Origin of the sequence: Salmonella sp. SSDFZ54, from assembly GCF_004010735.1 — a bacterium.
Taxonomy (GTDB): Bacteria; Pseudomonadota; Gammaproteobacteria; order Enterobacterales; family Enterobacteriaceae; genus Salmonella; species Salmonella enterica.
In genome coordinates, this window is record NZ_CP034820.1 from 1 (window position 1) to 56,545 (window position 56,545).

At 45.6% G+C, this 56,545-nt stretch carries 61 protein-coding genes and 1 pseudogene; 20 read left to right on the forward strand and 42 right to left on the reverse strand.

Translation table 11 applies throughout. The features are described from left to right. Positions 1–252 precede the first annotated feature (252 nt). From EOS97_RS24490 to EOS97_RS24535, 9 genes and pseudogenes are all read right to left on the reverse strand, one after another. Positions 253–552, reverse strand: coding sequence for a hypothetical protein (locus tag EOS97_RS24490; RefSeq protein ID WP_001572440.1), 300 nt, complete (start codon positions 550–552; stop codon positions 253–255). Between the two features lie 54 nt (positions 553–606). Further along, positions 607–842 (reverse strand): annotated as a pseudogene (locus tag EOS97_RS24495) (type I restriction-modification system subunit M N-terminal domain-containing protein); the annotation flags it as partial. Between the two features lie 453 nt (positions 843–1,295). Beyond that, positions 1,296–1,721 carry a hypothetical protein gene (locus EOS97_RS24500; RefSeq protein ID WP_127836216.1) on the reverse strand — a complete coding sequence of 142 codons (426 nt, stop codon included), beginning with the start codon at positions 1,719–1,721 and terminating at the stop codon, positions 1,296–1,298. Positions 1,722–1,974: 253 nt separating this feature from the next. Beyond that, positions 1,975–2,790, reverse strand: coding sequence for an HNH endonuclease signature motif containing protein (locus tag EOS97_RS24505; RefSeq protein WP_001572439.1), 816 nt, complete (start codon positions 2,788–2,790; stop codon positions 1,975–1,977). Positions 2,791–2,802: 12 nt separating this feature from the next. Further along, positions 2,803–3,213, reverse strand: coding sequence for a hypothetical protein (locus EOS97_RS24510; protein ID WP_000985911.1), 411 nt, complete (start codon positions 3,211–3,213; stop codon positions 2,803–2,805). Between the two features lie 101 nt (positions 3,214–3,314). Then, positions 3,315–3,521: a hypothetical protein gene (locus tag EOS97_RS24515; RefSeq protein WP_000134171.1), complete on the reverse strand. Its 207-nt coding sequence runs from the start codon at positions 3,519–3,521 to the stop codon at positions 3,315–3,317. Positions 3,522–3,581: 60 nt separating this feature from the next. Beyond that, positions 3,582–4,907 carry a type II toxin-antitoxin system HipA family toxin gene (locus EOS97_RS24520; protein ID WP_000088046.1) on the reverse strand — a complete coding sequence of 442 codons (1,326 nt, stop codon included), beginning with the start codon at positions 4,905–4,907 and terminating at the stop codon, positions 3,582–3,584. 4 nt (positions 4,908–4,911) lie between these two features. Beyond that, positions 4,912–5,205, reverse strand: a complete 294-nt coding sequence (locus tag EOS97_RS24525; protein ID WP_024136327.1) for a helix-turn-helix transcriptional regulator — start codon at positions 5,203–5,205, stop codon at positions 4,912–4,914. Positions 5,206–5,808: 603 nt separating this feature from the next. After that, the gene (locus tag EOS97_RS24535; protein ID WP_000341066.1) at positions 5,809–6,201 is read right to left on the reverse strand and encodes a hypothetical protein; all 393 of its coding nucleotides are present in this window, start codon (positions 6,199–6,201) and stop codon (positions 5,809–5,811) included. Positions 6,202–6,573: 372 nt separating this feature from the next. Between EOS97_RS24535 and EOS97_RS24540 the strand changes: the two genes are divergently transcribed. From EOS97_RS24540 to EOS97_RS24565, 6 genes are all read left to right on the forward strand, one after another. Then, positions 6,574–6,915 carry a hypothetical protein gene (locus EOS97_RS24540; RefSeq protein ID WP_001151575.1) on the forward strand — a complete coding sequence of 114 codons (342 nt, stop codon included), beginning with the start codon at positions 6,574–6,576 and terminating at the stop codon, positions 6,913–6,915. Between the two features lie 91 nt (positions 6,916–7,006). Then, positions 7,007–7,198 (forward strand): hypothetical protein, encoded by a 192-nt coding sequence (locus EOS97_RS24545; RefSeq protein WP_000398480.1) that lies wholly within the window; start codon positions 7,007–7,009, stop codon positions 7,196–7,198. Between the two features lie 49 nt (positions 7,199–7,247). Then, on the forward strand, positions 7,248–7,529 hold the full coding sequence (locus EOS97_RS24550; protein WP_000077926.1) for a hypothetical protein: 282 nt from the start codon (positions 7,248–7,250) through the stop codon (positions 7,527–7,529). A 433-nt stretch (positions 7,530–7,962) separates the two neighbouring features. Then, a complete protein-coding gene (locus EOS97_RS24555; RefSeq protein ID WP_012478345.1) occupies positions 7,963–8,937 on the forward strand; it encodes an IS30-like element ISApl1 family transposase in 975 nt (324 codons plus the stop codon). Positions 8,938–9,132: 195 nt separating this feature from the next. Beyond that, the gene (locus EOS97_RS24560; RefSeq protein ID WP_049589868.1) at positions 9,133–10,758 is read left to right on the forward strand and encodes a phosphoethanolamine--lipid A transferase MCR-1.1; all 1,626 of its coding nucleotides are present in this window, start codon (positions 9,133–9,135) and stop codon (positions 10,756–10,758) included. A 71-nt stretch (positions 10,759–10,829) separates the two neighbouring features. Then, positions 10,830–11,552: a PAP2 family protein gene (locus EOS97_RS24565; protein WP_039003037.1), complete on the forward strand. Its 723-nt coding sequence runs from the start codon at positions 10,830–10,832 to the stop codon at positions 11,550–11,552. 219 nt (positions 11,553–11,771) lie between these two features. On the opposite strand, the gene EOS97_RS24570 is transcribed toward EOS97_RS24565, so the two are convergent. The 7 genes from EOS97_RS24570 to EOS97_RS24605 all read right to left on the reverse strand — a co-directional run bounded on the left by EOS97_RS24570 (position 11,772) and on the right by EOS97_RS24605 (position 17,991). Beyond that, positions 11,772–13,013, reverse strand: a complete 1,242-nt coding sequence (locus tag EOS97_RS24570; protein ID WP_001053338.1) for a VWA domain-containing protein — start codon at positions 13,011–13,013, stop codon at positions 11,772–11,774. Positions 13,014–13,441: 428 nt separating this feature from the next. Then, entirely contained in the window at positions 13,442–14,017 is a 576-nt protein-coding gene (locus tag EOS97_RS24580) for a TerD family protein (protein ID WP_000301242.1), read from the reverse strand. Positions 14,018–14,084: 67 nt separating this feature from the next. Then, complete coding sequence (gene terD / locus EOS97_RS24585) at positions 14,085–14,663, reverse strand: tellurium resistance membrane protein TerD (RefSeq protein ID WP_000116677.1); 579 nt, start codon at positions 14,661–14,663, stop codon at positions 14,085–14,087. A 48-nt stretch (positions 14,664–14,711) separates the two neighbouring features. Next, entirely contained in the window at positions 14,712–15,752 is a 1,041-nt protein-coding gene (gene terC / locus EOS97_RS24590) for a tellurium resistance membrane protein TerC (protein WP_000255079.1), read from the reverse strand. A 22-nt stretch (positions 15,753–15,774) separates the two neighbouring features. After that, positions 15,775–16,230 (reverse strand): tellurite resistance TerB family protein, encoded by a 456-nt coding sequence (locus tag EOS97_RS24595; RefSeq protein WP_000007448.1) that lies wholly within the window; start codon positions 16,228–16,230, stop codon positions 15,775–15,777. A 22-nt stretch (positions 16,231–16,252) separates the two neighbouring features. After that, complete coding sequence (locus tag EOS97_RS24600) at positions 16,253–17,410, reverse strand: TerD family protein (protein WP_001054787.1); 1,158 nt, start codon at positions 17,408–17,410, stop codon at positions 16,253–16,255. Further along, positions 17,410–17,991 (reverse strand): TerD family protein, encoded by a 582-nt coding sequence (locus EOS97_RS24605; protein WP_042634303.1) that lies wholly within the window; start codon positions 17,989–17,991, stop codon positions 17,410–17,412. Before EOS97_RS24605 ends, EOS97_RS24600 begins: the two co-directional genes overlap by 1 nt. A 323-nt stretch (positions 17,992–18,314) precedes the next feature. Between EOS97_RS24605 and EOS97_RS24610 the strand changes: the two genes are divergently transcribed. The 13 genes from EOS97_RS24610 to EOS97_RS24670 all read left to right on the forward strand — a co-directional run bounded on the left by EOS97_RS24610 (position 18,315) and on the right by EOS97_RS24670 (position 31,723). Continuing rightward, the gene (locus tag EOS97_RS24610; RefSeq protein ID WP_001035162.1) at positions 18,315–19,373 is read left to right on the forward strand and encodes an ATP-grasp domain-containing protein; all 1,059 of its coding nucleotides are present in this window, start codon (positions 18,315–18,317) and stop codon (positions 19,371–19,373) included. 9 nt (positions 19,374–19,382) lie between these two features. Continuing rightward, positions 19,383–20,525, forward strand: a complete 1,143-nt coding sequence (locus EOS97_RS24615; RefSeq protein WP_001285478.1) for a phosphoribosyltransferase domain-containing protein — start codon at positions 19,383–19,385, stop codon at positions 20,523–20,525. Beyond that, positions 20,518–21,291, forward strand: coding sequence for a hypothetical protein (locus EOS97_RS24620; protein ID WP_001040059.1), 774 nt, complete (start codon positions 20,518–20,520; stop codon positions 21,289–21,291). The genes EOS97_RS24615 and EOS97_RS24620 overlap by 8 nt, the downstream gene beginning before the upstream one ends. Position 21,292: 1 nt before the next feature. Further along, a complete protein-coding gene (locus EOS97_RS24625) occupies positions 21,293–22,372 on the forward strand; it encodes a cysteine protease StiP family protein (protein WP_042634304.1) in 1,080 nt (359 codons plus the stop codon). Further along, the gene (locus EOS97_RS24630) at positions 22,372–23,328 is read left to right on the forward strand and encodes an HpcH/HpaI aldolase/citrate lyase family protein (RefSeq protein WP_000797366.1); all 957 of its coding nucleotides are present in this window, start codon (positions 22,372–22,374) and stop codon (positions 23,326–23,328) included. Before EOS97_RS24625 ends, EOS97_RS24630 begins: the two co-directional genes overlap by 1 nt. A 10-nt stretch (positions 23,329–23,338) precedes the next feature. Next, entirely contained in the window at positions 23,339–24,547 is a 1,209-nt protein-coding gene (locus EOS97_RS24635) for a DUF4236 domain-containing protein (protein WP_000506887.1), read from the forward strand. 17 nt (positions 24,548–24,564) lie between these two features. Beyond that, positions 24,565–25,032, forward strand: coding sequence for a tellurium resistance protein TerW (terW, locus tag EOS97_RS24640; RefSeq protein WP_001176767.1), 468 nt, complete (start codon positions 24,565–24,567; stop codon positions 25,030–25,032). Positions 25,033–25,494: 462 nt separating this feature from the next. Then, a complete protein-coding gene (locus EOS97_RS24645; RefSeq protein WP_001388628.1) occupies positions 25,495–26,133 on the forward strand; it encodes a VWA domain-containing protein in 639 nt (212 codons plus the stop codon). Positions 26,134–26,155: 22 nt separating this feature from the next. After that, entirely contained in the window at positions 26,156–26,797 is a 642-nt protein-coding gene (locus EOS97_RS24650; RefSeq protein WP_000116681.1) for a TerD family protein, read from the forward strand. Beyond that, positions 26,797–27,435 carry a VWA domain-containing protein gene (locus EOS97_RS24655; protein ID WP_001253658.1) on the forward strand — a complete coding sequence of 213 codons (639 nt, stop codon included), beginning with the start codon at positions 26,797–26,799 and terminating at the stop codon, positions 27,433–27,435. The genes EOS97_RS24650 and EOS97_RS24655 overlap by 1 nt, the downstream gene beginning before the upstream one ends. Positions 27,436–27,520: 85 nt before the next feature. Further along, a complete protein-coding gene (locus tag EOS97_RS24660) occupies positions 27,521–28,561 on the forward strand; it encodes a TerY-C metal binding domain-containing protein (RefSeq protein ID WP_001253653.1) in 1,041 nt (346 codons plus the stop codon). Beyond that, a complete protein-coding gene (locus EOS97_RS24665) occupies positions 28,561–30,198 on the forward strand; it encodes a PP2C family serine/threonine-protein phosphatase (protein ID WP_000081622.1) in 1,638 nt (545 codons plus the stop codon). Before EOS97_RS24660 ends, EOS97_RS24665 begins: the two co-directional genes overlap by 1 nt. Before the next feature lie 25 nt (positions 30,199–30,223). Then, positions 30,224–31,723: a helix-hairpin-helix domain-containing protein gene (locus EOS97_RS24670; protein WP_001284313.1), complete on the forward strand. Its 1,500-nt coding sequence runs from the start codon at positions 30,224–30,226 to the stop codon at positions 31,721–31,723. Between the two features lie 166 nt (positions 31,724–31,889). Here the strand turns inward: EOS97_RS24670 and EOS97_RS24675 are convergent, their stop codons facing one another. Next, on the reverse strand, positions 31,890–32,972 hold the full coding sequence (locus tag EOS97_RS24675; RefSeq protein ID WP_001232449.1) for a hypothetical protein: 1,083 nt from the start codon (positions 32,970–32,972) through the stop codon (positions 31,890–31,892). A gap of 360 nt (positions 32,973–33,332) precedes the next feature. Then, positions 33,333–33,545, reverse strand: a complete 213-nt coding sequence (locus tag EOS97_RS24680; RefSeq protein ID WP_001285422.1) for an Hha/YmoA family nucleoid-associated regulatory protein — start codon at positions 33,543–33,545, stop codon at positions 33,333–33,335. A gap of 170 nt (positions 33,546–33,715) precedes the next feature. Between EOS97_RS24680 and EOS97_RS24685 the strand changes: the two genes are divergently transcribed. Then, positions 33,716–34,891 carry a tyrosine-type recombinase/integrase gene (locus EOS97_RS24685; RefSeq protein WP_000795947.1) on the forward strand — a complete coding sequence of 392 codons (1,176 nt, stop codon included), beginning with the start codon at positions 33,716–33,718 and terminating at the stop codon, positions 34,889–34,891. Between the two features lie 21 nt (positions 34,892–34,912). On the opposite strand, the gene EOS97_RS24690 is transcribed toward EOS97_RS24685, so the two are convergent. The 24 genes from EOS97_RS24690 to trhI form a co-directional block, all read right to left on the reverse strand. Beyond that, on the reverse strand, positions 34,913–35,257 hold the full coding sequence (locus tag EOS97_RS24690; protein ID WP_001805195.1) for a hypothetical protein: 345 nt from the start codon (positions 35,255–35,257) through the stop codon (positions 34,913–34,915). Next, positions 35,193–36,098, reverse strand: a complete 906-nt coding sequence (locus EOS97_RS24695) for a hypothetical protein (RefSeq protein WP_001198594.1) — start codon at positions 36,096–36,098, stop codon at positions 35,193–35,195. Before EOS97_RS24695 ends, EOS97_RS24690 begins: the two co-directional genes overlap by 65 nt. Positions 36,099–36,107: 9 nt before the next feature. After that, complete coding sequence (locus EOS97_RS24700; protein WP_000119427.1) at positions 36,108–37,070, reverse strand: DNA replication terminus site-binding protein; 963 nt, start codon at positions 37,068–37,070, stop codon at positions 36,108–36,110. A 90-nt stretch (positions 37,071–37,160) separates the two neighbouring features. Further along, positions 37,161–37,607 carry a hypothetical protein gene (locus EOS97_RS24705; RefSeq protein WP_000549069.1) on the reverse strand — a complete coding sequence of 149 codons (447 nt, stop codon included), beginning with the start codon at positions 37,605–37,607 and terminating at the stop codon, positions 37,161–37,163. A 16-nt stretch (positions 37,608–37,623) separates the two neighbouring features. Continuing rightward, positions 37,624–38,160: a hypothetical protein gene (locus tag EOS97_RS24710; protein WP_000107168.1), complete on the reverse strand. Its 537-nt coding sequence runs from the start codon at positions 38,158–38,160 to the stop codon at positions 37,624–37,626. Between the two features lie 73 nt (positions 38,161–38,233). Continuing rightward, positions 38,234–38,491 (reverse strand): hypothetical protein, encoded by a 258-nt coding sequence (locus EOS97_RS24715; RefSeq protein ID WP_001371933.1) that lies wholly within the window; start codon positions 38,489–38,491, stop codon positions 38,234–38,236. A gap of 7 nt (positions 38,492–38,498) precedes the next feature. Further along, positions 38,499–39,089, reverse strand: a complete 591-nt coding sequence (locus EOS97_RS24720) for a hypothetical protein (protein WP_000578892.1) — start codon at positions 39,087–39,089, stop codon at positions 38,499–38,501. Positions 39,090–39,133: 44 nt separating this feature from the next. Then, positions 39,134–39,409: a hypothetical protein gene (locus EOS97_RS24725; protein ID WP_001004201.1), complete on the reverse strand. Its 276-nt coding sequence runs from the start codon at positions 39,407–39,409 to the stop codon at positions 39,134–39,136. Between the two features lie 263 nt (positions 39,410–39,672). Beyond that, complete coding sequence (locus EOS97_RS24730) at positions 39,673–40,629, reverse strand: hypothetical protein (RefSeq protein WP_046788424.1); 957 nt, start codon at positions 40,627–40,629, stop codon at positions 39,673–39,675. 171 nt (positions 40,630–40,800) lie between these two features. Then, positions 40,801–41,739 carry a hypothetical protein gene (locus EOS97_RS24735; RefSeq protein ID WP_000472043.1) on the reverse strand — a complete coding sequence of 313 codons (939 nt, stop codon included), beginning with the start codon at positions 41,737–41,739 and terminating at the stop codon, positions 40,801–40,803. 66 nt (positions 41,740–41,805) lie between these two features. Continuing rightward, a complete protein-coding gene (locus EOS97_RS24740) occupies positions 41,806–42,726 on the reverse strand; it encodes a hypothetical protein (protein ID WP_000991699.1) in 921 nt (306 codons plus the stop codon). A 68-nt stretch (positions 42,727–42,794) separates the two neighbouring features. Next, complete coding sequence (locus EOS97_RS24745; RefSeq protein WP_000691118.1) at positions 42,795–43,730, reverse strand: hypothetical protein; 936 nt, start codon at positions 43,728–43,730, stop codon at positions 42,795–42,797. 70 nt (positions 43,731–43,800) lie between these two features. Then, positions 43,801–44,679: a hypothetical protein gene (locus EOS97_RS24750; protein ID WP_000762004.1), complete on the reverse strand. Its 879-nt coding sequence runs from the start codon at positions 44,677–44,679 to the stop codon at positions 43,801–43,803. A gap of 78 nt (positions 44,680–44,757) precedes the next feature. Next, positions 44,758–45,279 carry a hypothetical protein gene (locus EOS97_RS24755; protein ID WP_001010933.1) on the reverse strand — a complete coding sequence of 174 codons (522 nt, stop codon included), beginning with the start codon at positions 45,277–45,279 and terminating at the stop codon, positions 44,758–44,760. Between the two features lie 270 nt (positions 45,280–45,549). Then, positions 45,550–46,782, reverse strand: a complete 1,233-nt coding sequence (locus EOS97_RS24760; protein ID WP_000220381.1) for a toprim domain-containing protein — start codon at positions 46,780–46,782, stop codon at positions 45,550–45,552. A 113-nt stretch (positions 46,783–46,895) separates the two neighbouring features. After that, a complete protein-coding gene (locus EOS97_RS24765; protein ID WP_042634307.1) occupies positions 46,896–47,117 on the reverse strand; it encodes a hypothetical protein in 222 nt (73 codons plus the stop codon). A gap of 71 nt (positions 47,118–47,188) precedes the next feature. Then, on the reverse strand, positions 47,189–49,201 hold the full coding sequence (locus tag EOS97_RS24770) for a VWA domain-containing protein (RefSeq protein WP_046788423.1): 2,013 nt from the start codon (positions 49,199–49,201) through the stop codon (positions 47,189–47,191). A 77-nt stretch (positions 49,202–49,278) separates the two neighbouring features. Beyond that, positions 49,279–50,406 carry a DUF3150 domain-containing protein gene (locus tag EOS97_RS24775; protein WP_000174395.1) on the reverse strand — a complete coding sequence of 376 codons (1,128 nt, stop codon included), beginning with the start codon at positions 50,404–50,406 and terminating at the stop codon, positions 49,279–49,281. 63 nt (positions 50,407–50,469) lie between these two features. Beyond that, positions 50,470–50,643, reverse strand: coding sequence for a hypothetical protein (locus EOS97_RS26825; protein WP_001176647.1), 174 nt, complete (start codon positions 50,641–50,643; stop codon positions 50,470–50,472). A 131-nt stretch (positions 50,644–50,774) separates the two neighbouring features. Continuing rightward, entirely contained in the window at positions 50,775–51,833 is a 1,059-nt protein-coding gene (locus tag EOS97_RS24780) for an AAA family ATPase (RefSeq protein ID WP_000063335.1), read from the reverse strand. Between the two features lie 57 nt (positions 51,834–51,890). Beyond that, a complete protein-coding gene (locus tag EOS97_RS24785; RefSeq protein ID WP_042634278.1) occupies positions 51,891–52,868 on the reverse strand; it encodes a hypothetical protein in 978 nt (325 codons plus the stop codon). A gap of 60 nt (positions 52,869–52,928) precedes the next feature. Continuing rightward, a complete protein-coding gene (locus EOS97_RS24790; protein WP_000120822.1) occupies positions 52,929–53,306 on the reverse strand; it encodes a hypothetical protein in 378 nt (125 codons plus the stop codon). Positions 53,307–53,363: 57 nt separating this feature from the next. Further along, positions 53,364–54,236 (reverse strand): hypothetical protein, encoded by an 873-nt coding sequence (locus EOS97_RS24795; protein WP_000041927.1) that lies wholly within the window; start codon positions 54,234–54,236, stop codon positions 53,364–53,366. Positions 54,237–54,630: 394 nt separating this feature from the next. Next, positions 54,631–56,415: an IncHI-type conjugal transfer helicase TrhI gene (trhI, locus tag EOS97_RS24800; RefSeq protein ID WP_042634277.1), complete on the reverse strand. Its 1,785-nt coding sequence runs from the start codon at positions 56,413–56,415 to the stop codon at positions 54,631–54,633. Between the last annotated feature and the right edge of the window lie 130 nt (positions 56,416–56,545).

The following is a 56,545-nucleotide window of genomic DNA, read 5'->3' on the forward strand; positions in this document are numbered from 1 at the left end:
CTTTCAGAAGCGAGCTTCTTCGCTCGCTTTGCATACTGAAGCCCCTTGGCTGGCTGCTCTCCGCGTAGGATCTGTTCAGCCTGCTTGTGCGTATTCCGGTGAAGTTGAACAGTGATTCCGGAAAGTATGCGGACAGGGATTCTTCGAGCAGAAGCTGAGCTTTGAGGGGAGGCATCTTTTCGACTCACTGAACAAGCCAGCAGCCAAGCGCAGCGCGGCAGTTGTGGATCCAAGACGTTGGAACAGGACGGTTCATCTGACATCAGAGTACGTGCACTGAGGTGTCCGGAATCGGTGTACACGCAAGCCGGAATCAGCGTTCATTTTAAACCGGAATAGGTGTTCATTTTCGACCGGAATATGCAGCTTGCTCGTGCTGTGCCCCAGAAAGCGTTCGTACTGCTCGTCAGATACCTCAGTGCCGATCAGTCGTTCGATCCAGCCGCTTTTCGGCGGGTTACTTACGCCCAGCGCAAGCAACTGCTTTTTTCTGTACCCACTATTTCCGGTGCGGCCGGCTTCAATCAAGGCTTTGGTTAGAACTACAGCCATTTGGGGACTCTCATACACAAACCTGAACCATGCGGGTCTGATTGGCGGTCAAGATAGCAGCGCATCGAAATCAACACTGAACTCTGCTTCTAAGAACTCAATCGTGGCTGGTTGGCTATCGAGCGATGCTTCCCGTGTAGACTCCAGTGCGCACTCCAATCGACGCAGCAGGGTAAACGGCAAAATGATCTTGCCGAAGTCGGTATGCTTGAAATCCCCCCCCACAGGTCTTCCGCGTTCTTCCAAATGAAATCAGCTTGCGAAGCAGCCGAACCTACGAACTCTGCCATCTTGGCCTCCAACCAACTTTTGCACGAAACGGCACATCATCCAAAAGAGGGTTGTCAACCAAGTTTTGCACAAAACGGACTTTGATCCATTTCTAACTAAAATCTACAATCCAACCTCAGATTGCAAATAGCCGAAAAATTTAACACCGACGAAAGGCCATACCTTCGTTAGTGTGCGAAAGCCGCTTGCGAGCGACGGAATAGGTGAAAGCTTTAGTCAGGGTTAATTACCCTGTCTGCGGTGATGGGATGGCTCAGGCGTATATCATCACTCCTTCCAAAGTCCGTACACACTCTTTCAGCCTTTGCAGAAATGCAGGGCTGTTTCATATCAGACAAGCGCAATGAAATTTTCAAATGCTTTCCAAAAATTCAAAGGCCTTAAGCTTTATCTGTATCTTACGGTCCCCGCACGGAAAGTAACTTTCCTGAACAGGAACCGCCTTGCCAGCCTTAACTTTCTAAACGGTTAAAGTTACACCAGGCTGTAAATGGTGAAACAGTTTTTGAAGCCCATGAAACACCGCTGTCGGAAAGATAACTAGCCCCAAGACGTCTAACTTCTTTTTGATGTAGAGCTAATTCTTTCGGATCGGCAATATCTTCCACCACGCTCATCATGGCCATCTGAACTCCGGGAGATGCCATTTTATAAGCTGTCGAGCTTGCAACTGAATTTTTCAGGATTGCCACTCTTTCTTTTTCTGGTCGTCCATTGTCAGACGTATTCGCATAAGTTGTACCGGCAATCAACAACGGAAGGCTGGCATTGGCACAGAAATGCATAACGCGTTTTTGCTGGAGCTGTAATTCAGTGGCTGCAAATGCTTTACCACATCCGAGGATTCTCAGAATCATAATTAAAGCTGTTTTATTCATAAAATTAAAACCGTCCTTTTTAGCTCTTTAACTGTTGCGGTTATCTCGGTGTGGATATTTCTGAAGTGTATGATACCCACTTACCTGAGACTGCCAGTATACTGGCTCAGGTATTAAACCTAAGAGGTCTGGTGCACCGGTTTTAACCTTTTCATTTCGCTTTTATCTTGTGCCAGGCTCTTGAGTCAGAATTTAAAGGTTTGTGGCATGCAGGTTTTACTGCCAGGTTTAGGCACAACCTGGCTGTCACCCTTCATTGGTCCTGAGCAAGGCCCTGGTATTCTGCCCAGCGTACGGCCAGCCGCTCTAAGTCCAGATCGTACACCAGCGGTGTGATTTTACGGCCTTCAAACAGCTCGCCCACCTCAATGCCTGGCTTAAAATGAACGGTCAGGGTGGCCGGATCTATGCCCATAAGATCGGCATCAAACAGCGCATGCATTGTTGGAGTCATCAGGATGCCATTAGACGGATTGTACCGGGTTCCATGTTCAATGTGTGCCGCATCCAGGACACCTCCATTAACCCAACCGGTTACCGCACAACGGCCTGCGAAATTCTCGATGAGCAGAGCTTTGAATTTACCCTGTGCCACGCCACTACGTTGCGTCACTACGCGCTCGCAGTGCTCACCCTGGATATCTACGTCAGGTTTCCGAATTGGCTCGCTGGTGGCCGTCTCAGCTTGTTTTAGGGTGGAACGTGGATAGGCCAGGTTATATGCTGCGCCTGTGGTCATTTGCTCGATGACCGCAGGCGCATAACCTTCTGCTTCCAGCTTACGATATGCAGCCCGGTAGTCTCTTTGGGTTTTCAGCGGGTAAATCTTCCCGCCTTTACCATCGAAAGCGATAAACCAGAAATCGTCCGTGCCAGTTTCAAGATTTCTGCAACGTTTCAGATGCCATCCGCCTTCTCTCGCCCAGATGGTACGGTTATTTCTGGCATTCGTTTTGTCATACCCGTGCTCGTCAAGCCAGCTATCAAAGCTGGTCAGCCCCAGGTCCTGAACCTCCAGAGAAGGTACACGAATGACCTGCAAGGTATGGCGTGGTCTTGGCTCTCTCATCTTGATCTCTTCCTAGCGCTGGTCTGGGAAATACGGATATTGCGGGCCATATTCATAATCATGCGGGCCTGGCTCAACTTCCCAGAATGGACGGCCGCTAATTGTCTTTGGACCGCGCTCGTTTACGATGTCTTCTACATCCTGAATATTAAATGGCATCGTTGCCAGTAACAGCTGATCTTCGGGTGTCAGCGTCACAGTTGCACCGTCGATACGGCTGTAAAGGTCGGCAAACTGTTTACCTGCACCGTGCAACCGGTGCTCCGCTACACTTCTGATTGCGTGTAAGTCCAGCTCCGCCGCTTCCATGCGATCCACGTATAGTTTCATTTCTTTACGCAAAGCGCTCAGCTCACGGGTTTTAATAAATCCGTAGGCGTACCCACCCAGGGCGATAACTGCAATGATTGCTAAAATAGCCATTTATTTTCTCTTACGTTACTGCGGCCGCCGCTTTAGTCTTAATGTGAAGCCTGGGAATTCGCTGAATGAAGAATACGTTTTCACCCCCAGACCGACAGCTGTTAAGGCGCGATCCCAACACTCCATTTGTAAGTATCAGGCCCATCTTCTCCGCTGGTGGCATCAGCTACAATCTGTGCATAACGTTCTCCAGCAAGTTCTCTTACCATCTGATCCACGACCCATTGCAGATGATGCATTTCATCGGTTCCGCCGTAACGACAAGCCAACTCAATAGCCCGCTCTATTCTTTTTTGTTCTTCAGTCATACTGAATCCTCACGCTTACATCAGCTATTCTGAAAACATGCACACTATAAATTGCGGCTGTCATTTCTCAGCCAGGCGCCTGCATTGCTGCCTCATTCCATCAAAAATACTTTCCGCAAGCTGCTGGGGGAACTGGTCCGGAAGAAGCCCGCTAACACGTTCAATGACACCCGGGGTTCTGGCGATGATTTCCTCTATCATCGCCTCTGTCTGCTGTTTACTCAGGCCGGTTATCTCACCATGCCTGATCCAGTGGCGTCGTTGTATTCGATATATCTGGTAATAGTTGCTACTGCCACGTACGGCCATCGCCAGTTTGCACTTCTGCCAGGATATCTGATTGTTCCCATGACCGATCACCGGCCATGCCGACAACACATCATAGTTTGGTGTAAGGTGATAACGTCCCTGTGGCCCAATAGAAATACTGAAATTTTTAGCGTGGCCATCTGTTGCGGCCATCATCCAGAAAATTATCTGCGTCATAAAAAACTGCGCTTTGTCACGCTCAGCACGGTCTGAATTACTCAGAACCTCCATAATTTCCGATATACCTGGCCCGCCGTCCGCCTGATATTTTCGTAATGGCGAAACGCCCAGGGCCTGACACATATCCTCCTGGGGTAAACGAATGATCCATTGTCCGTCTCCTGACCATTTTCGGTCAAAACGTTCTACCACCAGCGCTTTCTGATCTTCAAAGTGAGCAATCTGCGTTCTTGCCACGGGGAGCCCGTACTGGCCGAGAAGTACCGAGCAGAGCCATTCATTTTCAACCGACGAGCTCATGTCGGCTTTCATGTTCCCCACAAGTCCGAGCGGTAGCTTGAATATATGCGTCGTTGGTGTATTACCCTCCGGCATACACCACCGATCTTCATGCCACAGTAGGGCTGTTTTCTCCTGAGCACCGGCAATAGATAAACGTAAGTCGTCGTTATCTTCTGGCCTGCCCGGTAGCAATGTCTCCGTGGTATTACGCAAAGTTGCCGCAATTTCTGATTCAGTAAGCGGGTGATACTTCACGGAATATAAATCAGTGGGTTCATCTCCGTCATGAAGCAGCTGTATCGCGCCCACGCAGTCTTTTCCCAGCTCCGTCAGCAGATCAAAAGGCTCCAGGCTATCGGCCTTGTAACGCATTGCCAGACGTCTGCGTATGCCTTCGCTGTCCGGCAGTAAATTATCAAAATAGTCACGTACCACATTTCCACGCCAGACCTGGTTCCCGGGAGTAAAAGGAAGGGACAATGACAGCGGCCTTCCCTGTTCGTCAGCAACCCATTCAGGAAGGTATTCTAAGCTGTCTACCCCTTTGCTTTTTTCCCAGTACCCGACTTTGATGCCGTTCATCCAAATTACCAGACGTTGCTGTTTCCGGCTCATATCGTTACCAATCCTCCTGTCGTGCAGGTGAGTTTGATTTAAGCATTTCTTCCGTCTGCTTCCTCTCTGAAGAGGTGGTTGCCGAGGAGAAGCTGATTTTTACGCCCAGGATGGAAAACACCTTGAATAGCCGTTCAATGCTCGCACTGGCAGGGTTGGCTTCCAGACGTGAGTATGTCTGTTGAGTGACGCCTAACCTTTCGGACAGGTCTTTTTGCGTCAGGCCATTCGCCTTGCGAAAACCAATGAGCAAGGGACGCAGCTGGTTGAGCGTGTTTAACGGGTAATCATTATTGATCATAAGCTGGCCTCAGTAGTTTCCTCTGATACACCTTGCAGGCTGTTTCCTAAACATACACCCTAAAAGCTGTAATATCAAATTAACAGCCTAAAAGCTGTTAAATAGGGCGTACAACTTTTAGGCTGTTACTATGTGGCAGCATAAATCTTGTTAGCGATACAACTTTATTGTCTCATCGCTCCTCTTTGCAACCAGCTACATACGATCATAAGTGACACAACATTAATATGAAGCGACATTCACCAAATGAACCTTCGTCATTTCAGATAGTTAGCTTACTTGCATGTCCTCATCCCATGAAGGGGAGGGCCTAACCCTGGCATCGAGCAAAACTGACCACCCTGCCCTTATTAAGACCCCACATGCGGCAATGGTGCCCTGTCCACGCCGCCCGCGATTTTTGAGGAAATGGGAAGAAAATAAAAAGAAAACAAAAAGTTATCGGCTGAAGTATCGGCGCAGATCGGGAATCAGGCGAAGCCTGACAGCACGTTGGGGCCTGGCAGGGGGCTTGAGGGATGAGGACATGCAACTCTGATAGCCTTCCCGCCACGGGGTCGGTTAAATTCGTATCCGGCCGGTGCAATTCCAACGGCCGCGTTACCAGTTCGCCGGGTAGCATGGCCAGCAAAGCCAGGCATCGAGCACCCGGGTTTCACTAACGGCCGCTGCATAGACGCCGGTATCCGGAAAGAAATAAACCGGGGTGGCGTTGTTCAGCTGGTCGCCTTCATCGGCCAGAGCGCCGATCACCTCATGAGGCTTCAGCAGCATATCCGTTAAATATTCATCCGGGTGGATGGCATTCAGCGATATGGCCATCTCCAGAAATTCATCCAGTGTGTGGCGGGTACGATACCCCCGGAAAACCTCGTATGAAGGCGTGACGCATTCACCATCCAGGGAACAGGCATCGTACCCGGCCAGCTGCTCTTCGGTGAGTCCGGAGGCATGCTTTGCCACAAGATTCGTAAACTGCTCTTTATCGTCCATCACAATCCTTACGCTGTAGGGGCCTGTTTGTGTTATCACTGCTTCCGGATTTTACATCGCACAACCCGGCAGGTATCCGGTCGCCCGGGCGTCCTTTGCGGTCATGTTAGCCTTTGGCCTGTATTACGACGAATCCCTTTCACTACACGGGCTCGCAGGGTGACACCTCCCCTTTTCACCGGAAGCGAAAGAGGAAGAACAGTTTAACAGCCCGGATCCTCAATAATTTTTGCATAACGGACTAAATGACCGGTTTATGCAGCCCCTGTTACTTACTGTCGCGGTAAGGATAAAACCCTGGTTATGAAACAGAGTTTGTATCGACGTTTAGGTTTTGGTTGAATGAGTAACTCTAAGCAACCGGAATATGACATGGCCAAAGTACAAGGGCTCTTTGTTGGATACCGAAAATTTGCTGTTGATCGCGAGTGGCTTCGGCAGCAGGAAGAACAACGTTATCGGGATCGCCAGCGACAATTTGATGAATGGTCCAGAAAATGGGTCACTGTAACTAGGCTAAAAGAGACTCGTTTATGGACTGACGGAGCCATCAGGCGATGGCTGGGTGAACCTCAGCAACAGGGTAAATATAAAGTTTTCCCCGTTGAAGCGGTTTTGGCTGCTGAGAAGTTGAATGAGTTTCAGCTCTGGCTTAAACCCCGGCTGGAAAAGAAACGTGCCCAGCATCACCACTTTTTAATTCCATTTCTGTAAAGTAGAAACAACGACAGTTCCGGCTGCATTCAAGGCTTCGGCATCTGGTCAGAAGTAAAGCGCCATTTTTCATTATAAGGGAGGTTAGATAGTGGAAGGTATTGAGACACTGAGTTTGCGGCTTGATGAGAACGAAACTATGGCCCTTGCTCAATTTGTTAAACGTCTGAGCTGGAGCGATCTACGTGGTTGTGCTGTGAGTGACGAAGAAGCCTGGGTAATGAAAAGCGCAGTTGATAAATTACAACAGGCGTTAAGGGAAGAAGGTTATGCGCCTCGATGATGCAGGCTTCGTGTTATTTTCCGATGACAAATTTTCTTAAGGACTAAGTATGAGCCAGCACTGGTATGAGGTGAAAAGCAATCAGGGAATTGTTCAGGTGATGTTAGGCTGGGATCCACCTTTGCAGTGGTTTCATATGTGCATTGATTATGACATTAATGCAGCAGAAGACCCACTCTATACTAATCTGGCTGAACCTGATCCCTACTACGTTACTCCGGAATATCTGCAATTTGTACTTGAACGCTTCGAAATAACGGATATTGTAATAAAGCCCGATACCTCTGGGCTTTACGAAGAATTATTAATGGATCAGCTTTTAGACCGATAGCTAAGCTGCCAGCAACAGACGTGCTGACATAATCGTCACTTAACTGTAATGTCAGATACTTCAGGTACAAATGTCCGGACTCGTTTGAAACCTATCCAAAACTGTAAATATATTTTCGTTATAATATAACCTTAATTGAATTGCTTTCTAACAGTTCCCACTCTTCTTTTCTAAGTACATTTTTAATTATTGTTCCATTGGCAAGCGTCAGCTCATACTCCCTGTCACTATAAATAAGGTTTTTATTTTCGACTCGTCGAAAGCTGGTAATGGCAACCTTTCTTTATCCACCTAACGAATAATTATCTTTGATTTCTGCGAACATTTAAACTCCCGTATATTAACGTGCTGAATTTACAATCCAAGTGCAACAAAAAAAGAAGTACTCATCAACTAGAATATAATTTTGTTTCCACACAAAAACCATTTCCAAATGATGAGTACTTCCTACCGACATCTTACAATAAACGAGCGAGAAAAGATAATGATTTTACTCGCACAGGGCAAAAAACAAGCAGAAATTGCCAAAGCACTGGGACGTAGCTCCAGCACCATTTCTCGCGAGCTGAAACGACACGCTCTAGAAAGCTACAGTGCAACGAACGCACAAAACAGCTATTTGAAGCATCGTCAAAATAGCAAAGCACAGCGCAAATTAGAGCAGCCTGAATATTTCAATTTGGTGCAAGAAAAGTTTCTGACAGAAAACTGGTCGCCCGAACAAATCAGCGCACGATTAAAATTGGAAAAATCTGAATTATCCATTAGTTATTCAACCATTTATCGTGGTATTTATTCAGGGTTGTTTGATATAGGCGAACGCAAAGCCAGTCGCAAACTGCGCCACAAAGGCAAAACACGGCATACAAAAAATCATCATGAAAAACGTGGCAAAATTCAGATATCCAACCATTTGAACGACCGTCCCATTTCGGCGCAAAATCGCAGTCGCTTTGGACATTGGGAAGCCGATACCGTACTGGGTAAAGCGGGTGGAGCTTGTTTGCTGACGCTGACGGAACGCAAAAGTCGTTTTGAGTTGGTGAAGAAAATTCCTGCCAAAAAAGCCGAAGCAGTCCAAAAAGCCATGATTGAATTGCTGGATTCACATATATTGCGGTCAATTACGCCAGACCGTGGTAAAGAATTTGCCCAACATCGTTTGGTAACAGAAGCACTGGGTGTAGAATTTTACTTCCCCGAGCCGCATCAACCGTGGACACGGGGAACGAATGAAAATACAAATGGGTTACTTCGTGAATACTTTCCGAAGCACCAAGACATCAATCAGTGGAGCGAAGTTGATATTCAACAGGTGATCAATAAACTGAATTTACGACCACGTAAATGTTTAGGTTGGAAAACACCTTATGAAGTTTACTTCAAAAAATCGTTGCACTTGGTTTGACAATTCAAGATACAAATTATAAATACTCTCAAGTGTATATTCAGTATGGGATTGCGCAATGATTGCCTAATAAAATTTCTGAAATATTTCTGTATCGCATAATTTTTTATATCAGATAAATTGTACTGGATTTCTTAAAAAATTGCAGTATAATTGCCGCAATTATCCCACCGTTTATTTTTTGAGTAGTTTCTCATGATGCAGCATACTTCTGTGTGGTACCGACGCTCGGTCAGTCCGTTTGTTCTTGTGGCGAGTGTTGCCGTTTTCTTGACCGCGACCGCCAATCTTACCTTTTTTGATAAAATCAGCCAAACCTATCCCATCGCGGACAATCTCGGCTTTGTGCTGACGATCGCTGTCGTGCTCTTTGGCGCGATGCTACTGATCACCACGCTGTTATCATCGTATCGCTATGTGCTAAAGCCTGTGTTGATTTTGCTATTAATCATGGGCGCGGTGACCAGTTATTTTACTGACACTTATGGCACGGTCTATGATACGACCATGCTCCAAAATGCCCTACAGACCGACCAAGCCGAGACCAAGGATCTATTAAACGCAGCGTTTATCATGCGTATCATTGGTTTGGGTGTGCTACCAAGTTTGCTTGTGGCTTTTGTTAAGGTGGATTATCCGACTTGGGGCAAGGGTTTGATGCGCCGATTGGGCTTGATCGTGGCAAGTCTTGCGCTGATTTTACTGCCTGTGGTGGCGTTCAGCAGTCATTATGCCAGTTTCTTTCGCGTGCATAAGCCGCTGCGTAGCTATGTCAATCCGATCATGCCAATCTACTCGGTGGGTAAGCTTGCCAGTATTGAGTATAAAAAAGCCAGTGCGCCAAAAGATACCATTTATCACGCCAAAGACGCGGTACAAGCAACCAAGCCTGATATGCGTAAGCCACGCCTAGTGGTGTTCGTCGTCGGTGAGACGGCACGCGCCGATCATGTCAGCTTCAATGGCTATGAGCGCGATACTTTCCCACAGCTTGCCAAGATCGATGGCGTGACCAATTTTAGCAATGTCACATCGTGCGGCACATCGACGGCGTATTCTGTGCCGTGTATGTTCAGCTATCTGGGCGCGGATGAGTATGATGTCGATACCGCCAAATACCAAGAAAATGTGCTGGATACGCTGGATCGCTTGGGCGTAAGTATCTTGTGGCGTGATAATAATTCGGACTCAAAAGGCGTGATGGATAAGCTGCCAAAAGCGCAATTTGCCGATTATAAATCCGCGACCAACAACGCCATCTGCAACACCAATCCTTATAACGAATGCCGCGATGTCGGTATGCTCGTTGGCTTAGATGACTTTGTCGCTGCCAATAACGGCAAAGATATGCTGATCATGCTGCACCAAATGGGCAATCACGGGCCTGCGTATTTTAAGCGATATGATGAAAAGTTTGCCAAATTCACGCCAGTGTGTGAAGGTAATGAGCTTGCCAAGTGCGAACATCAGTCCTTGATCAATGCTTATGACAATGCCTTGCTTGCCACCGATGATTTCATCGCTCAAAGTATCCAGTGGCTGCAGACGCACAGCAATGCCTATGATGTCTCAATGCTGTATGTCAGCGATCATGGCGAAAGTCTGGGTGAGAACGGTGTCTATCTACATGGTATGCCAAATGCCTTTGCACCAAAAGAACAGCGCAGTGTGCCTGCATTTTTCTGGACGGATAAGCAAACTGGCATCACGCCAATGGCAACCGATACCGTCCTGACCCATGACGCGATCACGCCGACATTATTAAAGCTGTTTGATGTCACCGCGGACAAAGTCAAAGACCGCACCGCATTCATCCGCTGATTTCTCCCTGTATTTTTTCCAAACCCACCGCACACTCCATTCGTATTATGGGCGGTGGGGTGGGGTTTGTTATGCCGTATTTATCAAATAAACGCCTACTTGCTGAGATGAGTATCGCTCTTGTCATGGCGATCGTTGCCACGCTGACCCTTGAGCACAGTCAGATTGATCTGATGGTCGCTGATTGGTTTTATCTGGGTATGGGGCATTGGATGGTTGCCAAGCAAGCTTTTTTGCCAGATTTGCTACTGTATTCTGGACTAAAAAAGCTGCTGATGGCGATGCTGATCTACTTGCTGGTTGCGACCATTTGCCGTGCTTATCATGAGAAAAAGGGCAATGCTATCACTGCCAAGTGGCTTGTCCCAGTGACAAAATTTCGCGTGCGTGAGCTTGCGTATCTGGTGCTGACTTTGATCCTAGTGCCGACAGTTGTCGCGTCATTGAAGGCATATACTCATGTGGTCTGCCCTGTGCATTTGACGATTTTTGATGGTACGCTGCCGTATTTGCCGATGCTTGATAGTATGCGTAACACCATTCCTGATAAGTGCTTTCCTGCGGCGCATGCCAGTAGCGGATTTGCGCTGTTTGCCTTTGCGTTTGCGCCAAGTTTGCGCCGCCGTCGTGGTGCGATCATCATCGTGGTGATGGCATTGGGCTGGGCGATGGGCTGCTATAAGATGATTATTGGCGATCATTTTTTGAGCCATACGGTGGTGTCGATGATGCTTGCGTGGGCGATGTCGGCAGGGCTTGCGTGGGTGTTTTTTAAGAAGGGTGAACAAGTTTAATCGGCTTAAAGACAACTGAACCTTCTCGGCCCTTTCTGCGCCCCGACTAATGATACTATCGTAGTTGTCGATTTCATCATCAGTTGGTGATTCTTCAGCTATCCATTTCAGGTACTTGATGCGGTCCATATGCTCCTCCCTGTACGATTTCCAGTGAACAAAGGCTCTACAGTATTAAGCTGCTGTAGAGCTCCTTTAACCATGCGAAAACTGTGCGTATTACAGGATGCCTAACCTTTTTGTTTCATCGATCCACGGTCTGAATTCTTCCAGTAAATTATCATATAACTTTTCATCGCTGATCGAACCGAAATCATCCATGGCAAAGAAGTGGGTGTTATCAACCCGGCGGTCAGTAAAGTCATCCAGATTTTTGAGGATACCGTAGCTTGAACCACCCAGGCCGACAAACTTCCAGAAGATGGGGTAGTTGGCAGAACGCCGGATTGCATCTTTAATCGCCCGGGTCTTGCTGATCCCGCCATCGGTAATAAATACAACATATACCGGGATTTTCGAGTCCTTAAAGTAGTCGACAATTTCTTCCATCACAGGGGGCTCATTGTTTGTCCCACCAAGTCCCGGCAGGTTCTCCCAGGCTGAACGCTTTCCAGACCCGCGAATGGACTGAATATATGTGTCCAGGTTGTCCAGTGTGACGTTTGGATACTTCTTGTGCTTCTCTCCAAATCCCCAGACATCCATTTCACCGTCGTCGTCGAACTGGGCGGCAAGAACGGCGATGCGGTCCAGCACAGACTGAACGTTGCCCTTACTGAACTGGCCACTCATTGAGCCGGATGCGTCAAGTACAAATGCAACCGCTGCCTCAAGGGTGTCCAGTTTATTTTTAGTGAGACTGACCGAGGCTTTTTTAGCGAGGCTTACGAGGCGCGGAGATCTGGTTTCAAGTTTCTTTTCCAGACTGATACGAGCGGGCTTTGCTGGCTGCGGAGCTGGCTGTGCGACATCAACGCCAAAGCTAATGGCCAGAGGCTCAAGACCACCGTTGAAACCCTGCCCGAGCGCACGAAGCTTCCAGGCGCCATTGTGCCGATATACTTCACCCAGGATGATTGCTTTCTCACTGCGGCCCTGAGTCTCAGCCTGAAAATCAGCGATACCAGGAGCCTGAATGCTCAATAAACTGAGCCCACTGATAGTATCTTCACCATCAATGACAACGGTGATCGCAATCTTACTGACGTTCGCCGGAACACGATCCAGTGCTATCTCAATGCTGGACTGCTGAGAACCGGTAACGAGCTTTACTGCCCCTTCAGGAGAAGACAGATTATTATAAAAGATAAAGTCAGAATCGCCGGTTACCTTTCCCTGAGCATTAAGCAGGAAGAGGCAGGTATCGGGTTCGCCTTTAAAGCCGGATTTGGCAGGGTACTGAAGATTCAGCCTGATCGCAGATTGCTGAAGCGGTATGTTTTGTCCGGATTGTAGATTCACATTAACTCTCCTGATTTTTGATTATTTTTAAAGCGCAGCGCTTATATATGTTCCCCAGGCTTAGTTCAGGACGCTGGATTTCTGGTGAGGCGTATATATGGTGTGACACCATATTTCATCACGCTGAAGTTTCTATACCTGTTGAACTGGAATTTTGATTGACCGGGTATCTTATGTTCCAGATCCCGTTCCTTCATAAACCGCAAAAGTAACATATATCAGAGGGGCATTCTGTTGATAAAAGGCACGGAATACCGGCTTTAACCAGCAACCAGAGATAAATCCGTTTCCTGCCTTTAAAAGGCTCAGGTCTGAATTAACATGACCTGCTTTCTGAAATTTCCAGTCCCCTTTCTACTACTCCCTCCTGAAAGCGGATCGCAACCAAAAAAAACCCCGGCATTGCCGGGGTATGATTCAGCGTTGTTTTAGATGTTAACGCCGTGCTGGGAGGCAAGAGCCGCCAGGCCACCGGCAAAGCCCTGACCGACAGCTTTAAACTTCCACTCAGCGCCATGACGATACAGTTCACCGAAGACCATAGCGGTTTCGGTTGAGGCATCTTCAGACAGATCGAAACGGGCAATTTCCGTGCCGTTGTCGTTGTTGTAAACGCGCATGAAGCTGTTGCTCACCATGCCGAAGTTTTGTTTACGCGCTTCTGCATCATAGATGGTAACGGCAAACACCAGTTTTTTGATATCTGCTGAGACTTTGGTCAGATCGATTTTGACCTGCTCATCGTCACCGTCGCCTTCACCGGTACGGTTGTCGCCCTGGTGCTCTACCGCGCCATCAGGGCTGGTTTTGTTATTGAAGAAAATGAAATGCGCATCTGACAGCACTTTACCGTCTTCGCCTACTGCGAACACGGAAGCGTCCAGGTCAAAAGCCTGACCGTCAGTTACACGGGCATCCCAGCCGAGGCCAACCATAGCGATATTCATGGTTGGTGCTTCTTTGGTCAGAGATACGTTGCCGCCTTTTACGAGAGAAACTGCCATTTTTAGCTCCTGCAAACAGTTGAATGAGGGCTGCATTAACAGCCCCGGGTGAAAAGTTACTTTTCGATCAGGACGCGTTAATGCCGTACTGAGCACATACAGATGCCAGACCACCAGCATAACCCTGGCCCACTGCGCGGAATTTCCACTCACCATTGTGGCGATACAGCTCGCCGAACAGCATGGCAGTCTCAGTGGACGCATCTTCGGTCAGATCGTAGCGAGCGACTTCAGTCTGGTTATCGTCATTGACCAGGCGAATAAACGCACCGGATACCTGACCAAAGCTCTGGCGACGAGCCTGAGCATCATGGATAGTGACAACGAAGATGATCTTGTCAACATCAGACGGGACGGCGTCCAGTTTAATTTTCAGCGATTCATCATCACCATCACCTTCACCGGTACGGTTATCACCGGTATGGGTTACGGAACCGTCAGATGACGTCAGGTTGTTATAGAAGATGAAATCTGAATCGCCGCGCACTTTGCCATTTGCGGCCAGCAGGAATGCTGAAGCATCCAGGTCAAAGTCCTGACCGTCTGTTGAACGCGCATCCCAGCCAAGGCCCACCAGGACGTTTTTCATTGACGGAGCTGCTTTACTCAGGGAGACGTTCCCGCCTTTGGAAAGAGAAACACTCATAAAATAACCTCTTCGATTAGTAATTGTTCAGGTTAACACTTCAGGGGATCAGCTCCCCTTTTCCTCAGATTCAGGTTTGCCCGGGAACATGACGCTTGCGAGAATGCCCAGCGCCAAAACACCCAGTACAACATACAGGCTGGTTGTCGCCGCGATGCTGTAACCATGATGCCAAATGTGATCGGTCGCATTCAGGCCCAGTTTTGCCGCGATGAAGAACAGCAGCACGATAACGGCCTTCTCCAGATGAACCAGGTACTGTTTCAGTGCTTCAAGGACAAAGTACAGAGTACGCAGGCCCAGGATAGCAAACATCATGGCACTATAGACGATAAGCGGTTCACGACTGACGGCAATGATTGCCGGTACCGAGTCAAACGCAAACATAACATCCGAGAGTTCAACCACGGCCACACACAGGAACAGAGGGGTCGCATACAGCGCCGCCTTTTTACCACGGCCAATGGTGACATCGCTGTTTTCTGGTTTCGCCAGTTCGGCATCCACTTCCTTCTGGTTAAGCAGGAAAGCATGACCTCTGAGCTTCGGCCAGATAGGGAAGAAGCGTTTAACCATGCGGTAAGCCAGATGCTGGGAATAATCCTCAATTTCATCATCGTCATCACCGCTTTTAAGCATCATGACCGCCGTCCAGGCGACGATGATAGCGAAGACAACTTCAACATACGGCCCCAGACTCAGCAGGCTCGTACCGATGGCGACAAAGATGCCCCTGAAGACGATGGCACCAATGATCCCCCAGTAGAGAACACGGTGGCGGTAACGATCAGGAACGGCGAACCAGGAGAAGATGGCCATCATGACAAACAGGTTGTCGACCGACAGCACTTTCTCCAGCGCATAACCCGTTACAAACAGGCTGGCAACCTCAGCACCGTGGTGGATGTAGAGGAAACCGGCAAATGCCATCGCAACCACAACCCAGAATACGGACCAGAGCGCCGCACTCTTCAGGGAAATGGGCTTGTCATCACGGTGCATAAACAGGTCAATAAAGATGGCACCGACTGAAAGCGCAATGAAAACAATGACCGTTTCAGTCGGGAAGCCGATGTGTGTGGAAACCATATTTTACCCTTAGGGATGTGGATCAGAGGCCAAATTCAGCCGGGTCGAAGCCCAACGCGATAGCGATCTCGCGGGAGGCCAGTTTCTCGTCCTGATCGAAGTTACCGTCACTTTTCGCAACGGCAATACCAACACGTAAGGCCAGCTGAGCGGCCTCAGGCTGATCTTTCAGCGCCAGGATGTATTTCATGGTTTCGCCCTTGCCGATTTCAACATCGAAATCGAAGCTTGAAACCAGTTTATTGAAGAACTCGATCACCTCATTGGTATCGAAGACCTTCAGCTCTTCTGAAGAGCGAAGAAAGCCCATCATTTTCTGCTTTTCTTCCGAACTCACGCCGTCACTCGATACGGCAATACGGGCACATACAGCAACGGTGCCGTGCATAAATTTTTTGTTTTTGAAACGACCAACCTGGCGGGTCAGTTCGTCCCGGCCAGAGTTAATGGCACCTTTTACCTTGTCGAAAAAGCTCATACCTGTTTCCTTTGTTGCTGTGTTATTTAGAACCGGCGCTCCAGCGAAATCCCCAGCCAAATGCCCGGTCCATTTCGTCCTGGCCTTTGAAGTACTGGTTAATTCGCTCGACTTTAATTGCGCCGTTTTCGTTTACGAGTCTGGCAATGGCGCACAATGTGCGACGGTTTTCACCTTCGGTCAGGCGGGTCTCAATGGGCGGTTGATCCGGCACATGAATGGTGACCACACCATCAGTCTTGTCCCAGCTGGGAACACCTTCATAAATAAAGGCGTAAATCAGCACTTCGCGGATATGCTTCCATTCACGTCCATTGATATGCAGCCACTCGCCGTCTGATACATCACCCGTCCGGTCATCGCCCTTGAGCTGAACATACGGTTCATCGCGATAATTACCGAATGCATTACCGAGCGCCTGAATGACCGATTTATACCCGTCCTGAAGCTCAACAAAGGCCCCCAGATCCAGGTCGATTCCTTTGGAGCCGAACATGCCTGCAAAGCCTGATTTGCCGCTGCCCCGGTGCCAGTTCAGGTTGATCCGGATTTCACCGAAGTTATCCCGTTTGGTCAGGCTGATTGCAGGCTTCTCTTTTGTCAGCGATACCTTGCTCAGGCTGATTTTTGTCTCAACTGGCGGAGGGGTTACAACCGGAGGAGTCGGGGCTGCGGGAGCCGGTTCGTCGGCAATATTTACGCCGAAATGCTCTGCCAGCGGTTTAAGTCCACCGTTGAACCCCTGCGCAACGAAGCGGAATTTCCAGTCATTATTACGACGGTAAAATTCACCCAGAATTAAGGCTGCTTCCTGACGGCCGCTCAGTTCGACACTGCCGCTAACCAGGCCGGTAGCCCCTTGCTCCACGTCGATGGAAAGATTACGAAGACCGGACACCGTCTGCCCACCGTCACAGGTCACGGTGAACGCAATTTTCTGGACATCAGGTTTCAGCCGGTTGAGCGCGACAGTAAAGGTTGAGTACTGGCCTTCACTGACCAGGCTGACGGTACCATCATCGTTACGTGGCTGACCATAAAACACCATGTCCGCATCACCCTGCACCTTCCCGTCGGCATACAGGCGAAACGCCGAAGCATCCACCTGGCCGCCCGAGGTGATCCGGACCCGCAACTCCTGGGCTGGAACGGGGGCATTGCCCCCCGGCGTCAGGTTCATTAGCGAATAACCGCTGAAACGATATCGGAGTGCATATCGTCAATTGTGCGGCCGCGACAGGCATGGCCAAGGGCGGTAAAGTCCCAGTTGCCGTTATTACGGCGCAGCGAAGAAATAACGATCCCGGTATGTGAGCCCTGCTCAGTCAGCTTGTAGCGAGCCAGCTCTTTGCCGGTTTGATCGACAACGCGGCAGAACGCGTTTTCGACGTCATTGAACGACTGACCACGGAAGCTGTTTACCGTAAACGCCAGGTATTCAACGTTTGCAGGCAGTCGGGAGAGGTTGACCTTAATCACCTCATCGTCACCGTCACCCTCACCGGTCAGGTTATCGCCACTGTGCACAACAGCGCCGCAGGTGGATTCCAGTTTGCGGAACCAGATGGTGTCAATTGTTTTACCGGTGCTGTCCATTAATACGCAGCCAGCATCGAGATCGATTGAGTCGTTGCCTCCAAACAATCCTCCAAGAAGACCTTTTTTCTTAACCGGATCCCAACCGAGACCGAATTGAAGCTGGCTTAATGCTGAAGATTCTTTGCTGAGTGATACCGTCTGGTTCTTACTTAATGAAACCATGTTTTATTCCTTAAAATGGTAATGACCGAGACAATCAAAGGTATATTTAGTAACTGACGAAGAAAATCATATCATGATGAAGTTCTCTGACAAGGGAAATTTTGGTAGTTTTCTTCAAAAACACAAAAATAAATCCTTTTCATGGTGTTCATTTTTCTATTTTTAATTTAAATATCAATACGTTATAAGGCACTAAAAAAAACACTGACGCACTCCATAACCACTGAAGTTATTAATCATATTATGATTGACATGTAGCGTAGACACTCATAGACTCACTTCTCAATCATAAATTTGCATGGCGTTCCGGATAATTAAAAAAAATGAACAAGAAAATTTGGTTTATGGAAGGTTTGTCCTCCCAGCGAGATATTATTCAGGGGGTAAAATCATTTGCACAAAAAAATAATTTTGCTATTACCGTATTTGCCTCCCACCGTAACGAAAGACATGAAATTCTTTCCGTTGCCGATTATTCTTTGACTGAACCTGAAGATCCTCAAAAACGTCTTCAGTTTATTCAGGAAACCATTCAGACCTACGGCATCCACCATATTCATACTGGCCGTAACAGCCAGTGGTTTGAAGAACACCGTTCAGCCATTGAATCGACCGGAGCCACCCTTACTACCGGTGCAACAGGCGTCGACTGGTTAACTCTGGCTGACGAAAAAGTTACTTTTGCTCAGTTTATGGAGCAAAACGGGCTCCCGGTCGTACCGTCCTGGCGGGTGAATACGCTGGCAGAATTAAAGACGCACCTCGCGGCCCCGCCGTTCTCGGACAGCCCGGTATGCGTGAAGCCGGTGACGGGTATCTATGGCATGGGATTCTGGCGCTTTGATGACAGTGCTTCGCCCATGGCCGTCTTTAATCATCCCGAACATCGTCTGGTCAGTCCGCAACAGTATATTGCAGCAGCATCGGCTTCTGAGTCGTTTAAACCCCTTGTTTTGATGCCGTACCTGCCAGGCCCGGAATTTTCCGTCGATATCCTCGCGGATAAGGGCGAAATACTCGCAGCCGTGGGACGCCGTAAGGAAGGGGCTATCCAGTATCTGGTAAACGAAGGAAGCGCCTGGGAACTGGCTTGTGACTGCGCCCGGGTTATGAAGGCCGACGGGCTGGTGAATGTTCAGACGCGAAACGATGTGAATGGCAACCCGGTGCTGCTTGAAACCAACATGCGTCCGTCAGGCGGGGTGGGTTATACCCTTCACAGCGGGGTGAACCTTCCCGGGTTGTTTGCTGCCTTTAAGCTCGGTCTGATGTCTGAAGATGCGGTGATCCAGAGCGCCAGAAATACCTTTTCTCCGGTTGCAGTGAGATCCATCACAGATGTCATCGTTTACCCGGAATCACTCTCTAACCATCTGAATTAAGGCGTGTTTATGTCTGATACCCTCGAAGATATGATTTATCGCCGTACCCTCTCATGCGGTACGATACAGGTAACCCGCGACCAGGGTGATGTTTCGCTCGATGACCTGTTTGATATCGCTGAAAGACGTAACCCGAAACGCGCCTTTCTGTTTGTCAGCAAAGTACTCGGCAGGCACATTCCCGTGCCACCCTCAGTCATGCGGCAGGCCTACAGACAGCTTGCCAGCCAGTTCCCCGCAACGCTGACAGGGCCCGTACTTTTTATCGGTATGGCTGAAACCGCCGTTGGGCTAGGGGCCGGTGTGTTTGATGAAGTGCGCCACCAGCATCGTGAATCTGTCTATCTGACCTCTACCCGTCACCCGGTTGATGGCACGTTACTTTGCGAGTTCAAGGAAGAACACAGCCACGCCACCGATCATCTGATCTATCTGCCAGATGATGAAGAGAAAAGACGTCGTGTTACCAACGCACGAACGCTGGTTTTGATTGATGACGAGGCAACCACCGGTAATACCTTTATTAACCTGCTTTCTGCCCTGCGTAATACCGGCAAGCTTCAACATATTGAACAGGTTATCGCCGTTACGCTTACCGACTGGAGTAGCAACGCCCTGTCGGAGCGCACATCCTTGCCCGTCACTTCGGTTTCGCTTGTAAGCGGTCAGTGGGGATGGACCCCATTACCTGATGCACCTGTCCCGGACATGCCGAAAGTCAACGTAACTTCACGCGGAGAATGGGACATCCTGGGAAAACAGTCCTGGGGTCGACTGGGGATGCTCGCACCTGCGGCCGATCTCGGCCATGAGGTCTCCGTCCGCAAGGGGGAACGTATTCTGGTTCTCGGGACCGGGGAATTCGTCTGGGAGCCGTTCCTGCTTGCTGAACGGCTCGAAGCTGCCGGAGCACAGGCACTTTATGGTTCGACCACCCGCTCCCCTATCGCCGTTGGTTATGCCATTGAGTCCGCCATTTCCTTTACGGATAACTACGGGCTGGGCATCCCCAATTTTGTCTATAACGTCGCCCACCAGCAGTTTGACCGTATTCTTGTGTGTACTGAGACACCCGCAGAAAGTATTGACACGCAGCTTCTTAAAGCCCTGGCTGAGGTTGCGCCCGTCGTGGAGATTGTTACCTATGAATAAACCCGTTGTTCTGAGCGACCTTGACGACACGCTCTTTCAGACCCGTCGTAAAATGGTGGACGAGCTGGCCCTGGAGCCATTCCGTACCGGTGCCGTTGATCGCACCCTGAATCCACGAAGCTTTATGACGGAAGAACAGTCCATGTTGGTGGACTGGCTCCTGGAGCAGGCTGAACTCATACCTGTTACCGCCCGGGGAACTGAAGAAATCAGCCGCGTCCGGATCCCTTTCCACTCCTGGGCAATCACCACGCACGGGGCCGTCATTCTCACGCCTGAAGGCAAACCCGACGAGGAGTGGAAGGCCCATATGCTTGGCCAGCTGGCTCCCTACCAGGAAAAGCTGACATCGATGCAGCGTCTGATCACTGAAATGATGGACGCAAAAGGGATCAATGCCTGGGCAAGGCTGAACTTCGAATACGGTGAAACGGCGGTTTATATGGTGATGAAGCACCGCGACAGCACCCGCCTTGACGAGCTTAATGCCATTGCAGATGAGATAGAAACGGTGTTTCCGACCGAGGGCTTCTACATCCACCGCAACAGTAATAACGTGGCCTGGCTTCCCACCCCGGTTGAGAAAGGGCTGGCAGTCAGATGGCTGCTTGAAAAACTTCGGGCTGAACGCGGAGTCTTCCCCGTAATTGGCCTGGGCGACAGCCTGAGCGATCATCGTTTTATGAAACTGTGCAGCTGGTTTGGCATCCCGCGTCAGAGTCAGTTTGCAGATGCCATTTCACAGCGAATTTTTGGAGAAAATTAAAATGCAGCCACATGACACATTTACCGGCTCATACCAGCCCGGTGACGTGGAATTTCTGCTAAAGCCGGTTGTCATTGAGATGACGCCGGTTGAGCAAAAAGAAGAGCTGATTCAGTCAGGGAAGAAACATTATTCGGACATGCTCAGTCAGGAGCCAGCGCCAACACAATGGCATCTTGATTTGTTTCACCGGGCGCTGGATCGGGGCGCAGAGAGACTTGCAAAAGAAGTCACACAGCTCGCTATTGCTCTGGCCAAACGCTTTGGTGATGAGCCCATTGTACTGGCCAGTCTTGTCAGGGCTGGCGTGCCGCTCGGCGTTATGCTGCACCAGGCCCTGCGTGACATGGGGAAAACCTCATGGCATTACGGTATCAGCATTATCCGGGATCGTGGAATTGACGGTGCAGCCCTCGACGTCATTGAAGAGCGGCATGGTACCAGCGGTATTGTCTTTGTTGACGGATGGACAGGTAAAGGCGCAATTACCGGAGAGCTTGTACGCGCACTGAAAGATCGCCCGGGCTATCCTGAGCAGCCGCGACTGGTTGTCCTGGCCGATCCCTGTGGCTGCTCCTGGCTTGCAGCCAGTGATGATGACTGGCTCATTCCTTTTGGCATCATGGGTGCGCCGGTGTCAGGCCTGATCTCCCGGTCAGTGTGGTCCTCTGAAGGATTACACGGGTGCATGGTTTGCGAGCATCTCAGTGAATTCGAATGCAGCCGGATGCTTGTCGATACCGTCGCTCATTTCCGTAAGAAGTTAACCCCGTCATCCCTCGCTCCCCTGAGCTGGAATACGGAGTCAGCCCGGGTCTTATGGCAGACAAGTCGCGACGTTATCGCGTTCCTGGCCGATGAATTTAAAGTGGACAGCGTCAATCGTATAAAACCCGGTATTGCTGAAGCAACCCGGGCTGTATTACGTCGGGTACCGGACCATGTATTTGTGCGTTCTATTGACGACTCGGACGTTGCCTTGCTTGTAGGGCTTGCTCGTGAAAAGGGAATAGTTGTTACAGAAATGGGGGGAACCCTCGGCCAGTATCGGGCTGTAACCATTATCAAGAAGGTACTTTGATGAAAAATCGTCTTTCTCCCTGGAATCTGGGAGCCACGCTATACATGCCTGCAACACGGGAAGATATTGCTGATGCCGTCCTGCACGGGAAAATCCCGGGTTTGCGCTCTCTGGTGATTTGCCTGGAGGATGCTGTCAGTGAAGCAGACATCCCCGTCGCCCTCAAAAATCTGGAGCACCTGCTGCACGAGCTCAGTAACAGCATGCATAGCCTGGGTAAAAATGACTGGCCTCTGGTGTTCATTCGCCCCCGGCATGCCGAAATGGGCAGATGGTTAAAAGCGCATTATGATCTTTCCGCTGTCGACGGGTTTGTGTTGCCGAAATTTACCCTCAGTTCGTTAGCTGAATGGTGGGATATCATGGGCGGGACTCACCTGTGCATGATGCCAACGCTGGAAACAGAAGACGTCTTTGACGTGGTTCAGATGCGGGAGCTGGCCACCCGTCTGGTGGAACATCCCTGCCACGACCGCATTATTGCGCTTCGAATCGGCGGCAACGATCTTATGAACGTTGTGTCGCTTCGCCGTCCCCGGGACCTGACGCTGTATGACAGCCCGATGGGCTACGTCATCAAAATGCTCGTTTCGGTCTTCGGCCCGCGTGATTTTGCCCTGACCGCGCCCGTATGTGAGCATATTGACGATCATGCCGTAATGGCCAGAGAGCTGGCTCTTGATATGGCACATGGGCTTGTTGGGAAAACGGCCATTCACCCGGGTCAGATAGAGGTCATTCAAAACGCGCTGATGGTCACTCAGGGTGAGCATTCTGACGCTCTGCGGATCCTGAACTCTACCCAGGCCGTGTTTAAGTCGCAGGGAGCAATGTGTGAACCCGCCACACATCGCCGCTGGGCGGCTGGCATTCTGGACAGAGCTCGTTTTTATGGGTTACAGAACGAGCAAAGCGCTGATGGAATCAGATTACTTACCGTGACCCAGCATCATTAAGGAAATCATAATGGGGTTCAGATTCAGAAAGTCGATCAACATTATTCCTGGTGTTCGCCTCAACCTGAGTAACGGTGCACCGAGCCTGAGTGTCGGGCCGAGAGGTGCTTCCGTTTCTTTTGGAAGCCGGGGGACCTATGCCAATCTGGGCTTGCCCGGTACCGGGCTGAGTTACCGTACCCGGCTTGATCGGGCCGCGCGTTCCGGAGGTGGGAACCGGACGGCTACCGACCCGGGGCTCAGACAGGCGCTTGAGGAGGAAGCCGCTGATCTCATGTCAGCGGTGACCGCAATCCGTAATATTCACGAGCTGACGCCGGATCCTAAAACAGGCATCAGCTGGGCAGAGCTGGAAGCAGTATACCTGCATAACAGAACGTCGCCTTTTCAGGTTCCGGCACCGGTGCGTCCAGAAAAGCCAGACTATCTTGCATTGCCGGAAAAGCCTGCCGAGAGCGAAGGCATTAGTTTTCTGGGTAAATGGTTTGAATCGGAATCAGCTAAAGCTGAGCGCCACGCCGAAAATCTTCGCCGGTGGCAGCAGGAGCTGATTGATGTGGAGCGTGAGAATACCCTTCGACAGCACCGGTACCAGCAACAACGGACGGCCTGGGCCGAACAGTATGCAAACTGGAAGTTTGAGGCTGAAGAACATGAAAAACGGCTCGCCACGGCTCAGGCAGATGCCCGGCAGCAGTTCCGGACAGACGCCGCGTTTTTCGAATCATACCTGGCGGGTGTGCTGGCAGAAACTGAATGGCCGCGTGAAACGCTTGTTGCATTTGAAGTAAAGCCGGAGCTATCAGCAGTCCTGCTGGATGTTGATTTAGCTGAGATTGAAGATTTCCCTGATAAGATTTACGGCGTTAATGCCCGGGGCACGGAGCTGACGGAAAAAGCCATGACGCAAAAAGCCGTACGCGAAAACTATGCCCGCCACGTCCATGGCTGCTTGTTCCGCCTGGTCGGTATCGTTTTACATACGCTACCGTTCGACAACGTGATTGTGTCAGGCTTTACGCAACGGGTCAGTAAGCGGACCGGCTATCTGGAGGATGAGTATATCCTGTCCTGCAAATGCAGTCGCAGCCAGATGTCGTCAGTAAATTTTGCAGGCTTAGAACACATTGATCCGGTTGAAGCGTTAGGCGATCACCCGGTTATTCGAAAGATGAGCAGTACCTTCATTTTTCAGCCTATTGAACCACTAACCCTTTAAGCAGGCTAAATCTTACGATGCAATTAAATACCAGACAGGCCCGGATTTTTAAGCTTGCCAACTTACTGGGCACCGGCAAGCCCGTTTCCGCTGCCGACATTATAACCAGTCTGGAATGCTCAGAGCCGACATTAACCCGGGCACTCAAAGAGCTACGCGAGTCATATTCTGCGGAGATCAAATACAGCAAGGCAGGTCATTCCTACCATCTCGTTAATCCGGGCCAGCTGGATAAAAAGACCCTTCGCCGGATGAATGAAGCGCTCGCACAGAATGCTGAACTGAAAACCGGTGAGTCCACAGGGAAGGTCGTACTCGATAAGGATAAAAAAACAGCCGTGTCATTATCGCTACGCATGCGGATTTTAAGAAAAATTGACCGTCTGGCTGCGCTGAGTGGCTCGACCCGAAGTGAAGCGGTAGAGAAGCTGGCTCTGCACTCCGTTGATGAACTGATAAAAGAATACAGCGCTAAAAAGTCCTGACGCTAAATCTCAGACCGGGGTGAAAACCCCGGTTTTGTCATATTTCACCTCTGTATCTGCGTGACGGAGTTTTGATCTATTCTCCTCCCGCAATGTCAGCAGCGCCTTTCTGCCTACAAAACCTGGTGTCTTGACATCCTCTTGTGCTACACATCAATCTTTGGGCGATTTACACTCCATTCATGCAGATCTGTGATGTATGATGATTTTCATACATAAGAAAGTTTATTTTTGCCGGAGTTTTTTTCAGAAATTTATATTCCAGTACGGTCTGAATTTTTTTCTCTGATAAGAGGCCATTCACATGTCGGTAATTCAATGGTGGTTAACTTATTTCTTTAATGCCGCTTCTGAGTATTTAATCTCCACCCGACAGATGTCGTGCCGTTTTATCAAATCTACAAACTCTGGCCTCTTCCTGAAACTACTCTCCTCTTCCGATCTCTTAAGAAGGAATTACATTTGAGACGCTTACCCGTATATCTGCTACTCGACACGTCCGGCTCTATGCACGGAGAGCCTATCGAAGCGGTTAAGAATGGCGTTCAGACGCTGCTTACCACGCTGAAACAGGATCCGTATGCACTCGAAACGGCTTACGTGTCAGTGATCACCTTTGATTCTTCAGCCCGACAGGCAGTCCCCCTGACAGACCTCCTGAGTTTCCAGATGCCAGCACTAACAGCCAGCGGCACCACCTCTCTTGGCGAAGCGCTTACCCTGACGGCCAGCTCCATTGCCAAAGAAGTACAGAAAACGACGGCTGACACTAAAGGTGACTGGCGTCCCCTTGTATTCCTGATGACGGATGGAAGTCCGAATGATGACTGGCGTAAAGGCCTGAATGACTTTAAAGCGGCCAGAACCGGCGTTGTTGTGGCATGTGCAGCCGGGCATGATGCCGATACCAGCGTCCTCAAAGAAATCACTGAAATCGTGGTTCAGCTCGATACAGCTGACAGTTCGACGATTAAAGCTTTCTTTAAATGGGTCAGTGCGAGCATTTCGGTAGGCAGTCAGAAAGTGGAGTCCAGCAAAAAAGAAGTGATCGGTCTTGAAGACCTGCCACCGCCGCCGCCAGAAGTAAACGTGGTCTTATAATTTTATTAATTAAGGGGATGTCATGTCTGTCAGTCTGAGCAAAGGCCAGGGCGTAAGCCTGAAAAAAAATGAATACGATCTCTCGTCCGTTACTATCGGCCTGGGTTGGGATATTAATGAGGAAAAGAAAGGTTTCCTCGGCGGGATCTTTGGTAAAAAAGAAGAAGAATACGACCTTGATGTGATCGCTTTCCTGTGTAATTCAGCCGGAAAGGTGACCGATCTCGGCAATGTGGAAAATGGTAAACCAACGCTTGTGAATGGCGATATCATCTTTTTCAACAGCCTTCGCCATAAGTCAGGAAATATCTGGCTGACGGGCGATAACCGAACCGGAGCCGGTGATGGTGACGATGAGCAAATTATTGTGCGCCTGAATTCCCTTGACGCTCAGTACGAGAAAATTGTGTTCATCGTTCAGATCTACAATGGTGAAAAGCTCCAGCAGCACTTTGGTAAAGTTCAGAATGCCTTCATCCGGGCAGTAGATGCCCGTAATATTGAAATGGCACGATTCGATCTTTCTGGCGGACCCGCCTTCGCCAGCCAGCGCTCCATGGTTTTTGCCGAGCTGATACGCGAGGCTACAGGCTGGAAACTCAGGGCAATTGGTGAGCCTTCAGAATCAGATTCGTTTGTCTCGCACCTGAGGAATTACATGTGATGCGCCGCCTGCCTGTTTACCTTGTTATCGACACATCCGGCTCGATGCGCGGTGAGTCCATCCATTCCGTTAACGTTGGAATTCAGGCGATGCTTAGCGCTCTTCGCCAGGATCCCTACGCCCTCGAAAGCGTTCATATCTCCATTATCACCTATGACAATGAGGCGCGTGAGTTCATTCCTCTCACGCCGCTGGAAGACTTCCAGTTTTCTGACATCGTTGTGCCAAGCGCAGGCGGGACGTTCACCGGTGCTGCCCTTGAATGTCTGATGCAGTGTGTTGAACGGGATGTACGTCGCTCAGATGGTGATACAAAAGGAGACTGGCGTCCTCTGGTATTCCTGATGACTGATGGAACCCCTTCTGATGCCCTGGCGTACGGTGAAGCGGTAAAAGCGATTCGCGGCCGGGGATTCGGATCCATCATTGCCTGCGCCGTTGGTCCTAAAGCAGGCCATGAGCACTTAAAACAGCTTACCGATAAGGTTGTGTCTCTGGAGACGCTAGATTCAACCGCGTTTGCAGGTTTCTTTAAATGGGTATCGGCCAGCGTGTCTTCCGGCAGCACAAGCGCGGGGATCAATAACGGAACTGATACCCTTCCCCCTCCTCCACCAGAAATCCAGCTGGTGCTCTGACAGACAGAAAGGTGCTGCTTTCCGGGCAGCACCTTTCTGTACAGCAACGTTTTCTGCTGGCCGTACCAGCCGTACGAGGAAAATTATGAGACGCCTTCCCGTGTTTTTTGTCCTGGACTGTTCAGAGTCCATGATTGGTGAAAACCTGAAAAAAATGACTGATGGTCTGCAAATGATCATCGGAGATTTAAGAAAGGATCCACACGCACTTGAAACAGCCTGGGTTTCGGTAATCGCATTTGCCGGTGTAGCCCGTACGATTGTACCTCTTCACGAAATTGCCTCGTTCTACCCTCCCCGCCTTCCCGTTGGCGGCGGTACGAGCCTTGGGGCCGCATTGCGTGAGCTGACCGTACAAATTGATACCCAGGTCAGAAAAACCACTCATGAGGCTAAAGGCGACTGGAAACCCGTCGTGTATCTCCTTACCGACGGACGTCCGACTGACGACACAACCGCAGAAGTGAAGCGCTGGAAGGATCACTACGCGAGTAAAGTGAATCTCATTGCCGTTGGCCTGGGGCCGTCAGCGGACCTGAATACCCTGCGGCAACTGACAGAGAATGTCATGCTGTTCACCGAGTCTCAGGAAGGGGACTTTACCCGCTTCATCAAATGGATCACAGCCTCGGTTACGGCGCACAGCCGCAGCGTCGGAGACGACAAACAACCTGAGCTCAGCCAGACTGAATACATAGTCCGGCTGGCCAAGGACGAGCCAGTAAAAGCGTACGACGAAAACTGCGTTACGCTTACCGGCCGTTGCAGCAAGACCCGTCGTCCGTATCTGATGAAGTATGAACGGCCACCAGCAAGGATTTCCGGGCTCGATTTCAGCCTGAACCTGAACAGCTTTAATATTGCCGGATGCTATCCCATCGATGAAGACTATTTTGCATGGTCAGATGCCACCGCTACCGGTTTGCAGGTAAACACCAGCGAACTGCATGGCGTACCGGGTTGCCCTCACTGCGGTAATGCCAGTGCGTTTGCCCTGTGCTCATGCGGAAAATTGCTGTGCATTGACGGCCCGGATGACGTGATCTGCCCGTGGTGTGAAACAGGTCTGTCATTCAGCAATGATGGCGGAAACACTAACTTCGACGTAAACAGAGGGAGAGGTTGATGTCGCAAAATGTTTTACTTGAAGAGAAGATTATCCGCTTAGTGCTGTCTGAGCTGGGCCACCCTGTAGAAGGTGAGCGGCTTTTTCTTCTATCGCACGACCCTTCCCTTACTGAAGAGATTATGCGGCTTAAAGAGCGGATTGAGAGCCTTGCACAGGGTTTATCTGCGCGGGTTAGCGAAGGTTATAACGACGCAGAGATCGCCCCCTCGTCAGCATCCAGCCTTTCCGATCAGCAACAAACGGTCGTAAGTGATGCTGATAACCCGGGCATTGACGCTACCGATACACCATTACTGCAACCCCTGCCAGAAAATGAACCTCATCCTCCGTTCTGGAAGCTGATGCCTTATTACGAATTTGATAAACCAGCACAGAGGGAAGACGAAAACCTGTCTTCCCTGGTATTAAAACCCGGGCAGATACCGACAGGCCAGCAGCGGGCCGGATTAGCTGTGCCACCTGCCGTTCCCCCGAGAGCTAAAATAGTTATTCCCAACGCCCGCGCAGGCGAACGTTTCTCTTCGCCGGTTGCTATAGTTCTGGATGAGGGCCAGCAGGCTACTGTCAGGGACGTTGTCTTTCCCAGGAACATTGGCCTGACCTTTGACAAAGAGCATAAGTTGCTGACAGGTACACCCACCGAAAGCGGCGATATAGAGCTTTCAGTACTCTGGTCATGCGCTTCGCACGACGAATGCGAAACAAAACAGCTTTTTATAGTCAATCCCGATCCGAGAAGCCTGTGGAAGGTGGTAGAGCCACCAGCAGACGCTTCCTACCCTAAGTCCCATCTGGACGCTGCTGGCCTGGTCAGGGGTGACATACGTATTGCTGCCGCCAGTCGCCGGGGACGATCTCATGAGCATGCCGGGAGCTTCAGAGATGACGACTTCTATATCAACCACTGCCAGGAAACAGGATGGTCTGTCATGCTGGTCGCAGACGGGGCCGGTAGTGCGGTAAATTCCCGGGAAGGCTCCCGGATTGCAGTCCAAACGGCTGGCGATTACCTTTTCAATCAGCTCAGTGGTTTGAAAGGCGTCCATCTAAAGCAGCACATCACGGCGTGGGAAGGGAGCGATCAGCAGGCAACCATAAACGCCATGCTTCATCATTTTAAACAGGCAGCTACGCTCGCGGTCAACAGTATCCAGAACGAAGCCATTTGTGCAGAACAACCTGTGAAATCCTATTCAACAACCCTACTGGCAACTGTAGCGCTACGAACTGATAACGAGCTGTTTGCGGCTGCATTCTGGCTTGGTGATGGTGCGATAGGTGCATACAGCCCTTCCGGTAAAGTCAGGATACTGGGAAATCCCGATAGCGGAGAATACGCAGGACAAACCCGCTTTCTTGACCAGAGCATTATCGCAGACCCCTCGTTTAGCGGCCGCATCAGCGTGGGTAAATGGAATGATGTATCTCACTTGATCCTCATGACAGATGGCGTATCAGACCCTCTGTTTGAGACAGATAACGGGCTTCGCAGTGACGAAAAATGGACCCGTCTCCTTGATGAGCTCATCCCTGTCCTTACAGACGCCAGTATTGCGCCTGAGAGGTTAGGCGACTGGCTTAACTTTTTCTCCACAGGGAACCACGATGACCGCACTATTGCGGTGTTGTGGTAAGGGATACGCTTCTTCGGTGATCAATATGGCAAATATTGTTACGTGCAAAACAAAGGACGGCGAAACAGTCCAGTATGTTGACGAGGTAATTGGTTCGGGCTCGATGAAGGATGTTTACTTCTCGCCTGATAAATCATACGTCGTCGCTTTTTATCATAAACCGCAGAACGAGCAGGCCCGGGATCGGATTGATATGATCACCGGACGCTACAGGCAAAACATTTTTGGCCAGTCCGGAGGTGAATACTGGAAGGACCTGTTTTGCTGGCCGACCCACGTTGTTGAGCATGGGGATAAAATCGGCATCGTGGTTCCAACCTACAAAAGCTACTTTTTCTTTAAATACGGCTCTAAAAACGATGATTTTCTTGGCATAAAAGGCCGTGAAAAGGAAGGCAAATGGTTTGCCAGCGCCAGCAACCAGAATAAATTTCTCGACCCACGTGAACGAGGCAATACGCTTACCTATCTCAAGGTCTGTCTGCTGCTAACAAGAGCCGTCAGAAGGATGCATGCGGCAGGTCTCTGTCACAGCGATCTAAGCTATAAAAACGTGCTTATCGATCCAGAAATGGGACATGCCTGCATCATTGACGTAGACGGCCTGGTTGTCCCTGGAAAGTATCCTCCCGACGTCGTGGGCACCCCGGATTTTATCGCTCCGGAAGTGGTGAAAACCAGCCATCTTTCCAAAGAGGATCCGAACCGCGTATTGCCAAGCATTTCTACTGACCGTCATGCGCTGTCGGTGCTTATCTACATGTATCTGTTCTTCCGTCATCCGCTACGTGGCGGAAAAATACATGACATGTCGGATGAAGTACGTGATGAGACCTTATCTATGGGTGAGAAGGCACTCTTCATTGAACATCCGACAGACAAAAGCAATGCAGTCAAAGTCAGTCAGCTATCCTCCTTTTCACTGCCCTGGGCTGACCCGGAGAAAATTCCTTACACCATCATGGGCCCTTATTTGACGCCTTTGTTTGAACGCGCCTTTATTGATGGCTTACACGATGCCAATAAACGCCCGACCGCCGATGAGTGGGAAAGTGCCCTGGTTAAAACAGTCGATCTGATACAGCCCTGCCAGAACAAGGCGTGTGAACAGAAATGGTACGTTTTCTCAGGTAAGACAAAGCCGGTTTGTCCCTACTGCGGTACGCCATACAAGGGTAAATTACCGGTTCTAAATTTATATTCATCCCGAAAGGAAGGCAGTTATCGTCCTGACGACCACCGGTTGATGGTGTGGAGCGGGCAGTCAATCTATGCGTGGCATGTGAATCGCCTCATTGCGCCAAATGAGCGCACAACCGATGCACAAAGGAAACGAGTTGGGTATTTTGTTTTCCATAACGATCAGTGGTGGTTAGTAAATGAAGGCATAAATGGGCTTATGTCATTACCGGATAAACGACAGATTGCCATTGGGGAAAAAATTGAACTGACGAATAACGCTCAGTTTGTTCTGTCAAAGGAGGAAGGCGGCAGGCTGGTCGTCGTTCAGTTAGTTGAAAACTAACGGACGCCCATTACGACTAAAACGTTCTGGCAGCATACTGAACCTGTTTAATGAATCACTATATTAAGCAGTGTCAAATTTAAGCTGCCAGAAAAAACTGACTGTCTGTGCCGGATATGCGGTACACCGCCTGCGGCAAGGGTTTAATGCGCAAAGCCCAAGTTATTTATAAAAGTGAATAATTTTGTGACTCTACCCTGCCGCTCTTCTTTCCAGTGTCATGGTTTTTAACATCTGAAATACTGACATTGTTAAGCCGGTGATTGTAAAAGGCGATGCGGACAATCTCATGAAGATATTCAAGTTCGTTTTGTGTCAAGGACTGGCCTTCCTGGGTTTTTGAAATCATTTCCTGCCAGCAGATCAGTCTTTCGTAACTGACATGTTCGCTGTTTTCCAGGCAGTGCAACCTGAAATAGCGAAGGAACAAAGGAAATTCATCGGTCTGAGCGATGTCATAAGCCCGAACCGTTAACCGACACAGACATACAATCGTATCCTGCTGTAACCTGACTAGCGCGTTATGACTGCCCGGAAGGATATCAGGCAATTTCATCTTACAGTCAGCAAGGCGCTGAAGAAGAGGCCCTTCCTCTGAAGGCTCCCGTCCCCGATACTCCTGAAGAGGTTCAGATTCAAGTTCATGCATTAATGGATGATATAGCCATTCCCGGGAACTGGTCTCATCAATGATCAGGCTTTCAATGCACTCACTGTATGTTGTTTTACGTCGCCCGAGCTGCACCTGACTGATTTCATATTCAATATCAGGAAGATCGATACGCAATGCGGCAACTCTTTCGGAAGGATGAAGATGGTCAAAGGTTAACTTCTCTGAAATGCTGCGATCCCTGTCCAGAAAGACGGCCACACATAAATCATTAACCTTTACGAACAGATCAGCTGTGCCTCCGAACATACTGCCGCTTCCACTAACCTCATTCAGTGAAACCGGCCCACCATCGTCGCCAGCGAGAAGATTTGGGAAACCAAGAACCTGGTGCTCGTTGATGACTTCAATAATCTTTCCCCGGATGGCTTCCATCAGACCATCACAGTCACCGGCTACAGCTGTACTGTGTGAGAAATGCCAAAGCTTGACCTCCCCCTGCTTTGCTAACAGATCAGTTTTGCAAGCGGGGCAGATGCAGTTACAGTCAATACCCCGGCTGACCTCTGTAATATCTAAAAAGAGTCCTGATTCTCGCTGGAGTCCAAATGGAATACCAAATGTATAACTCTTACGCATGGCTGCACCCCGTTTTTGATAATGATTCAAACTATATCCGAAATAACGGAGGAGGATTTCTGTAAAACGTATTAAAAGAAATGATTTTTCCGTCTTCCAGATTAATGTTTGACAAAAATCAAATGAGAGCCTTACAAATATTGAGAGAGAAGTTTAGGTAAAGTAACTTTTATCACTTCTAATAAAATGAAGGAGAATATCGGATGTATTTAGCAGTGGGCTTGGCTTATGATTAAAGTTTTTCTCCGAACTTAATAAACAACTTTAAAAGACAGGCTATTACAATGCCTTTAGCCCCGAAAGGGGCATAAACTATTTTCAAATCTAGGCACAGTCTTTTTGTTGTGCCAATATTAATAATTACTCGCGAACAAAGGTCCACACACTCGCAGGAACTTTGTCATATAACTTTTTCATTGTCAGTTCGGCTTTACGATGATCATAAGCACCAGAAATTTCAAGAGAGGCGACACCCGAGTTTTTTTCACATAACCTTTCAAATACTTTTTCGAGCGTTTCGAACGAACTACACTTACGGAATTTCATTAAATAAGACTGCTTTGTGTCAGACATAATCAACCTTCTTTAGACAGGCCTCAACTGGCCAGGGATAATCTTAATATCATTTTTCACTTAAGCCTAACGATTTCACAACCTTTTTCGTTGTTTCCACCCTGTTCATAACCAGGTACATGAGTGCTAAAATGACCTGTAATTAAAACCAGTGTATCCCGGTGAGCAGGATGAAGAATCAATCAGTGATCAGACAGTTTTCGGAAAGCGAATTGCATCAGCAGCTGGAAACGTTCGGCAACCATGATAAACAGCTTTCACGCTTGATCCGTTACTTTTCCCATCTGAGATACAACACTGCTAAAACCTATCTGCACTGGCTACGAGTATGGAACGAATGGTATCTGGCGAATGCCCGGTTGCATACAGACTGGCCAGTAAGTTCGCTCCCCGTGTCTGAGGACGCTCTGCTTGCGTTTATGGGGCATCTTGAAGGCAAATTGTCACGAAGCAGCATAAACAGCTGTCTTCAGGCCTTAAATAGTATCCATAAAAAAGGGCTTAACCTGCCCGGGATTATTACGTCTGAAGCATGGTACATGCTGGAAGCCTTAAAACAATCGGAAGCCCGGAAGCGAAAGACGACTAAACAGGCAACTCCCTTTCTTATTGGCGATCTCAAGGCTCTGATAAAGTTACGCAGTACTACAAACTCAGTTCGTAAACTTCGTGACCTGTGCCTGATCTGGACAGGCTTTGAAACACTGCTCCGTTCATCCGAAATTCGACGTATACGTCTGAAAGATCTGTCTCTGGATAGTATGACCGGTGAATTTAACCTGACGGTATACCGTACAAAAACGAACATTAGTACACTTCTTACCTACCGGCTGACACGTCAGTTAACTAACTGCCTCTTGAGATTGATGAACCTCGTGAAAATGGATCAGCACAGTCATCCGGATGAATTCCTTTTCCAGGCCGTAAATTTCCATGATACAGGCTATATGCCACCCGGCTGGAAGCTTCGGAGTAAGGGGAATGAGCTATCTGAACTTCTTAAAAGGCATAACCTACCCTATCGTGCTAAGCAAAGTCTTCTGAACGATGAAGATGAAGAAGACACTGTGGACGATGCCGGTATGCTCAGCAAAAATTCCCTTTTACGAGCATTTAAAGAGATGTGGAATGAGCTTTATCCAAATGAGACTAAAACTCGTTACTGGACAGGGCACAGCGTTCGTGTAGGCGGAGCGATACAGCTAAATATTGAAGGTTACTCGCTACCACAGATTATGGAAATGGGGAACTGGTCGAATGAAGAAATGGTTATGCGCTACATTCGTAATATTGAAGCTGGTAAAAAAGCAATGATCAAGCTTATGCGAAATGCCTTTGATGAATAGCGCCCTCACGGGCGCATAACTTTATTTTTTCTTGAACGGGTTAAGTCTGGTGAGATTAGAGAGTGCCCCTCCCGGAGGCAAAATTCCCGTTCTTTTATATTTGTACACGCCATTTAATTTCATTGTCTGGATTCCAAGATTAATAAGCGTGACAAGTTTAAGGGTATACAGAAGTGTAAATTGTGGAGCAACCTGAATAAAAACCAATAACAAGCCTGCACACATTACACGTAGCCATGCCGCGTACTCCATGCTCAGCGGACGCTTGAAATAGAATCTTTCGAGCAAATCAACTGTCTTATTACTGATCCACGCCGCCGCCACGGAGAGTAACAACACGATGCACACCATAATGCCCAGTTCCATTTTCACTCCCTTCTCTTTTAGTCTCTTTAAGTTGAGGCTTAGCCACAGTAGTTTTGTTTTTTGCTTTTTTCTTAGGTTTGGTATGATGAAACAGAAAACAATCCACCATTACCCAACCATTTTTATATCGAGCCACCAGCATCTTCTGGCTGGGGTAATGAGCATGAAACAGCATTTTCACGTCCATGGTGCCCATCAACGACTGTTTGCGCTTTAGCTCATCCTCAGCCATCTGAAATTCTTGTAAGAATTCTGAAGACAGACGCTGACGCAGGATTCTTATGGCACTGGAGTTTTCATCATTCTTTGCCAGATGCCCGAAGCGTACTAGTGCCTTGTGGGTTATCTGGATGGGTCCCAGATGAGAGCTGAGCTGTTCGTACTGCCAGAAGTAGGTCAAATCCACCTTAACCCAGCTGATGCTGTCCAGCAGAGCCTCGTTCATGATGGTTCCGGACATTGGTACCATTGTCAGCCTGGCCAGACGCATATGTATGTAGTCCGTAAGCAACCTCAGCGACTCAGGAACGTTTTTATTGAGCAGGAGATGCTGAAGCACCGGGGTTGCGGTCTGCCAACACAGATTGCGCCCGTCAGGCAGGAAAGCAAACTTTTGATCGTCAGGCGCAGAGTTCGAAGCGTTTTCCTTACGAAGCAAAAAATAATGGCCGCACAGCAGCTCTGCTCTTACCTGGTCCTCGTCAGGGTCATGTCGGGCTTTACTTAGATCAACGGTAAGCACAACGCGGTTAATCGCATCAGCGTGATATTTTTTTACCCAGACGCAGACACGATAGAGACGCTCATCGATTTTCTGGCTGGCTGTGGAAATCCATTGCATTGTTGTTCCTTAATTTTCGGGGCTGACAATGAAAATGCCCAGCTCAGCCCCCGGCACGAGTTCTGTATATTTCAGGCTCAGCTTCCGTTGGTTGGACGGGCCCTGGCTGTTTTCAGGAGCCCAGTCAGAGAGCGTTTTTAATTGAGGTATGTTGCCTGCTGCGAAAATGGGCAAGGATGCTTTTACTACTGAATAATCAGTCTCAGCATATTTATTCCCGTTTCGTTCCTGCCCTTCAGGCCTAAATGCAAAAATGTGAGCAATCGGAACAGGGAAAGAGTTAGTTCGACAAAGGCGATAAGATTCGCCCTGCTTCAGTGGGTGAAATTCAAGACGGTGTAAAGCCTTATCGATATTAGACACGACATTCAAATTGGTAGTTGCTACATTTTTTACTTCTGAGGCTCTCCTGCGCTCCAACAAACTCACAAGTTGCTCTGCTGTTTTAACTTCCTGGTTTCGGTTTAGCCGCCATGAAAAAGTAACTTTTTTAAGCTGGGACTTGATGAAAAGGACATTTCTTGTTGAGTGCATAGCGACAAGGCCCGGGAGCTTCTTGTGCACTTTATCAAAACGGACATTCTTTTTATTATCGATACGCCTCATTGCCGCAGCAAAATCATTTTTTGCTTCATTTATAGATGTGATCAAGCTTTCGAGAAGATCTGCTCTTTCTGGGACAATGATAAGACCCGGGTATTTAGTGGTCACTTTGGTGGAATCATGACTTAATGACTCTATGTCATCCACACAGATGTCAGTAAGTGCCTGAATAATTTCCTCAACCGAAGCATCGTCTTTAACACTAACCCTGATGGGTTTAACCTGCTTCAGTCGCTCTTCTGTTCGAGATACGGTGGAGACAGTCATCAGGTTTGCCATCAGCGGGGGGGTGTTCGAAAGAAAACACTTAAGCGAGTCGATACGTTCCAGAATCTGGTCACGAAAATAGGGCAAATCGTCATAACTCATACGTTTCTCCAGGCTCATGTTATTTCAAATCAATTTTGCTGCCCTGGCTGACCTTGCAGAACATAAATGTCATGTAAACCTCTAAAGAAGTCATTTTGAAACAGCTTTCACAGCATGCGATTTATGTTCGATAGGGCTCATGAACAAAGGATGATAATGGAGACGCCATGGATAGTGGATAGTCTTACCCACCTGGGTGATCCGATTGAGGCGAAAACGACCATTTATACAGTCAACTGACCAAAGCCCGGGAGAAACTAACCTCTTCCAGCGGTAAAAAGAGAAACCTGCAACACAGAGGTCATGCTCCAGGAAATGTTGAGTTTCGACGACGCGAACTTTTATCAAAAACCCCAGCATTGGCGAAAACCAGATCAACAACCATGTTGGCGGCAGGATGACTTTGTTCAGGAGATGATCTGTCATAAGCAAGGCAGATAACATCAGAAAACTGATAGTCAACCACAGGGCCATCCAACCGGCCCATACGCGGCTCTGACAGGGTTTCCATTCGAGAAGAAAAAGTTTTTTATGCATTCTGCCCCGCCTAATTTTAATGTATTGCCGAAGTATGCTGCATCATGATGGTGGTGCGGGGAAAGATTTCAAACTTCCACAATTCTGAAGCCGTGTTCCAACCATGAAAGATCCCGTCTCCACAGCGAGTGTTAAAAGCAAGAATTTCATCCCTGACCTGGTAAGCGAGCACTTCTGGCATATCAATAAATTCAGGTAAGGAAAGAAGAATCCCATGGATAACTTCTCCGGTTAACTTACTCATAACCTCTTCCTCAGACAGGGCAGCGTCCGGGAACAAACACGACGGAAGTGAAAAACAACATAGGTCAAGACCAAGAGCAGCCCTTCCTGCGTCGTAGCCTTCTTCATTAACGACAAAACGAAAGAATTTTTCAGCCTCACCCAGTAATGTTGACGGTCCTTCAGACGGAACTTCAATACCACTGAAGACTTTATCGGTCCAGTTGGTAAATGGACTGGTGAAAACCCAACAAATTAAGGATAACGCCAGCTCTTCCTTAAACATACGTTCAGTGCCGGTTGTTCTGGAAAGTTGCTTTTGAGTACTCATGTTTTACCTGTTGCATGAAATTATTGATGTTATATAAACACAACCGGCATTTTATCTAATAGGTTTGAAAACACTAAAAATCGCAAATGCTGGTACCTTTCTGTTTTAAGAGATTTTCAAGGTAAAGTGAGGCGAGATCAATTGGCTGGTTCTCTTCAAGACAGGCTCGCACAAGATCTTCAATAGAGACCGAATCAACCCCCCTTCCCTGTAAAATTTCTTTAGCAGATGCCAGCGTTTTATGAACGCTTCGACTTAGTTGTAATCTGACTTGTGTGCGGGTATCAAAAAGACAATCTTCTGTGACACTTTGTGAAACGGTTCTACTCATTGAAAAATCACTCCATTTCTGGGATCGAATGAAAATTAACAGCTATAGATGTATCAGGTTTCCCATTTTCTACGATACTCAACCACGTACGCGCTGAGATTTGTTGTTCACAGACGAGTATGTAACCTGTTCCCTGTTGATGATGTAGCTCAAGAGCTTTTAGGATAGGCCCTGAATGAGGTCCGAGAGCATCACGCGTGTGAATAAGCGTTTGCTCTGGCAATACGTTGCTAAGCATAGACAGCAGAACATTACGCTCATCCTCATTATCCGACAAAACAAGAATTATACGAAAACCCGTTTTTATACGAAATCTGATCTCTGAAACTAACTTTCTTAATCTTAATTTATATATGACCAGGCGGAATCGAGTCATCAGTAAAGAAACCACTGTGAAGATAACGATTACTGCGCCATATTTTGACCTGTAGAACCACCAGTTAAGGCCTCCAGCAACTATCAGGATTAACATTAAAATTAAACTCCCATAGAAAAAAAGTGCTGGGTAGCGAGTTGTCTTTCCTTCAATTAGTGCTGAGGCAAATATCAAAATGGATATTCCGTAAATTACCCAGTCAAAAATACTTTCTCCAATCATTCTTTAGTGAACATCCTTAAAAGTGGAAATGTAGGTTTATGGGTTTATGCATTTTCCTGATGGCCTTGACAACCAAGGATTTCACAGAAATTGTCACAGTGTGAAGCTGTAACAAAGCGCTCTCCACGTTCGAATCGCTCAACCAAATCCTTTCTTACTTCACTTCCAGGTTTCTGGAAGATGTACTCAAGCTGGAGATCCTCGGCCGTAGAAAGTAGTCGTTCTATGCTGAAATCAACATGGTAAAAGCAAAACTGATTATCAACCGGGGGAAAGTTGCTTTTGGTACTGTTCTCGTTTTTGGATTTTAGTTCATTCATGAGCTCTCCTTGGTTGAGAACAGTATACAAATCTCTTTAGGGATTTTTTTTCGTTAATAGCACTTTTTTGAGTTTAAAGAGTATGTTCATACCAGAGCATTAGAGGCTACGAAAAGGATAATGGAATTAGAAAGATAGATTTTAAGTGGTGATGTAAGGTGGGATAGGTAGAAGAGGAGTAGACGCTTGTAAGCGAGGCAAAAAAAAGGCACGGAAACCGTGCCATAAGAGTATGTGAGAAAAAATCAAAATCAGGGAAAGAATCAAGCAGCTTGTGAAACTGAATCTCCAACTGCAAGATTTAAATTTCTTAGGTTATCGAAAACTTCAGATACTAAGTCATTACGGTCGTGGATTTTAATCCGCCCACCGGTTAACTCTGAAACATAAACGGTATGGCAGAGGTCAGTAACCACTTCGCCGTATTCATCAACGACTTCCAAAGATGCAATCATCGGAATATAAGAAGCCGCAGCATAGCTCTCATAAATACTTATTATGGAGTCATTGTTGCGTCGAGAAATTACCCTACCAGAAGGTAAAGCCTCATCTTCCATATAGCAATCAGATAGGTCCTCACAGAAGTCATTTTCTTTAAGTGAAATATTAAGGGTCAATTCACTGTTGATAGAGCGTGAATAAGAATATTCACTCAGTTTATAGCAAGCCAAACTAATATCACTAAAAGTTTCATAAGCTTTATAGAGGCTCGATGTTATAGACTCAGATACAAATGTTATTAGTCCAATAAAATGAGTATCCCAGAACTGTTGCAAAGCAAAACGGGCAATCATAACCTGACCATCAACCTGCATCAGTCTGTTATATTCATCCCGGTCATAACCTTTCGACTGAGAAACATCATTAGACATGCTAAGAACTTCACTACAAACATCATCATATTCAAAACGACTAGTTGCAAAGTGTTTTCCTGAAATTTCAAGGTACTGACCAGAGACTGCGTCAAACACCTCAAGAAAGTAACAGAGTCGCGATTTTAAAGATTCTCTGTTTAAAGCTTCTATTTCATTCTCAGAGATACTATCGACATATAAATCAACAACATTCTTGAGTTCAATAGCTTTGATATTACAGGTAAAAGAAAGCTCGTCACTTTGACAATGGCAAACACTTAATACTATATCCGCCTCATCAAAATCTATGCCAAGATAACTCAGAACTGCTCGGACATAGTTTTTATCATCAGATGAATGTGTCATATACACTACCTCGAATTTGAGAGGAAGTGCCCCAGAAGGGAAGCGACTTCCCCACTGGGTTAGATAAAAATTTGGTTAAGCTAAAAGAAGATGCCAGCGACAGATTTTACATTGTCATAGACAAGTGTCTTCAGCCAACCAAAGTTACTTTTTTGGACTGAAGCAAAAGGATCATTGAGACGCGTTACGAAAATCGTCAAAAGCTTCAGTTATTAGTAATGTGCGATCAGTTACTCTGTATCGGTCATTACTTTCGAGAGATACGTAAGTTGAATGCGAAGAATCACAGACAACACGCCCTCTTTTATTGATCAATCTTACTTCCATCATCACCGGCACATTGATAATTGAAGCAACATCGGTATAGAGGGATATGAGGGCATCATTGTCACAATATAACGCCCCGTTCCCATCAAATGTATCGTTAAACTTAATATATATATCTGGCATATTTGCCGGATAATCATCAGTATTGAAATCAATGCATAACTTTAAGTCATCATTAATACGGCGATTAATCTTATGCTGCCCTACACGTACAAAGCCATGTTCAACAGCTTTGATAATCCTTAAAGTTTCATTAAGACAATCTGTAATTCTTTTCTCGACAAATGAGATAAAGTCACCAAAGTCGGAATGAAAAAACTGTTTAAGTGCAAATTTCGCAACTAACACTTTCCCATCCACCTTCATTTTATCGAGATAAAGATTTCTTATAGCATCAGTAGAAGAATTAGCTTTAGATAACTCTTCACAGTCATTAATAATCATTGAAACAATATCAATAACTTTAACTGGGCTTAAAGTATTACTATATCCGCGAATATCAAACGTAAAAAATCCGAAATTCTTAAATACTCCAAGAAAATAAATTATTTTTTGTTTCAAAAGAATAGAATCGGAGTAAGATGCGTTGTGCTTTATTAGCTCAGATATGTAGAGATCCAACATACAATTTAAATTATCGATATCTACATCGTAATCAAAGGTTACTTTGTCGAACGAAGTATCAGATAATTGAACGGTTATATCGTCAGCGGAAACATTAAGGCCTAAATTTTGATAAAGAAAGGCACTAACAAATTCCACGTGGTCAGATTCTTTAAACATTTACACTACCTCATGACTAAAAAGGAAGTGCTTCCCACCGGGAAGCAGGTTCCCGGATGGGTTAGATTAATTATAAAAGAGTTCTTCAGAAGGTACATGCATTTCTGGTTTGAACTGTTTTAAGGAGTTGTTTATAGCTTTTCGATATAACCCTGAAGAGTGTGGCTTAAACATTTGATATTCCGTAACGAGCAGAGGAGACGTAAAGCATCCTAAGTTCACTAGTGAAATACTTGATGTTTCTTCACAAACATCTAATTCAGCGTATATCCGCCTCTTCATTACCCTGCCTGCTAAATAGCGACGAACATGATTTATAAACTTGTCCGCATCTGATATAGAATTAACTATATAATCAGATGTGACTATCTGATTAGATACAGTTTCAGGTATAGCTTCGGCTATTATTTTTACGTTCATTTCATAATCAACACTATGGAAGCAAGCAAGAATTTGTGGCTTCGCGCTTTCTAAAATCTTTTCAAGAACAGAAAAAATCAGAGAGAACTCGTTTAAAATTCGCTTTTGTATAAGTCCATGTAGATGTTTTATGAAAGGAGAACCGTGTTCAACAAGGCCTAGTATAAGATCCTTAGAGGCCAAATCTGAGCGGTAATAAACGTATTCTAGATTATCCCGGTTAAATCCTTTGAAAAGCAAATCAGGCTGCTCTGAGACCAGTCGTAAATGAGTTGAAGCTATAGAAACTTCAAAACGAAAGTTCGCGAGATTTACAGGACCTGCTTTTAATGTAGCCGCTTCGGAAAAATAAATGAAAAGAGGATGCAAATCATCGTTACCACTGTAAAGATGGTCTGCACCCTTAAGATATTTCACCAAATGAGGTAGAAAAGATATTACTGGAATATCAGCCACAAATCGAATATGCCGAAATGGTTTTGAATCCAAATATATATTTTCCACTACAGCGCCAACAAAACCCATTTTAACAAGAATAGATTCAACTAACTTTTGTATAGCATTCATTTCAATACCCTCTTAATAGAGGGATTTCTCCCATAGGGAGAAATCCCTATGGGAGAAAATAATTTTAATTAATAATTATAGCGAAGCGCATGTTCTTTTTCACTAAGATGGTTTTCATATTCCGACTTACCAGAACTTAAACACTCTTTGAAAAAGACCTTTGAAAAATTCTTCAAGTCACTTCGGTTATTAATTTCTTTGTCAGACATCAACTTAGCTGAGTGTGAGGTATCAACAGGCCCCAACCACCATTCATATTTAATATAAACACAATTGGTTTGTGTATGTCCATTTAGAAATCGTTTTGCATTTCTAAGTATTTTTCTACAACCGTTAAGGTCTGAAAGTAAGATATCTGGAGCAATGAGCTCTTCCAGAATATGACCAGGTAAGCCTTTCCTAAAAAGCTCAACATCGTAACTACAATACCAGTCACGATAATTAAAAGCTTTAATAAGTCTTTCAGGTGTATCCAAAGATATCTTATTCAGGATTTTTAATGCAAAGCATACAGCATCTTTTAACAACTCGTGCACCTCAACATTGATAAATGAGAAAAACGAGCTTAATTCTTTCTCTAAGGAATTATACAACTTACCGTAAATATCCTGAGAAAAAAGATACTGCAATCTTTCTTTATTATAAGTGCAATTCGAAATTGAATAGACTTCTCCTCTTTCGATTTTGCACCCTTCCCTTAAAACTATAGGAAACCTCAAATGGTTAACAAAGAAAGAATGATTCTTTCTTTGCTTCAAAGCATCTAATTGAAATTTCGTAATTTCCTCCAGATTTGCATCTTCAAAACCTGGAAAGGGAATATCACAGAAACAAGAACTATATGCTTTTGCTGATTCATACATAAACTCCAGTGAAACATCAGCATCAAAAGACATACCAGAGAACATGCCCTGCCCATTGTCTAAAAATGTAATGTTTTTAACCTGTATTTTTTTATGTTGAACAACCAAAAAGGCATTAATGATTTTTTCGATAATTTTCATGTGATCCTCTCTCAATAAAAAAAGGGATCACTCCCATATGGGGTGTGATCCCCACATGGGTATAATTTAATTAAAAATCTGTAAGACCTAAATCTTTATTTCTACCACAAACTGTAGAAGATATAAGACGTTTTACTCGCTTTCGAGCACTTCGGCCTGACGTATCTTTCAAGTACATCGGTAATGACAATGATGAAATTTGATTACTTCGCTTATGATGGCAGACTATATAGCCCTGCCTCCACCCCGAACGCACAAACTCACGGATGCGGTTAATATATGCCGAAGCTTGAGATTTTGTACTTATCGATTCAGAACACTTTAAGTTCTGTTCGATAGAGTAAAGCTCAGCCGCCATGAATTTCACCTCATACAGCTCATCGCCATAACTTATAGTTTTCAACAGCTCTTCCTTTTCCCGAATGAAAAATACTTGCTGCATTCCAAGGATCAGGTCATAGGCCTCTCGAAAGAGGTCGATAAGCTTATTACGAACATAAATCATAAACTCCTCAAAGTGCTGAAGCCAGAAATAAGCCGCATTACTTATTTGTGAATTGTGAGAACAAACAAGCCCTTTAGCAAGCTCGACCTCTTCCTCCCGAAAAGTAAAGTTACTTTTCTTAAACCGACTTTGTTCAAAAATGCTTTGATGCATTTCTATCCATACAGAAACAAAACCGAGGGATTCAAATTCTTCGTTTAACAAATGTAAACTTTCGAAGATTTTCTGAATTTCGATCCCGATGTCATATGACAGTGGACATTCTTTTATAGAATAAACATAACCGGGTAGGAAGTGAGATAAATGCTCAGTTCGCAAATATAAACTGAATTTAAGTTCTGTCAGTGGTTGTTTCAAAGATAACTTAGATGATTCGCTTATATTTACTGGTTCAACGCCATTTCTAATCAAAATAGCTTTTACCAGGTCCGTAGCTAACTTCATACAGCCTCCATTCGTTATTGAGGCCTCCCTGATGCAGGTTGGCCATCAGGGAAAATATGTAAATCAATTAGCAATCAATCAGACCGTTGCCATGACATTGTCAATGTATCTGACAAGGGATGGGCGGTCGTCCTGTAAGGCAAAACGGCGAAGGTCATCAAGATTATACGCAGGAAGATAATCAGCGTAACCTCGAATACGAAGGTCCTCAACCACAACTTTTATATACTCAAATCGTCCAAGATTCCCTTTTAATGGGGGTTTTCCTGGACTAGACAGCATATCGTCTGCTTGCTCCCATGTGATTTCTTTAGCTTCACCACTATGTAGATCAAGATGGACATATATGAATGACTTATAATCTCCACGGCAACGAAGATAATATTTCGGATAGAAATATTTGTCACAACGCAACAAACACGTTCCTGAAGGACGAACTACGTACAACAGGTTTCTGTCATTTTCTAATATGCTATGTTTCAAAATCGTTATATCTATCTCATTATCATGCAGCAAATAGCATGACGATGGTTCATTGACGATGCGCGATTTTATAACAGCAGCAAATTTATTAAAAACTTCGTTAATTTGAAAATTCATTAAAATGCTCTCCGATGTAAAACGACGAGCATCACCATAACGGTAATACTCCCGTTATGGGTTTTAATAGTTTATGGAATAACCATGTCATACAACCGACCATAGCCAGTAGTACCGCACATTTATTTAACTGAGCAAGCATCTCAGCCGTGAAAAGACCTTAAAGGCAGGTAATTATCACGAAGGAAAGCGGTTATCTTATCAATACAATTTTAAAATATAATATTGATAAGATAACCCCCCCCGCAAAAAGCGGGGGAGTTATCGTTGTTACAGCTGATTAAGACATTCAGGAGCCCAGTGAATCGGGAATCCATCCTGCCCTGTTAACTGGAGAACATCGTTCCAGTCGATACCCTTTTTCCCATCAGGAATATCTTGTGCTGGTTCGAAGACTTCAATTGTCAGCTTTGATGCGGGATATCGTTTAGCCAAAAACTCAACCATGCGGCTTTGAAGTCGCTGAGCAGCTTCAATACCGGCACGAGTGCCTTGTGAGTTAGCAATATCCTTATCCGCCCAGATATAAAAGTTTATAGATTTTACATCCGGCGGAGGCAGTAAAAAATCAGGAACAGTAACGTTTTCAAGGCACCATGCGGAGCTGGCTGCCCAGCATGGTGTTGAAGTCGCTTCTACAACAGAAAGCGCGTTCTCGATCCCTTCAGCCACTCCCAGTGTCCAGGTCGAACTACCTGAATCATAGTGAGGGTCAAACAACTGAATTGAGCCACCTGTCATATCGGCAGGAGGCTTCATCATCAGCTTTGGATTTTCTACAGGTGCCTTATCACCATTTTTGTCTACGTATGTTCTATGAATAGTCAGAGGCCGACCTCGGGTGTCACGATAGATCGCAATCATTCCCGGATAGATAATCGATTTCTGCTTATCTTTATCCCAATAGTAGATCCGGTTATTAAAGCCTAAATCCTTTGGTAAGTGACTCAGTAAGCGGGAGATCCCACGATTACGGAGGTACAAAGCAACAGGAGTATTAGGCTTGATTTCACCGGTATAGTGATACATCACATCAAGTTTTCGCATTCGCTTTGCCACTTCCTCTCGGTCAAGAGTTTCTGTGGCACGAACTGCTGATTTATAGCGTCGTTCATTTTCAATGTCGGCGTCAGTTAACGGAGCATGCAGATCCATCCCGAAAAAATCTGAGAGAATCTTTTTGCAAGTCTGCGTTTTACTTAATTCATAATATTTCGCCAGAACATCAATTCCGTCGCAAAACTCATTTACCGGAAAGTCATTATGGATCGCACATCCGGTATAAAGGTCTTTTTGTCGGAAACGAAACTTCGATTTCCCTGCGCCAGTAAACGGGCAAGGAACCTGGCTCGGGGCTTTTGCACAAGCGTCTTTGAAAGCAGGTATTCTTTCGAATATATACTTCCAGCCAGACACTTCAGCAATTCGAGCATGAACGAGTTTAATAAAGTGTTCAGATACTTCCTGTGGATTACGACGAAGAGCCGGGGATGCATAAGTCATGATGATCTCTCTTATCTGGCATTGTGAGTTTCTCAATGCCTTCTGCGGTGCAGAAGACAGGGAGAAACCCACAACGCAGAATTTAAGAAAGAGGGCCCGGGGGCCCTCAACATTTATGCTTCAGTCGTGAAGCCATTATTCTCAAGACACTGTATGTAGTTATCTACAAGTAACGCAGCCTGCTGGCTATTACCCTCCGCTATAGTGACTTCGCGGAAGATTCTTTCCTGAGGGCTATCATTGCTTATAACTTCACCAACACGTCCGAAAATACGGACTTTATGCATCGCACCGACTTTTTCATGTTCTACACGGTAAGTTTTTATCTGAGTCATATTTTGCTCCTTATTCCTTCATGGAGCAAAAAGACCCACCGGGGCCTTTTGCCCCGATTGGGTAGAGTTTATTAAGAAAGTATTTGATGAACTAGCTTACTGACTTCAATAGACAATAAAGAAGTATCATCAACTGTTACGAAAGTGTCCGTTTCAAAACCAATTATTTCATCAGTCTTAATACCAACACCAACGATTTCTATTCCATTACATTTAGCCTTTTCCATAACTTCGCCGATAGTAAATTCCGATTTATTCGGATAACCATCAGTTATAAGAAAAATTATTTTCCTATCGAATTGGCTGTCAAGTAACAGATCAACAGCTGCCATTAAAGCCGATCCCGTAGGGGTATAATAACCCTTACATCCAAGAGTGAATTTCGATAGAGATTCCTCAACGCTTTGATCAAACGTTTTGATAATCTCAAATTCACTTTCCTTGAAGGGAAAGACTATATTGGAGACATGCATTTTTGACAAACTTTCAGCGGCCATCGATAAAGCAAGATCTGACTTAATGGCATGAATATATCTTTCATCATTAGCCATTGACGCTGAAATATCACGAACTAATACGAGGCCAACATGCCCTCTATTTTTAGATTCGCTTTGAGCTCTGAAGACATCACGAACTCCCATTGGTGACAGAATTAATCGATTTCCATCGAAGGTAATTCCACGCTCATGAGTTTTGTTTCGGCCACGCATTTTAACCTGCTGTAAAACAGACAAGTCGCTACCGATTGAATGACTCAGAGACAAAGCCTCATTGTAAACATTCAAATCGATAAGGAGATCAGGGATATCCCATTCAGAAGCACCGAATTCGGCTTTCACGTCATCGGATACTTTTGATGCAATACCTTCAATCTCTTTAGCCAAAGCATCGTGATAATCTTCGCTATCCTCATCACTGCCAAGAAAGGCATCCAACAAATCTGCCAGTATCTCCCATTGAGCCGATGAAAAGTTACTTTCATCTTCAACGTTAGTCGAACTGGCTTCATCTGATTCACTCTCGGAAGGGTTAATCGCATCAGTATCGTCTTCAATAATGTTATCACCTGTGGGATTGCCACCGGTGGGTTCATTATTTCCCTCGTTATCTTCAGCAAGTTCTGAAGGCTCAGAACATCCCTCTTGAGCAAGATCAGAGTTATCGGAAGTATCTGCCTGACCTTCACTATCGTCCTCAGAATCATCCTCACGACTATCAGTCGACTCAAGCGATTTATCTTCTGATTCGGTATCGGTATCGGTATCGGTCTCGGATTCATCATATGCCTCCTGCTCCTCCTGCTCTGTCTGCTGCTGTTGTTCCCTTGCCTCATCCCGCAGTCTCTCTAAAAGAGCCAGGGTCTTACGAGCAAGGGATTCACAGCCCTGAGTATTTTCACAACCAAGAGCATCATGAAAAATTTCCTCAACATCAGAAATTACTGGAGAAAGTATCTTTTGGGCATAGTCAAAAAACGGATCGAGTGTTTCTTTGTGACCTGCCTGCTGAAGGACTTTTACTCGCAATGAGTTAAGCAGATACCACTCAATAAATAGGACAGGATTTTCCGGACGAGAAGATATATCAGGAGTCATCCTTCCGGCTTTAACCATCAGTGCGTAAGTGGCTGCAAGCCGCCGCTTTGCATCCGGATAATCGTTACCAACCTTCTCTTCCATCTGTACATCATCGAACAGATTTATAAGCCCGGTAAGACGTTTTGCCCTGCTATAAGCTTTACGTTTCTCAGCGAGGCTCTCAAACTCTGCATTCATTCCGTCATCGAAGCGTGTAAACCCTTCAGATGACTTGAGAACACTATTAAAGGCGTCACTGTAAACCTCGCTGTCGGTATAGCGACCATGACCAGCTTCATGACAGGTAAAACCTTCAATCAGACTGACAAAGTCATCATCGCTATAATCGCCGTTTGGTAAAACACAAACTTTATTTACAGGATCAAAATACGGTCCTTTGGTATTGTCGTCTATTACAACTCTTACATCGCCTAAGCCGCTAATGACTTTTGCTATATTCTGTAAACGCTTAATATGGCGCGGTGATGATTTAAGATCTAATTTCATAGAATACCTCTTTATAAAAAAGGGGTACTCACCCAGATGGTGAAGTACCCATCTGGGGTTTTTAATAAAGCAAACAGTTACCAGCCTTTGAGCTCGATATCAAAACCATTTTCAACATTGTCTTCCTGTTGCGAAACTGATTTCTCAGGTTCAGCTACAGGATCAGTGTTTGAAAACGTGCTGTTATTTATATCGTTCTCTACGACAGGTTCAACCTGGAACACATTTGTTGAATCTAAAATAGCTTCAATACCTGTGTTCTGTAGCGCGTTCGGTTCTGTTTGTGAGCTTTGATTAAATGATCTGGTAATAGATTCCAACCAGTCAGTAACCTTTTGCTCTCCTGAAATAATACGCTTTAACATTGAAGCATCACTCATGAAATAAAACCACTGCTGTAACACCGCAACGTCGCGAGGTTCAGAAATGGCACCTTTAGGTAAATTATTCATTATGTGTTTTATAGCTTCTGCAAGTACTGCCGCCTCTTTATGTATAAACATGAAGCTAATGATCTTATTTTGCATTTGCTTCAGTCGGTCAATAGTACTTGAGCGCAAATTGTTATTTTTGCTAATTTTTTCATAAACCTTCATTGCTTCTTCTGCCAGATCTGTTATCAATTGTTCCTGATAGTAGTCCTGGGTTTCATCACCTTCAACGCTAATAGGCGTAAAAGGAATAAAGTGAGCAATATTAAATCTAAAGGATTTTATGAAATCATCTTTAGTTAATTTCAACTGATCAATCAAAGAAGACATTCTTGGGCTTCTATTTTTTTCAGCCTCAATATGCATCTCATAATTGTCTACAACGTTTTGAATACCTGCCTGAAACTCTCGTTCAATCTCTTGGGCCCCTTCCAGAAACTCTTCCATACTGGATACTGGTAAAATCCACATATTGCTATAGCGGATGCACAAGCGTGAGCAAAGAGTTGATATTCTGCTGGTAATCGTACTTTTGAAGCTAAGGGCTTTTATGTCAATCCAGCGTACTTCGCTTTTAGATACGCTTTTTTGATCCGTAATATCATCTCCATCATAAGACAAATCGATTTTATCGGTTCGACGCGATCCTTGACAGCCACTTATTTCAATTTTTGTTATAACTGCACCTTCCAGTAAATCTGGATATGATTTTGCAAAATTCTCAGAGATTTGTTTTGCAGATACTTTGTTAAGCATTGAAGTATTTAAAGTCATGGGTTTCTCCAAAAAAAAGGGGAAACCCTCCCCAACGGGAAAGATTTCCCGATAGGGTTGATATTAAAGCTTCTCTGGTGAAATTAAAAGAATACCGGGAAACTCAGCAACAACATCATCATTGCCCATTGCTCCCTGATACATATAACCTTTTAATTCCATTTGTTTAATCAGACCTTCCATATTTATTTTACCATCATGATAAAACAATAAAGAATAGTCGTTATTCAGTTGCATAAGTCCAGTAAAATTAGTTCCGTTTTTTGCTATAGCAATGGTAGCAGCACCATCCGTACTTAAAAACGCACTAAATTCAAGATGGGATAACTCTGAGATACAAATATCAGAGGTTTCATAACAAATCCCATCTAACTCGACTTTTTTGCTGTGAAATACTCCAGCGATTTATCCTTGTCTTCGCCAAGAGAAAGATCTATAGCTTGAAGAACAAGATCGACCACATGTAAAGGTAAAGCAGAAGCAAAAGCTATTTTGAAAGTGTCAAGAAGACTAAAGGTTTTTAACGTCATCGACGTGCCAACCCAAGCTACTAATTGACGAATATCCATCACACTGTCTTCTGTACCAGAGTCATTTACTGCAATCGCTACTCTTACGAACTTCTCAATGACCTGAAAAGGCAAAGAGCTATATCGTTTAGTAAGCACATTGGTTAAAGCAACTTTGTCGGGCTTCTCCATTTCAACTATCAAGAACCGCTTTATAAAAGCTGCATCTTGACGTTGAGAAGAAACGAACCGGCGAGCGCCTCCACTCATGTTTGTGTTTGCAGTACCAATAAATCGCGTGTAGCCATTAGCAGTTATAACCTCACCACCATTAGCACTGAGTGACCAGGGCTTACGTTCAATGGGCATGTGAAGTTTTGCTGCCGTATCAGGATCGATTTTGTCCACTTCATCCAGAAGAATGAGGTGACCATTACGAAATCCCGTTACCAAATCGCTGTGTACAAAACCTGTATTACCACCATTAAGACTGCGCTCACCTTCAAGCTCATCAACTCGAATATTGCTGTTGATCTGCTTAATTGTCAGCGGCCAATTCATCATGTGGCTAATGTACATTACCATTTCAGTCTTGCCAGAACCGGACTCACCTTTAAGACACACACTTAAATCTATATCCGGACTGATAAGCAGTTTAACCACTTGTTCAAGTATTCGGGGATTTGGTATGTAGTCTTTGTTCAGCGGAGCTCGATACGAGGTTTTAGTTTTGAAAACAGGCACAGCCATCTTTGGATCCATTTCTGGAATACCAAAAAGGTCCTTTGCTAGAACTAAAAGATACTCACCTTTATCCACATAATGTTTTAACTTTATAACATCCGGGGAAAGAAGAGCTTCTAATTTTTCATAAGCATCAGAAGATGTTTCATTTAACTTCATAGCGGCATTAGACATTTTTAACTCCGGTAAAATGCAAACACCGCCCTCTGGCAGATGTTTGCCAGTGGCATTTTATTTGAGATTCATTTGGCAAATAGTTGCCATCAGTTTCCTGATTTGAGGCACATTATAACCAAGATGATTTCCCACTATTTCAAAAGCTTCAGACATGATCCATTCAAAATGATTTTCGAATATTGGATTGATTTCTAACTTGCCAAAAGCGTTTCGTTTAGTTAACAGATCACATGAAACAAGCTCGTCAAACAACTCTAATGTGGATTTAAAAGCTTTTATGTAAACATCCATAATTTCCCTGTCAGTCCATTTAACAGCCAGTTTTTTTTCTGACATTAAATAATCCTGATCAAAGAAGATGTCCCAGCCCATATCGTCATTGCAATCATGCAAAATGATTTCATCATCATTCCTGCATTCAGCTAATTTCGTGTTTTCACTAATCGAACGATGCGAATGATAATAGAGCCATGATTTTAATTCCGCTCTAAATTCACATGCATCAAGTCCATGACATAAACAAGTGTATTCAAATGATTTTGACATATACCACCGTGTTTCAGCTTCTAAAAGTGGATTCACTGTGATATTACCATTGTCATCTTTGAAGAATAACTTTCTCCTCAACACTAGTTCTTTAATGATTTCCAAAGACTCTTCCATAGCGGATAGAAAAACAACATACACATCCTCAGGGGTCCATTCTATTACCAGACCACCCAAATCTGGGTTATATTCTTCAACCGTATATAGATAATCTGTTTCTGCTGCAAAATTAATTGTATGCAAAATCTGATTTTTAAGTAATTTGGATTTTTCATAAAGGTGATTTTCACGCCTTTCAGAATCATAATTTATCTCAGAAATGTTACTTTCTTCTGATTTAAAGTTTAATCCGGACGTGTAAGCATCATTTAAATGCTCTTTGGGTGAATCAACTATTTGCGTTATTTCATCTTCATCTATATCGAGTATAGAAAAAAAACTAAGTTGATTACTACTTATTGCAGTAGCCCTAAATTTTTGTTTCATGGGGACTCCAAAAGGAGAAATCCCATGAAGGGATTTCTCCCCTTTAGGGTGGGTTTAATGTCAGATCTGATTAAAGCTACTTTGTCCAAAACCTTTTAGAGGTTTAGGTATGTGAGCCAACTTACTTGTTGCTACCACTCTCATGTAGTCAAGAGGATGTTCTCTCCCTTCAATCATAATAGTATCGACAACAATATAACCGGAGACCATCAACTCATCACCCTGATTTATACCAGTGAAACAGGTTGAATACATTTCAGGCGACACCTTGATTTGAACTGAAAATTCTCTCTCAGTGATTTCACCATCAACTTCTGTCTTCATCCTATTTTTGAGCTTTATTAACAAACCTATACTCTGGTCAGTCATTTTTTTCTCCACAGCACTGATAACTATCCCGGACACTTTTACTTCATTGATATATTCAAGATATGACATTTTCCGCTCCTCGATTTGTTCAAAGAGAAGCCCCGTTAGGGTTCCCCCTTAACAGGATTAAATAAATTTATTAGTTACATACATGAACGTGCAGACTACCAAACAGGCAATTCCGGCAATATGTAACCAATTTCTTGTTGGTTTAGTTGGTGCAATCGCTAAAGAGTTCTCCAACTTCTCTGTTACAAGACGTCGATTCTCTGCTTTAGCCGCATCATCTAAATATTGAGTTTCACGCTTAGCGAGAGTCTCAATTTTCGATTTTATTGCATGGTCCCATCCTTTAGTTTCAAAAACGCTTAACTCACTAAAGGTGTGCGTCATGAGATCTTCTGGGAAACCCAGTTTTTTCATTAACGGACGAATGGTATCATACATTTTTTCTACATTTTCGTAGTGGGCCTTTACTGCGACATCAAAACGCTTACGTAAAGTTAATTTTTCACGTTTGCAAATGATGTCCGAAACCCAATTTATTAACTGCTCATTTTTGAGTTCACTGGCTTTTTCAAGTGAGTAATCCAGATTATCCACGTCAAGAAATGAATTTAATCCGTATTTTTCAAACTCCTCAACAAGATATTTATCCAGTTCAGTTAAGCTTTTAAAAAGTGGTACATCTGGGGAAGCTTTAAGAAGCTTATAAGCTCCTTCGAAATCAATTTTCTTGACCACGAGCTCCACAACATCCACATGATAATAGCTTGAATAAGCAGAAAGCTTTTCGGCCAACAAAGACACAGGCTTAAGAGACTTAAGTTCAATGATATTTGGGCCGTCCTCATTCAAAATAACAATCAGTTCATTATCACGTTCTGTATATTTCATCAGAACTTCTAAGAGCTGTTTGTTTAGCGCCTTATCCATCTCTGGAATAATTTCACTAAAGGTTTGATGAAGGGCTTTACTGCGAGCTTTATTTTTAGACATTTGGGGTCACCTATATATAGTAAGAAGGAAGAAACAATTTTTTGTTTCAACACGAAGGCAAAGCCTGTCATTCATCTCCCGTAAGCTATGAACCGCCTGATTTATACTATCTGGCATTAGAAGTACGCAACAAAAATAGCTCCAGGAGGAGCTAAATTAGTTACGGTTTGGTAAATTCAGATTGCCTTTTTCAGGCATGGGAAGTGCACCAGCGACAAAGGTGACATTTTGCCGGTGGTGTCTTACAGCTTGTTTAAGCTGGCCGCTTTTCACGGCTAAATCAACGCTTAACGCGAAAGTAACTTTAAGCAAAGTTACTCAAATTTGGGAGCTGATATTTAAGCTCATTGTTTTTATACTATAGCTTTAAGCATAAGTAAATGCCCATATCGAATTATTCTGTATAAACTGGAGAAATTCGAATATTAGCTGCTTCTTTTATCTTTTCTTCACTGCATTCTCTTAAAAAGAAAGAAGGGTCACCATACCACATTACAAAAAGTTGCTTTTCTGCACGCGTAAATCCAACATAAAGCAAACGTCTTTCTTCTTCTATTGCCTCCTCCCCAACTGATCTTTTACTTGGTATCTGATCCGCATTACAACTCATTATTATTACTTTATTCCACTCAAGACCCTTTGAACCATGCAAGGTTGATAGGACTACTTTCTCTGGGCTGTATTCCTCGTCCTTCTTCCTAGGGCCTAATGACATTGCAGCAGCACGATTGATCATATTCATCCAACCAGTCTTTTCTGCCCACTGTTTACAAGTGTCTAAAGCAATTTTTGTTAAGGTTGCTGTACCTTTATTACTCCTCATCTTGATTGACGACGATTCCATCCATTTCGTAAGGTTGGCGAAACGTTTTGCTATCTCAACTTTATCAGTACTTTCCTGGGTAAAGCGCACGAAGTTTGAATGTAATGTTTTTGTTTCGAGAGAACTGTCCTCCGGGATGGCAAGGTCGCCAAAAGTAACTTTTCTTCCTCTCATACTCAATGCCACATCATCCAAAACTGATTCCTGTTCTCCAAACAATGCCAATACTCTCTTCATTAAGCGAGGATCATTTGATTGTCGGAAAAAGGCCATAAGGCTTAACACATCGCTTGTTTCTTTTTCATCCCAGAATGATTTACCTCCGTAACGAATTACTGGCTGTTCGATCAAACTTTCTAGCTCATCCAAGTGAGCATTATTGCGGCTTAGAATTGCCCATCCATGTGGATCCTGATTTATAAGGCTTAAAATACCCTGTATCTGTTCCTCCATATCTACATATGAACGAAAAGTGACCTTTCCTCCTCCCTTTTTTGCCGAGCGTAACTCTTTGGCATAACGGTAAACATTCTTTCCTATCAGTGCTCCGGCCACCTCTAAAATTTCAGGTTCACACCTAAAGCATGTGTTTAAGTAAAATATGTTAGGTCTGAAGTGTTTTTCAAACTGTTGAAATATTTTGACTCCTCCTGAGGATCTGAAGGAGTAGATGGCCTGATCATCGTCTCCAACTATACTCGTATAGACTCCAGCTCTTGTATGCAATGCTATCCATGAGAATTGTATAGAGTCAGTATCCTGAACTTCGTCTACTATCAAATGTGTCAAATCTAACGTGCGCATTTTTCCCGAATGCATTTGACCGACAACAAATTTTGAAAGAGCATTGAGGTCCGCCACATGGTCTTTCTGGCATAACGCCTGATAGGTATTAAATAAATGGATCTGTTGTCTGTTATGCCGAACTGAAATCACATCCGTATCCATTTCTCTGCCGATAGCATCAATAACGAATTCAGCTTCAGCAAACTTCATCGTTACACCGGATTCTTTCAAAGCCCGGTGAATGACAGATCTCTGTGCTGGCCCTATCAACATCTTTCCCGGCCAGCGAATCATGTCCAGTTGCTTCTTAACGAGTCCGTGAAAAGTATCCACCAGCACCCGGTCAAGATCCTTCTTGCTCAATCGCTTTTGTAACTTTGCTGCAAGTGCGTTTGTTGCAGCGCGAGTAAAGGTCACCATCCCGATTCTTGCATATGGATACTTTTTGAGAATCGATATAACCGCTTCTATCATGGTGAATGATTTGCCTGATCCAGGCGCTGCTATCACCATATTGTTTGCGCTAGCATTCTCGATAACAGGTCTTTGCTCTTCTGTTGGCTTACCCATTTCAACCTCATTACTTCGTTTTAATAATTATACATTTTTATAAAAGCGCTTTTCTTGTGTACTGCTGGTTCTACTGGAAATCACTTTTTTTCCTTTTTTATGCAATCAGGTTGTTTGTGAAACGCGTGAC

What these genes read in the sequence shown, in the direction of transcription:
- EOS97_RS24520 (WP_000088046.1), bottom strand. Translation starts at nt 4,907, where the DNA reads ATGAGCCGGAAACAGCAACGTCTGGTAATTTGGATGAACGGCATCAAA.
- EOS97_RS24690 (WP_001805195.1), bottom strand. Translation starts at nt 35,257, where the DNA reads ATGGAACTGGGCATTATGGTGTGCATCGTGTTGTTACTCTCCGTGGCG.
- EOS97_RS24715 (WP_001371933.1), bottom strand. Translation starts at nt 38,491, where the DNA reads ATGAGTAGAACCGTTTCACAAAGTGTCACAGAAGATTGTCTTTTTGAT.
- EOS97_RS24685 (WP_000795947.1), top strand. Translation starts at nt 33,716, where the DNA reads ATGAAGAATCAATCAGTGATCAGACAGTTTTCGGAAAGCGAATTGCAT.
- EOS97_RS24770 (WP_046788423.1), bottom strand. Translation starts at nt 49,201, where the DNA reads ATGAAATTAGATCTTAAATCATCACCGCGCCATATTAAGCGTTTACAG.
- EOS97_RS26825 (WP_001176647.1), bottom strand. Translation starts at nt 50,643, where the DNA reads ATGCAACTGAATAACGACTATTCTTTATTGTTTTATCATGATGGTAAA.
- EOS97_RS24680 (WP_001285422.1), bottom strand. Translation starts at nt 33,545, where the DNA reads ATGTCTGACACAAAGCAGTCTTATTTAATGAAATTCCGTAAGTGTAGT.
- EOS97_RS24500 (WP_127836216.1), bottom strand. Translation starts at nt 1,721, where the DNA reads ATGAATAAAACAGCTTTAATTATGATTCTGAGAATCCTCGGATGTGGT.
- EOS97_RS24745 (WP_000691118.1), bottom strand. Translation starts at nt 43,730, where the DNA reads ATGAAAATTATCGAAAAAATCATTAATGCCTTTTTGGTTGTTCAACAT.
- EOS97_RS24725 (WP_001004201.1), bottom strand. Translation starts at nt 39,409, where the DNA reads ATGAATGAACTAAAATCCAAAAACGAGAACAGTACCAAAAGCAACTTT.
- EOS97_RS24790 (WP_000120822.1), bottom strand. Translation starts at nt 53,306, where the DNA reads ATGTCATATCTTGAATATATCAATGAAGTAAAAGTGTCCGGGATAGTT.
- terW (WP_001176767.1), top strand. Translation starts at nt 24,565, where the DNA reads ATGCAATTAAATACCAGACAGGCCCGGATTTTTAAGCTTGCCAACTTA.
- EOS97_RS24580 (WP_000301242.1), bottom strand. Translation starts at nt 14,017, where the DNA reads ATGGCAGTTTCTCTCGTAAAAGGCGGCAACGTATCTCTGACCAAAGAA.
- EOS97_RS24675 (WP_001232449.1), bottom strand. Translation starts at nt 32,972, where the DNA reads ATGCGTAAGAGTTATACATTTGGTATTCCATTTGGACTCCAGCGAGAA.
- EOS97_RS24760 (WP_000220381.1), bottom strand. Translation starts at nt 46,782, where the DNA reads ATGACTTATGCATCCCCGGCTCTTCGTCGTAATCCACAGGAAGTATCT.
- EOS97_RS24560 (WP_049589868.1), top strand. Translation starts at nt 9,133, where the DNA reads ATGATGCAGCATACTTCTGTGTGGTACCGACGCTCGGTCAGTCCGTTT.
- EOS97_RS24490 (WP_001572440.1), bottom strand. Translation starts at nt 552, where the DNA reads ATGGCTGTAGTTCTAACCAAAGCCTTGATTGAAGCCGGCCGCACCGGA.
- EOS97_RS24630 (WP_000797366.1), top strand. Translation starts at nt 22,372, where the DNA reads ATGAAAAATCGTCTTTCTCCCTGGAATCTGGGAGCCACGCTATACATG.
- EOS97_RS24505 (WP_001572439.1), bottom strand. Translation starts at nt 2,790, where the DNA reads ATGAGAGAGCCAAGACCACGCCATACCTTGCAGGTCATTCGTGTACCT.
- EOS97_RS24655 (WP_001253658.1), top strand. Translation starts at nt 26,797, where the DNA reads ATGCGCCGCCTGCCTGTTTACCTTGTTATCGACACATCCGGCTCGATG.
- EOS97_RS24555 (WP_012478345.1), top strand. Translation starts at nt 7,963, where the DNA reads ATGATGAGTACTTCCTACCGACATCTTACAATAAACGAGCGAGAAAAG.
- EOS97_RS24535 (WP_000341066.1), bottom strand. Translation starts at nt 6,201, where the DNA reads ATGGACGATAAAGAGCAGTTTACGAATCTTGTGGCAAAGCATGCCTCC.
- EOS97_RS24710 (WP_000107168.1), bottom strand. Translation starts at nt 38,160, where the DNA reads ATGAGTACTCAAAAGCAACTTTCCAGAACAACCGGCACTGAACGTATG.
- EOS97_RS24765 (WP_042634307.1), bottom strand. Translation starts at nt 47,117, where the DNA reads ATGACTCAGATAAAAACTTACCGTGTAGAACATGAAAAAGTCGGTGCG.
- EOS97_RS24785 (WP_042634278.1), bottom strand. Translation starts at nt 52,868, where the DNA reads ATGAAACAAAAATTTAGGGCTACTGCAATAAGTAGTAATCAACTTAGT.
- terC (WP_000255079.1), bottom strand. Translation starts at nt 15,752, where the DNA reads ATGGTTTCCACACACATCGGCTTCCCGACTGAAACGGTCATTGTTTTC.
- EOS97_RS24625 (WP_042634304.1), top strand. Translation starts at nt 21,293, where the DNA reads ATGCAGCCACATGACACATTTACCGGCTCATACCAGCCCGGTGACGTG.
- EOS97_RS24740 (WP_000991699.1), bottom strand. Translation starts at nt 42,726, where the DNA reads ATGAATGCTATACAAAAGTTAGTTGAATCTATTCTTGTTAAAATGGGT.
- EOS97_RS24615 (WP_001285478.1), top strand. Translation starts at nt 19,383, where the DNA reads ATGTCTGATACCCTCGAAGATATGATTTATCGCCGTACCCTCTCATGC.
- EOS97_RS24730 (WP_046788424.1), bottom strand. Translation starts at nt 40,629, where the DNA reads ATGACACATTCATCTGATGATAAAAACTATGTCCGAGCAGTTCTGAGT.
- EOS97_RS24540 (WP_001151575.1), top strand. Translation starts at nt 6,574, where the DNA reads ATGGCCAAAGTACAAGGGCTCTTTGTTGGATACCGAAAATTTGCTGTT.
- EOS97_RS24755 (WP_001010933.1), bottom strand. Translation starts at nt 45,279, where the DNA reads ATGAATTTTCAAATTAACGAAGTTTTTAATAAATTTGCTGCTGTTATA.
- EOS97_RS24595 (WP_000007448.1), bottom strand. Translation starts at nt 16,230, where the DNA reads ATGAGCTTTTTCGACAAGGTAAAAGGTGCCATTAACTCTGGCCGGGAC.
- EOS97_RS24605 (WP_042634303.1), bottom strand. Translation starts at nt 17,991, where the DNA reads ATGGTTTCATTAAGTAAGAACCAGACGGTATCACTCAGCAAAGAATCT.
- EOS97_RS24550 (WP_000077926.1), top strand. Translation starts at nt 7,248, where the DNA reads ATGAGCCAGCACTGGTATGAGGTGAAAAGCAATCAGGGAATTGTTCAG.
- EOS97_RS24610 (WP_001035162.1), top strand. Translation starts at nt 18,315, where the DNA reads ATGAACAAGAAAATTTGGTTTATGGAAGGTTTGTCCTCCCAGCGAGAT.
- EOS97_RS24620 (WP_001040059.1), top strand. Translation starts at nt 20,518, where the DNA reads ATGAATAAACCCGTTGTTCTGAGCGACCTTGACGACACGCTCTTTCAG.
- EOS97_RS24565 (WP_039003037.1), top strand. Translation starts at nt 10,830, where the DNA reads ATGCCGTATTTATCAAATAAACGCCTACTTGCTGAGATGAGTATCGCT.
- EOS97_RS24705 (WP_000549069.1), bottom strand. Translation starts at nt 37,607, where the DNA reads ATGCATAAAAAACTTTTTCTTCTCGAATGGAAACCCTGTCAGAGCCGC.
- EOS97_RS24635 (WP_000506887.1), top strand. Translation starts at nt 23,339, where the DNA reads ATGGGGTTCAGATTCAGAAAGTCGATCAACATTATTCCTGGTGTTCGC.
- EOS97_RS24775 (WP_000174395.1), bottom strand. Translation starts at nt 50,406, where the DNA reads ATGACTTTAAATACTTCAATGCTTAACAAAGTATCTGCAAAACAAATC.
- EOS97_RS24780 (WP_000063335.1), bottom strand. Translation starts at nt 51,833, where the DNA reads ATGTCTAATGCCGCTATGAAGTTAAATGAAACATCTTCTGATGCTTAT.
- trhI (WP_042634277.1), bottom strand. Translation starts at nt 56,415, where the DNA reads ATGGGTAAGCCAACAGAAGAGCAAAGACCTGTTATCGAGAATGCTAGC.
- terD (WP_000116677.1), bottom strand. Translation starts at nt 14,663, where the DNA reads ATGAGTGTTTCTCTTTCCAAAGGCGGGAACGTCTCCCTGAGTAAAGCA.
- EOS97_RS24720 (WP_000578892.1), bottom strand. Translation starts at nt 39,089, where the DNA reads ATGATTGGAGAAAGTATTTTTGACTGGGTAATTTACGGAATATCCATT.
- EOS97_RS24650 (WP_000116681.1), top strand. Translation starts at nt 26,156, where the DNA reads ATGTCTGTCAGTCTGAGCAAAGGCCAGGGCGTAAGCCTGAAAAAAAAT.
- EOS97_RS24795 (WP_000041927.1), bottom strand. Translation starts at nt 54,236, where the DNA reads ATGTCTAAAAATAAAGCTCGCAGTAAAGCCCTTCATCAAACCTTTAGT.
- EOS97_RS24665 (WP_000081622.1), top strand. Translation starts at nt 28,561, where the DNA reads ATGTCGCAAAATGTTTTACTTGAAGAGAAGATTATCCGCTTAGTGCTG.
- EOS97_RS24515 (WP_000134171.1), bottom strand. Translation starts at nt 3,521, where the DNA reads ATGACTGAAGAACAAAAAAGAATAGAGCGGGCTATTGAGTTGGCTTGT.
- EOS97_RS24660 (WP_001253653.1), top strand. Translation starts at nt 27,521, where the DNA reads ATGAGACGCCTTCCCGTGTTTTTTGTCCTGGACTGTTCAGAGTCCATG.
- EOS97_RS24735 (WP_000472043.1), bottom strand. Translation starts at nt 41,739, where the DNA reads ATGTTTAAAGAATCTGACCACGTGGAATTTGTTAGTGCCTTTCTTTAT.
- EOS97_RS24700 (WP_000119427.1), bottom strand. Translation starts at nt 37,070, where the DNA reads ATGAGTTATGACGATTTGCCCTATTTTCGTGACCAGATTCTGGAACGT.
- EOS97_RS24750 (WP_000762004.1), bottom strand. Translation starts at nt 44,679, where the DNA reads ATGAAGTTAGCTACGGACCTGGTAAAAGCTATTTTGATTAGAAATGGC.
- EOS97_RS24510 (WP_000985911.1), bottom strand. Translation starts at nt 3,213, where the DNA reads ATGGCTATTTTAGCAATCATTGCAGTTATCGCCCTGGGTGGGTACGCC.
- EOS97_RS24670 (WP_001284313.1), top strand. Translation starts at nt 30,224, where the DNA reads ATGGCAAATATTGTTACGTGCAAAACAAAGGACGGCGAAACAGTCCAG.
- EOS97_RS24695 (WP_001198594.1), bottom strand. Translation starts at nt 36,098, where the DNA reads ATGCAATGGATTTCCACAGCCAGCCAGAAAATCGATGAGCGTCTCTAT.
- EOS97_RS24600 (WP_001054787.1), bottom strand. Translation starts at nt 17,410, where the DNA reads ATGAACCTGACGCCGGGGGGCAATGCCCCCGTTCCAGCCCAGGAGTTG.